This is a genomic window from Metabacillus herbersteinensis, from assembly GCF_042433335.1.
GTDB classification, from domain to species: domain Bacteria; phylum Bacillota; class Bacilli; order Bacillales; family Bacillaceae; genus Metabacillus; species Metabacillus herbersteinensis.
The window spans coordinates 1-57,671 of sequence record NZ_JBHLVO010000013.1 but is presented as its reverse complement, the minus strand read 5'-3'; the positions used below and the strand labels follow the sequence as shown (position 1 = coordinate 57,671).

44 protein-coding genes, 3 pseudogenes and 1 riboswitch (1 of these 48 running past the window's edge) are annotated in these 57,671 nt (G+C 37.2%); of the genes and pseudogenes, 42 read left to right on the top strand and 5 right to left on the bottom strand.

Annotation, left to right across the window (positions count from 1 at the left end; translation table 11 throughout):
• The 3 genes from ureG to ACFFIX_RS15390 all read left to right on the top strand — a co-directional run.
• On the top strand, positions 1-365 hold the 3' portion of the coding sequence (ureG, locus tag ACFFIX_RS15400; protein ID WP_378935495.1) for an urease accessory protein UreG. The gene continues 253 nt to the left of window position 1, outside the view; 365 of the gene's 618 nt are visible here — the last part of the coding sequence; its start codon lies off the left edge, out of view; its stop codon occupies positions 363-365.
• A complete protein-coding gene (locus ACFFIX_RS15395; RefSeq protein ID WP_378935493.1) occupies positions 362-1,177 on the top strand; it encodes an urease accessory protein UreD in 816 nt (271 codons plus the stop codon). Before ureG ends, ACFFIX_RS15395 begins: the two co-directional genes overlap by 4 nt.
• Positions 1,178-1,283: 106 nt before the next feature.
• Complete coding sequence (locus ACFFIX_RS15390; RefSeq protein WP_378935491.1) at positions 1,284-1,928, top strand: urease accessory protein UreH; 645 nt, start codon at positions 1,284-1,286, stop codon at positions 1,926-1,928.
• 106 nt (positions 1,929-2,034) lie between these two features.
• Here the strand turns inward: ACFFIX_RS15390 and ACFFIX_RS15385 are convergent, their stop codons facing one another.
• Positions 2,035-2,937, bottom strand: a complete 903-nt coding sequence (locus ACFFIX_RS15385) for a LysR family transcriptional regulator (RefSeq protein WP_378935489.1) — start codon at positions 2,935-2,937, stop codon at positions 2,035-2,037.
• Positions 2,938-3,201: 264 nt separating this feature from the next.
• Between ACFFIX_RS15385 and ACFFIX_RS15380 the strand changes: the two genes are divergently transcribed.
• The 6 genes and pseudogenes from ACFFIX_RS15380 (at position 3,202) to ACFFIX_RS15355 (ending at position 12,258) form a co-directional block, all read left to right on the top strand.
• Positions 3,202-5,013: an assimilatory sulfite reductase (NADPH) flavoprotein subunit gene (locus tag ACFFIX_RS15380; protein ID WP_378935487.1), complete on the top strand. Its 1,812-nt coding sequence runs from the start codon at positions 3,202-3,204 to the stop codon at positions 5,011-5,013.
• A gap of 26 nt (positions 5,014-5,039) precedes the next feature.
• Positions 5,040-6,758 carry an assimilatory sulfite reductase (NADPH) hemoprotein subunit gene (cysI, locus tag ACFFIX_RS15375; protein WP_378935485.1) on the top strand — a complete coding sequence of 573 codons (1,719 nt, stop codon included), beginning with the start codon at positions 5,040-5,042 and terminating at the stop codon, positions 6,756-6,758.
• A gap of 210 nt (positions 6,759-6,968) precedes the next feature.
• Entirely contained in the window at positions 6,969-7,280 is a 312-nt protein-coding gene (locus tag ACFFIX_RS15370; RefSeq protein ID WP_378935483.1) for a DUF3892 domain-containing protein, read from the top strand.
• Between the two features lie 209 nt (positions 7,281-7,489).
• A pseudogene (locus tag ACFFIX_RS15365) lies at positions 7,490-8,934 on the top strand (DEAD/DEAH box helicase).
• A gap of 211 nt (positions 8,935-9,145) precedes the next feature.
• Positions 9,146-9,247: riboswitch (purine riboswitch) on the top strand.
• Positions 9,248-9,321: 74 nt separating this feature from the next.
• Complete coding sequence (gene ade, locus ACFFIX_RS15360) at positions 9,322-11,052, top strand: adenine deaminase (protein WP_378935481.1); 1,731 nt, start codon at positions 9,322-9,324, stop codon at positions 11,050-11,052.
• A 204-nt stretch (positions 11,053-11,256) separates the two neighbouring features.
• Positions 11,257-12,258: a glycerophosphodiester phosphodiesterase family protein gene (locus ACFFIX_RS15355; protein WP_378935479.1), complete on the top strand. Its 1,002-nt coding sequence runs from the start codon at positions 11,257-11,259 to the stop codon at positions 12,256-12,258.
• Positions 12,259-12,740: 482 nt separating this feature from the next.
• Here the strand turns inward: ACFFIX_RS15355 and ACFFIX_RS15350 are convergent, their stop codons facing one another.
• Positions 12,741-13,211, bottom strand: a complete 471-nt coding sequence (locus tag ACFFIX_RS15350; protein WP_378935477.1) for a nucleoside deaminase — start codon at positions 13,209-13,211, stop codon at positions 12,741-12,743.
• A 495-nt stretch (positions 13,212-13,706) separates the two neighbouring features.
• Between ACFFIX_RS15350 and ACFFIX_RS15345 the strand changes: the two genes are divergently transcribed.
• The 9 genes from ACFFIX_RS15345 to ACFFIX_RS15305 all read left to right on the top strand — a co-directional run bounded on the left by ACFFIX_RS15345 (position 13,707) and on the right by ACFFIX_RS15305 (position 22,182).
• Positions 13,707-14,756: an XdhC family protein gene (locus ACFFIX_RS15345; RefSeq protein WP_378935475.1), complete on the top strand. Its 1,050-nt coding sequence runs from the start codon at positions 13,707-13,709 to the stop codon at positions 14,754-14,756.
• Positions 14,753-15,400, top strand: a complete 648-nt coding sequence (locus ACFFIX_RS15340; protein ID WP_378935473.1) for an NTP transferase domain-containing protein — start codon at positions 14,753-14,755, stop codon at positions 15,398-15,400. Before ACFFIX_RS15345 ends, ACFFIX_RS15340 begins: the two co-directional genes overlap by 4 nt.
• Positions 15,393-16,274: an FAD binding domain-containing protein gene (locus ACFFIX_RS15335; RefSeq protein WP_378935471.1), complete on the top strand. Its 882-nt coding sequence runs from the start codon at positions 15,393-15,395 to the stop codon at positions 16,272-16,274. The genes ACFFIX_RS15340 and ACFFIX_RS15335 overlap by 8 nt, the downstream gene beginning before the upstream one ends.
• A 13-nt stretch (positions 16,275-16,287) precedes the next feature.
• Entirely contained in the window at positions 16,288-18,576 is a 2,289-nt protein-coding gene (gene pucD / locus ACFFIX_RS15330) for a xanthine dehydrogenase subunit D (protein ID WP_378935469.1), read from the top strand.
• On the top strand, positions 18,567-19,595 hold the full coding sequence (gene uraD, locus ACFFIX_RS15325) for a 2-oxo-4-hydroxy-4-carboxy-5-ureidoimidazoline decarboxylase (RefSeq protein ID WP_378935467.1): 1,029 nt from the start codon (positions 18,567-18,569) through the stop codon (positions 19,593-19,595). Before pucD ends, uraD begins: the two co-directional genes overlap by 10 nt.
• 14 nt (positions 19,596-19,609) lie before the next feature.
• The gene (gene pucL, locus ACFFIX_RS15320) at positions 19,610-20,566 is read left to right on the top strand and encodes a factor-independent urate hydroxylase (protein ID WP_378935465.1); all 957 of its coding nucleotides are present in this window, start codon (positions 19,610-19,612) and stop codon (positions 20,564-20,566) included.
• Positions 20,559-20,918 carry a hydroxyisourate hydrolase gene (uraH, locus tag ACFFIX_RS15315; protein WP_378935463.1) on the top strand — a complete coding sequence of 120 codons (360 nt, stop codon included), beginning with the start codon at positions 20,559-20,561 and terminating at the stop codon, positions 20,916-20,918. Before pucL ends, uraH begins: the two co-directional genes overlap by 8 nt.
• Before the next feature lie 470 nt (positions 20,919-21,388).
• A complete protein-coding gene (locus ACFFIX_RS15310) occupies positions 21,389-21,727 on the top strand; it encodes a MerR family transcriptional regulator (protein ID WP_378935461.1) in 339 nt (112 codons plus the stop codon).
• 2 nt (positions 21,728-21,729) lie between these two features.
• Positions 21,730-22,182 carry an SRPBCC family protein gene (locus tag ACFFIX_RS15305; RefSeq protein WP_378935459.1) on the top strand — a complete coding sequence of 151 codons (453 nt, stop codon included), beginning with the start codon at positions 21,730-21,732 and terminating at the stop codon, positions 22,180-22,182.
• A gap of 192 nt (positions 22,183-22,374) precedes the next feature.
• On the opposite strand, the gene ACFFIX_RS15300 is transcribed toward ACFFIX_RS15305, so the two are convergent.
• Complete coding sequence (locus tag ACFFIX_RS15300; protein WP_378935457.1) at positions 22,375-22,944, bottom strand: hypothetical protein; 570 nt, start codon at positions 22,942-22,944, stop codon at positions 22,375-22,377.
• 351 nt (positions 22,945-23,295) lie between these two features.
• Here ACFFIX_RS15300 and ACFFIX_RS15295 point away from each other — a divergent pair, with 351 nt between their 5' ends.
• From ACFFIX_RS15295 to ACFFIX_RS15225, 15 genes are all read left to right on the top strand, one after another.
• Positions 23,296-24,435 carry a GntR family transcriptional regulator gene (locus ACFFIX_RS15295; RefSeq protein ID WP_378935455.1) on the top strand — a complete coding sequence of 380 codons (1,140 nt, stop codon included), beginning with the start codon at positions 23,296-23,298 and terminating at the stop codon, positions 24,433-24,435.
• Between the two features lie 167 nt (positions 24,436-24,602).
• A complete protein-coding gene (locus ACFFIX_RS15290) occupies positions 24,603-25,859 on the top strand; it encodes a sn-glycerol-1-phosphate dehydrogenase (RefSeq protein WP_378935453.1) in 1,257 nt (418 codons plus the stop codon).
• Between the two features lie 71 nt (positions 25,860-25,930).
• Positions 25,931-26,617: a YesL family protein gene (locus tag ACFFIX_RS15285; RefSeq protein ID WP_378935451.1), complete on the top strand. Its 687-nt coding sequence runs from the start codon at positions 25,931-25,933 to the stop codon at positions 26,615-26,617.
• A gap of 275 nt (positions 26,618-26,892) precedes the next feature.
• The gene (locus tag ACFFIX_RS15280) at positions 26,893-28,224 is read left to right on the top strand and encodes an ABC transporter substrate-binding protein (protein WP_378935599.1); all 1,332 of its coding nucleotides are present in this window, start codon (positions 26,893-26,895) and stop codon (positions 28,222-28,224) included.
• A 118-nt stretch (positions 28,225-28,342) separates the two neighbouring features.
• The gene (locus ACFFIX_RS15275; RefSeq protein WP_378935449.1) at positions 28,343-29,233 is read left to right on the top strand and encodes a carbohydrate ABC transporter permease; all 891 of its coding nucleotides are present in this window, start codon (positions 28,343-28,345) and stop codon (positions 29,231-29,233) included.
• A 38-nt stretch (positions 29,234-29,271) separates the two neighbouring features.
• Complete coding sequence (locus ACFFIX_RS15270) at positions 29,272-30,159, top strand: carbohydrate ABC transporter permease (RefSeq protein WP_378935447.1); 888 nt, start codon at positions 29,272-29,274, stop codon at positions 30,157-30,159.
• A 172-nt stretch (positions 30,160-30,331) separates the two neighbouring features.
• Positions 30,332-31,309 (top strand): glycoside hydrolase family 43 protein, encoded by a 978-nt coding sequence (locus ACFFIX_RS15265; RefSeq protein ID WP_378935445.1) that lies wholly within the window; start codon positions 30,332-30,334, stop codon positions 31,307-31,309.
• A 153-nt stretch (positions 31,310-31,462) separates the two neighbouring features.
• Positions 31,463-32,797: an arabinan endo-1,5-alpha-L-arabinosidase gene (locus tag ACFFIX_RS15260; protein ID WP_378935443.1), complete on the top strand. Its 1,335-nt coding sequence runs from the start codon at positions 31,463-31,465 to the stop codon at positions 32,795-32,797.
• A 297-nt stretch (positions 32,798-33,094) separates the two neighbouring features.
• Positions 33,095-34,795 carry a ribulokinase gene (gene araB, locus ACFFIX_RS15255; protein ID WP_378935441.1) on the top strand — a complete coding sequence of 567 codons (1,701 nt, stop codon included), beginning with the start codon at positions 33,095-33,097 and terminating at the stop codon, positions 34,793-34,795.
• Positions 34,796-34,879: 84 nt separating this feature from the next.
• The gene (araD, locus tag ACFFIX_RS15250; protein ID WP_378935439.1) at positions 34,880-35,593 is read left to right on the top strand and encodes an L-ribulose-5-phosphate 4-epimerase; all 714 of its coding nucleotides are present in this window, start codon (positions 34,880-34,882) and stop codon (positions 35,591-35,593) included.
• 32 nt (positions 35,594-35,625) lie between these two features.
• Positions 35,626-37,113 carry an L-arabinose isomerase gene (gene araA / locus ACFFIX_RS15245; RefSeq protein ID WP_378935437.1) on the top strand — a complete coding sequence of 496 codons (1,488 nt, stop codon included), beginning with the start codon at positions 35,626-35,628 and terminating at the stop codon, positions 37,111-37,113.
• 130 nt (positions 37,114-37,243) lie between these two features.
• Positions 37,244-40,372, top strand: coding sequence for an arabinan endo-1,5-alpha-L-arabinosidase AbnB (abnB, locus tag ACFFIX_RS15240; protein WP_378935435.1), 3,129 nt, complete (start codon positions 37,244-37,246; stop codon positions 40,370-40,372).
• Between the two features lie 810 nt (positions 40,373-41,182).
• Positions 41,183-42,802 carry a type 2 periplasmic-binding domain-containing protein gene (locus ACFFIX_RS15235; protein WP_378935433.1) on the top strand — a complete coding sequence of 540 codons (1,620 nt, stop codon included), beginning with the start codon at positions 41,183-41,185 and terminating at the stop codon, positions 42,800-42,802.
• Positions 42,803-42,952: 150 nt separating this feature from the next.
• Positions 42,953-43,867: an ABC transporter permease gene (locus tag ACFFIX_RS15230; protein WP_378935431.1), complete on the top strand. Its 915-nt coding sequence runs from the start codon at positions 42,953-42,955 to the stop codon at positions 43,865-43,867.
• Between the two features lie 39 nt (positions 43,868-43,906).
• Positions 43,907-44,806, top strand: a complete 900-nt coding sequence (locus ACFFIX_RS15225) for a carbohydrate ABC transporter permease (protein ID WP_378935429.1) — start codon at positions 43,907-43,909, stop codon at positions 44,804-44,806.
• Between the two features lie 160 nt (positions 44,807-44,966).
• On the opposite strand, the gene ACFFIX_RS15220 is transcribed toward ACFFIX_RS15225, so the two are convergent.
• Positions 44,967-45,584, bottom strand: coding sequence for a YesL family protein (locus tag ACFFIX_RS15220; protein ID WP_378935427.1), 618 nt, complete (start codon positions 45,582-45,584; stop codon positions 44,967-44,969).
• A gap of 395 nt (positions 45,585-45,979) precedes the next feature.
• Between ACFFIX_RS15220 and ACFFIX_RS15215 the strand changes: the two genes are divergently transcribed.
• Positions 45,980-47,263, top strand: coding sequence for a glycoside hydrolase family 27 protein (locus ACFFIX_RS15215; RefSeq protein WP_378935425.1), 1,284 nt, complete (start codon positions 45,980-45,982; stop codon positions 47,261-47,263).
• 213 nt (positions 47,264-47,476) lie between these two features.
• Here the strand turns inward: ACFFIX_RS15215 and ACFFIX_RS15210 are convergent, their stop codons facing one another.
• Positions 47,477-48,349: a helix-turn-helix domain-containing protein gene (locus ACFFIX_RS15210; protein ID WP_378935423.1), complete on the bottom strand. Its 873-nt coding sequence runs from the start codon at positions 48,347-48,349 to the stop codon at positions 47,477-47,479.
• Between the two features lie 150 nt (positions 48,350-48,499).
• Between ACFFIX_RS15210 and ACFFIX_RS15205 the strand changes: the two genes are divergently transcribed.
• The 8 genes and pseudogenes from ACFFIX_RS15205 (at position 48,500) to ACFFIX_RS15170 (ending at position 57,607) form a co-directional block, all read left to right on the top strand.
• Entirely contained in the window at positions 48,500-50,779 is a 2,280-nt protein-coding gene (locus ACFFIX_RS15205) for a beta-L-arabinofuranosidase domain-containing protein (protein WP_378935421.1), read from the top strand.
• 426 nt (positions 50,780-51,205) lie between these two features.
• A pseudogene (locus ACFFIX_RS15200) lies at positions 51,206-51,934 on the top strand (thiamine pyrophosphate-binding protein); the annotation flags it as partial.
• A pseudogene (locus ACFFIX_RS15195) lies at positions 51,935-52,139 on the top strand (transaldolase family protein); the annotation flags it as partial.
• Positions 52,140-52,231: 92 nt separating this feature from the next.
• A complete protein-coding gene (locus tag ACFFIX_RS15190) occupies positions 52,232-53,719 on the top strand; it encodes an alpha-N-arabinofuranosidase (RefSeq protein ID WP_378935420.1) in 1,488 nt (495 codons plus the stop codon).
• A gap of 13 nt (positions 53,720-53,732) precedes the next feature.
• Positions 53,733-54,014: a DUF6171 family protein gene (locus ACFFIX_RS15185; protein ID WP_378935419.1), complete on the top strand. Its 282-nt coding sequence runs from the start codon at positions 53,733-53,735 to the stop codon at positions 54,012-54,014.
• 77 nt (positions 54,015-54,091) lie between these two features.
• Positions 54,092-55,597 (top strand): arabinosylfuranosidase ArfA, encoded by a 1,506-nt coding sequence (gene arfA, locus ACFFIX_RS15180; RefSeq protein ID WP_378935418.1) that lies wholly within the window; start codon positions 54,092-54,094, stop codon positions 55,595-55,597.
• A gap of 106 nt (positions 55,598-55,703) precedes the next feature.
• Complete coding sequence (locus tag ACFFIX_RS15175) at positions 55,704-56,756, top strand: aldose epimerase family protein (RefSeq protein ID WP_378935417.1); 1,053 nt, start codon at positions 55,704-55,706, stop codon at positions 56,754-56,756.
• A 188-nt stretch (positions 56,757-56,944) separates the two neighbouring features.
• Positions 56,945-57,607, top strand: coding sequence for a class I SAM-dependent methyltransferase (locus ACFFIX_RS15170; RefSeq protein ID WP_378935416.1), 663 nt, complete (start codon positions 56,945-56,947; stop codon positions 57,605-57,607).
• The last annotated feature ends 64 nt before the right edge of the window (positions 57,608-57,671 follow it).

Here is a 57,671-nt window from a genome sequence, read left to right as displayed (position 1 = left end):
TTGAAGAATTGAATGATCGACATCCGAATCTTGATTTAATCTTTGTTGAAAGTGGTGGTGATAATCTTGCAGCAACGTTTAGTCCCGAACTTGTTGACTTTTCAATCTATATTATTGATGTAGCACAAGGAGAAAAAATCCCAAGAAAGGGTGGTCAGGGAATGATCAAATCAGACTTATTTATCATTAATAAGATTGATTTAGCACCATATGTAGGTGCAGACCTTGAAGTGATGAGAAAAGATACCCTGGCATCACGTGGTGATCGACCATTTATCTTCACAAATCTTAAGGATGGTACAGGTGTTTCTAATGTAATTGATTGGATTAAAAAGGAAGCTTTCTTGGTAGGACTCGAAGCATGACATATACAGGCTACCTTGAGCTAGAGGTAGGAAAAAAACATGATCGGTCTGTTATTACGAATAGTTACTTTGATGGGGTATTCAAGATAACTAGACCTACATATTCGCCTGGAGGTTTACCATTACTTACTCTCATTCATGTTGGCGGTGGCTATGTTGATGGAGATTCATACAAAACTAAGGTTTTAGTTAATGAATCATCACGATTAGCCCTTACTACACAAGCATCCACAAAAGTATATAAATCACCTCGTTTTGGTGTTAGTCAAACGATGGATTTTTACTTAAAGAACAATAGTGAATTGTACGTTAAACAGGATTCATTAATCCCTTATAAAGATGCAATTTTCACTCAATATATAAATGTATACATGAGTTCGTCTGCAGTTTTTTATTATACTGATATTATCACACCAGGTTGGTCGGAGGATGGGAAGTCATTTCAATATACTAAGGTTGCATCGAAACTGAAAATCTTTATGGATGGAGAGTTAGCGGTTTTTGATCACCAGCTACTACAACCGTGTGGACAATTTGAAAAAATAATGTATTTAGAAGGCTATTCACATATTGGCTCAATGTTTTTTATTCACAAACATATGAATCAGAGCCATATTGAAGAGTTAAGAGAACAACTAGGAAGTTATTCAAAACATATTCGTGTTGGAATCAGCTGTCTTCCTGTTAATGGAATGGTTGTCCGCCTACTTGCTCATAGTACACCTGTTATTGAATCGATATTTTCCAAGTGTGAAGAGTTTATTAGAAAACATTTATATAATGATGAAAAAATAGAGTGGAGAAAAGGTTAAAAGCTCTGCAAAATTCAATAGTAGAAAAAATGAATAGTAATTGTAGCTAACCTATTTTTTTTCGATTGGTGGAATAGAACAAATAGAAGAGATTGGGGGGAAAATAATGGACGTAAATTTATTAACGATACTAGCTATTGGTTTTGCTTTAGGTATCAAACATTCAATTGAGCCTGATCATATAATTGCAGTTTCAACAATGGCAAGTAAAACGAAAAAACTGTGGAATACTTCCCTAACCGGTGTATTCTGGGGTATTGGACATACAGCTACTTTATTTATAGCTGGTATTCTGCTAATAGGATTTAAAGTTAATCTTACTGAGAAGTGGGCATTAACCCTTGAGATGCTTGTTGGATTTATGCTTGTTTATTTGGGAATTAAAGCAATCCTATCAAGAACAATAACAATTCATGAACATCGTTCTGCAAAACAAACCTATATAAAATCAGCGTTCATAGGTTTTATACATGGATTGGCAGGAAGCTCTGCAATGGTGCTACTTACATTGAATACAATAGATACTCTTTGGCAAGGAGCTGTTTATATTATCATTTTTGGTCTAGGAACATGTATCGGAATGCTCTTATTTACAAGTTTGTTGGGGATTCCATTTAGCGCAACAAAAAGTCGCCATTCAATACATAAAACTTTAACACAACTGACAGGTGGAATCAGTGCAGTATTTGGGCTTTATTATGTGTACAATCTTGGAATTAATGAGGGATTATTTGCTTTATGGTTTTTATAGATCGAAGAAAATACTCTCAAATGTTCATTTAAATAGTACGAAGTATACGCTATGCTCCCCTGTTGATTGAAACAGGGGATTTTTCACTTTCTATTATTATCTTAAATTAGTTTACTTTGGGTTGGACTGGCCACTTTTTGTTTAATGCATTTATAAAGGTCTTAACATTCTTTTTATCTTGCATAATGGGAGAATAAATAAACGAGAGCATCCTGTAAAAAGGCTGGTTTTTCAATTGTATGATCGATAGATTCCTATGCTGTACGTCTCTTTCAATAACACTTCGAGATAGAAGAGACAGTCCCTCCCCATTTATAAGCGTCTCTTTAATTCCTTGATTACTGCTTATAGTAAGTAGCGAGTTAACCTTCAATCCATTTGAACGAATGACATGATCAAGGTATTCTCGCGTCCCTGATCCAACTTCTCTGGTTACCCATGCTTGATTCTGTAAGTCAGCAACTGTAACTTCTTCTATAGAAGCGAGTTTATGATTGAATGAAGAAACAATAAATAATTCATCTTCCATAAAAGCGTGAACCGATAGTTCCTTTTCATTTGTTTGACCTTCGATTAATCCTATATCAACTTGATACAACCGGACTGATTGAACAATTTCTTCCGTATTTCCAATTACAACTTGAAGTTTAAGTTCTGGATATTCCTTTTGGAGATCTAAAAGTAAAGAAGGCAATATATACTCGCCAATAGTAAAACTTGCGCCTATCTTTAATTCTCCTTTTATGGAGTTATGATGTTCTAGAATATCTTGTTTAGTCTGTTCGTAAATCGTAATCATTTTCTTTGCACGGTCGTATAAAATCTCGCCTGTTGGGGTGATTTTTAAGGTTTTTGGAGAACGCAGAAATAATTTAGTGTTAAATTCTCTTTCTAGATTTTTTATATGTAAACTTACACTTGGTTGTGACATGAGAAGTATTTCGGCTGTCTTTGTGAAATTTTTCACTTCTACTAAGGTAACAAATGTTTTTAGTATGTCGTAGTACAAAAGAAGCCCACCCCACTATTAGTATTATTAATAGATGTTATTATTTATATTTATTTTACTAATGTCGAATCTTCCGGTAAAGTTAAATTAGAAACTTTTTTTAGAGGGTTTGTTTATGCATGATTAGACAATCGAAAAGTACTAGAAATGCCCACTCCCTTTAATAAAAGAGGTTGGATTACTATCGATTTTAACCGAAGTCTTTATTAAATAGTACTAAAATGACGTTATGTTATGTTTTTATTCCTTTGTGAGGTGGATATTGTGCAATTACAGGTAATGAATAGTCCTTTTAATCAGGAGCAGGCAGAGCTTCTTAACCGCCTTCTGCCAACCTTGACAGAGTCGCAAAAACTCTGGTTGAGTGGTTATTTGGTCGCGTCCCAATCAGCATTTGCAGGAACATCGGAAGCGCTGCCGCCGGAGCTACCTGCTCAAGGTCAGACAGTCTCAAAAGAATTGACCATTCTTTTCGGTTCACAGACAGGTAATGCACAGGGACTTGCGAAGAATGCAGCCAAAAAGCTTGAGGGTCGAGGCTTTCAAACAACCGTTTCGTCTATGAGCGATTTTAAGCCGAACAATTTAAAGAAAGTTCAGAACCTACTTATTATTGTGAGCACACACGGTGAAGGCGACCCACCGGATAACGCATTGTCGTTCCATGAGTTTCTTCATGGCAGACGGGGACCAAAATTAGACGATCTTCGCTTTTCTGTTCTATCGCTTGGAGACAGCTCGTATGAGTTTTTCTGTCAAACAGGTAAAGAGTTTGATCAACGTCTAGAAGAACTCGGTGGCACACGACTTTCTGCTCGAGTTGACTGTGATCTTGATTATGATGAGCCTGCTGACGAGTGGCTTGAAGGAGTCATTAGTAGCTTTAGTGAAGTGCAGGGTGAAAGTGCTGCACCTAATTCAACAGTAGCAACGCAAGTAAGTGAATCAGTCTATTCTAGAACCAATCCTTTTAAAGCAGAAGTGCTTGAAAATTTAAATTTGAATGGCCGTGGCTCAAATAAAGAAACGCGACATCTCGAATTATCGCTTGAAGGTTCTGGCCTCACTTTTGAACCTGGAGACAGCCTTGGTGTTTATCCGGAAAACGATTCAGCTTTAGTAGACATGCTACTTGAGGAAATGAAATGGGATCCAGAAGAAATTGTCAAGGTCAATAAACAGGGAGATGTACGTTCACTTAAGGAAGCACTCATGTTTCACTTTGAAATCACCGTTTTAACAAAACCGCTTCTTGAGCAGGCGGCACAGCTTTTTGCGAATGTGGAGTTACGAGAACTCTTATCACCAGGTAATGAAGAAAAATTAAAAACGTATCTAGAAGGTCGAGATTTGCTTGACTTGGTTCGCGACTTTAATCTTTTGGGAGTGTCAGTAGAGGAGTTTATCTCGATTCTGCGAAAAATGCCAGCACGTCTTTATTCGATTGCAAGCAGCTTATCCGCGAATCCAGATGAAGTACATTTAACAATCGGCGCTGTTCGGTACGATTCACACGGTCGCGAGCGAAATGGCGTATGTTCGATTTTATGTGCGGAACGCCTTCACCCAGGAGACACGTTACCGGTTTATATTCAGCATAACGAAAACTTTAAGCTACCAACTAAGCCAGATACGCCAATTATCATGATAGGACCGGGTACAGGAGTAGCTCCATTCCGCTCATTTATGCAAGAGCGTGAAGAAACCGGTGCGGAAGGAAAATCATGGATGTTTTTTGGTGACCAGCATTTCGTAACGGATTTCCTTTATCAAACGGAATGGCAGAAGTGGATCAAAGACGGTGTTCTGACGAAAATGGATGTTGCGTTTTCTCGTGACACAGAGGAAAAAGTATATGTCCAGCACCGTATGCTCCAACATAGCAAAGAATTGTTCGAGTGGCTTAAAGTCGGTGCTTCCGTTTACATTTGCGGAGATGAGAAAAACATGGCACATGACGTTCATAATACACTTCTCGATATTATTGAAAAAGAGGGCGGGATGAGCCGTGAAAAAGCGGAAGCCTATCTTGCTGACATGCAACAACAAAAACGTTATCAACGTGATGTATATTGATATTGGAATGAAAGGAGCTTTTCAACATGGTGAACCAAATTTTAAAAGCGCCGGAAGGCAAGCCGAGCGATGTTGAGCGCATTAAAAAAGAAAGCGACTATTTGCGCGGTACACTGAAAGAATCAATGCTAGAGCCGATCAGCGCAGGAATTTCTGATGATGACAACCGCCTGATGAAACACCACGGTAGCTACTTACAAGATGACCGTGATCTTCGCAATGAGCGCCAAAAGCAAAAACTTGAACCTGCCTATCAGTTCATGTTGCGCGTTCGACTAGCGGGTGGTGTGGCAACACCTGAACAATGGCTTGCAATGGATGATCTTTCTCAAAAGTATGGAAACGGCACTTTGAAATTGACTACACGTCAGACGTTTCAAATGCATGGTATTTTAAAATGGCATATGAAAAAAACGATTCAAGGAATCCATGCATCCCTAATGGATACGATTGCGGCCTGCGGAGATGTGAATCGTAACGTGATGTGTAATCCGAATCCATACCAATCTGACATTCATTTAGAAGTATATGAGTGGGCTAAAAAATTGAGTAATGATTTATTGCCTCGTACAAGGGCCTATCATGAGATTTGGCTCGACGAAGAAAAAGTAGCGGGTACTCCGGAAACGGAAGCAGTAGAACCAATGTACGGACCGCTTTATTTGCCACGTAAGTTTAAAATTGGTATCGCTGTACCACCATCAAATGATATAGATGTGTATTCGCAGGATCTTGGATTAATTGCCATTATCGAAGATGAAAAGCTGATAGGATTTAACGTGGCAATTGGAGGCGGAATGGGTATGTCTCATGGTGACAAAGAAACCTATCCGCAGCTTGCAAAAGTCATCGGTTTCTGTAAGCCAGAACAAATTTATGATGTTGCAGAAAAAATTATTACGATACAGCGCGACTACGGAAATCGTTCTGAACGTAAAAATGCTCGCTTCAAATACACAGTTGACCGACTTGGACTTGAAACGATCAAGAATGAACTTGAAACCCGACTTGGCTGGAACTTAGATGAAGAGAAGCCATTTCATTTCGACCATAACGGTGACCGCTACGGATGGGAAAAGGGCGTCAAAGGAAAATGGAATTTCACGCTGTTCGTTGAAGGCGGACGTATTACAGATCTTGAAGATTACAAGCTAATGACTGGCTTACGCGAGATTGCAAAGAACCATACTGGTGATTTCCGTTTGACAGCAAACCAGAACTTGATTATTGCGAATGTAACAAGTCAGAAAAAGAAACAAATCAGCGAATTAATAGAACAATACAAATTAACTGATGGAAATCATTATTCTGCCCTTCGTCGTAGCTCAATGGCGTGCGTATCTCTTCCAACATGTGGCTTAGCAATGGCAGAAGCTGAACGCTACTTACCGGTTTTAATTGATAAAATCGATCGCATTATTGATGAAAACGGACTTCGTAACGAAGAAATTACGATTCGTATGACTGGCTGTCCGAATGGCTGTGCACGCCATGCGCTTGGTGAAATTGGCTTTATCGGTAAAGCCCCTGGGAAATACAATATGTATCTCGGTGCAGCCTTTGACGGAAGCCGTTTAAGTAAAATGTACCGTGAAAACATTGGTGAAGAAGAAATTTTAAGAGAACTGACTGTGCTTTTTTCACGCTATGCAAAAGAACGTCAAACAGCAGAAAAGTTCGGTGACTTTGTTGTCCGTATTGGTACTGTAGAAGCTACGACAGACGGAACGAATTTTCATAATTGATCAAAGCAAAAGAGACAGGGACGCGTTCCTGTCTCTTTAATTTTCTCTTCCGTTTTGAATTTGTTGTAGAAATATTGATGTAGCAACGCTTCGTCTTTAACGAACGGGTTCATTGTCATTATTATGAAAAAATTTCGACATGATGATTAAAATGAATCCGGGAGCATAAAAAATGCTACTTGAGGAGATACAAATAATGAGGTGATAAATATGGATCGTTTCCAACAAGCGTATGATCAATATAAAAATCAAACAAATGTAGACGAAGTGAATGAAAAAAGCCTAAACAACATTGATTCAAATCAAGAAAAAATAGTTGCTGTCCGAAAAAATGAAGATGGCGATTTAATTGCCTTTAAAACAGAATCAGGACAAGAATTAGACTATTTAGAAGCACTAACCCAAGCGAAATCAGGAAAACTAGCGCATGTAGATGTCTTTCATAAATATGGACGTGACATGTTGCGCAGCGAACCTGACGGAATTAGCGAAAACAACTTAAATGAGTTACCAGAGTTCTAAGATAGGAGCCTTAGTTAGAGCATACTTTAAGATGATCATTAACAACATCTTCTACTTAGATTTTCTTCTTTACTCTTAATAATTCAACAAACAGTCGGTTTCTCTCGTTTTTAAAGTATAATAAACATATTCCGATTTTTGCATATGAAATTTCTCCCTAGAAAATTCTATATTTAAATTTGATAATACAAAAAAAACGAGGTTAATACATGAATAAACGAAATTTTGAGGATTATGATTTAAGCGAGGAAATAAGAAGAGCACTTGCTGTGTTAAAATACGAAATCCCCACAGAGGTTCAAAGTGAAGTAATACCAAGAGCGATGGAAAATCAGGATCTTGTCGTAAAATCTCAAACAGGTAGTGGCAAGACAGCGTCCTTTGGAATACCTATTTGCGAAATGCTTGTGTGGGAGGAAAAAAGCCACAAGCATTAATTCTTACACCAACTCGTGAGCTTGCTGTTCAAGTTCGCGAAGATATAACGAATATTGGAAGGTTTAAACGGATTAAAGCTATGGCCGTTTATGGAAAAGAACCTTTTGCGAAACAAAAAGAAGAATTGAAACAAAAAACTCATGTAGTTGTTGGTACACCAGGGCGTGTCATGGACCATATCGATAGAGGAACCCTTGCTCTAGACCAAGTTAAGTACCTTATAATAGATGAAGCTGATGAAATGCTCAAAAGAGGGTTTATCGACGAGGTAGAAAAGATTCTAGAAGAACTCCCTGAAAACAGAGTAACAATGGTATTCTCAGCTACCTTGCCTAAAGATGTTGAAAATCTCTGTCATAAATATATGGAAAAGCCTCTTAATATCGCGATTGCTACTACCGGAATCACGACGGATACAATTGAACATATTTTAATTGAAGCAAAAGAAAATGAAAAGATATCTCTGCTTAAAGACGTAACGGTCGTTGAAAACCCAGGAAGCTGCATCATTTTTTGCAGAACTAAGGAACACGTCGATACTGTGTTTACCGAATTGGAAGAATCCAATTATTCTTGTGAAAAGCTCCATGGAGGATTAGAACAAGAAGATCGGTTTGCAGTTATGGAAGGCTTCAAAATGGGGAATTTCCGTTATCTTGTAGCAACTGATGTAGCTGCGAGAGGAATTGATATTGATAATGTGACACTTGTCATTAATTATGATGTTCCAATGGAAAAAGAGGGCTATGTTCACCGAACAGGAAGAACAGGACGTGCCGGGAACAAAGGAAAAGCGATTACGCTTGCGACACCTTATGAAGGGAAATTCATAAAAGCAATTGAAAGATACATTGGCTTTGAAATACCTACTAAGGAAGCTCCTAGACCCCAGGAAGTTGCTGCAGGAATAGCGTCTTTTGAAGAAAAAATCGGTGGCCGCCGAGTCGTTAAAAATAATAAAACTGCACGAATAAACAAAGATATCATGAAACTTCATTTCAGCGGCGGAAAAAAGAAGAAGATTCGTGCTGTAGATTTTGTTGGAACAATTTCGAACATTCCTGGAGTGTCAGCAGATGATATTGGAATTATAACCATTCAGGATCATTTATCATATGTTGATATTCTTAATGGAAAAGGCTCGTTAGTCTTACAGGCCATGGAAAAAACAACAATTAAAGGCAAGAAGTTGAAAGTTAGCACGGCAATTAAGTAATTAAATCTTCAGGAAAGGACGATTATGTCAACCATAATCGTCCTTTATTATTTTCTAAGTTAACCTCTTGAAATGGTAATTAATTTCTGTAGAGGTAGAGATGCAAATCCTTTGTGAGTTATCTTTTTCATTCATTTAATAAATCAAGACCAACAATAACTTATAACCTAGTTTTTTATTTAAAATCGTTGACGAAAAAAGGTCTGACCTTTACAATAAATCAAAATGAATAGGTATATTTTTGGTAATAGGGTCCAAGAGTCTCAACCAAACTACCGCAAATAGTTGGACTACGAAAGTTGAACAGAAAATTCTTTTATTCTCTACTTATGTTCTTCTCTTTTTAGTCTAACTTCTTCTTTATATAAGAAAAAGGGAGGAAGAAACATGTCCAAAATAAACTTCTCCAAACAAATCGATGCTGCCAGCAAGAAAAAAGCAGCTGATATCGTAATTAAAAATGGAAAAATCATTGATGTTTTTAACCTCGAAGTTTTCGATGGTGATGTTGCCATTTCCGACGGAATGATTGTTGGAATTGGTGATTATATCGGAGACGTAACCATTGATGCACAAGGACGATATATCTCCCCGTCATTCATCGACAGTCATGTTCATATTGAATCGTCCATGGTGACCCCAAGAGAATTTTCAAAACTTGTTATCCCTCATGGTGTGACAACCGTCATCACAGATCCTCATGAAATTGCCAATGTCGCGGGTGCGAGAGGAATTCAATTCATGCTTGATGATTCACAAGGTATCGCCCTAGATGTTATGGTGATGCTTCCTTCAAGCGTACCGGCCACATCTTTCGAGAACGCTGGAGCTATTCTACATGCCGAAGACTTAAACCCATTTTATCAACATCCTAGAGTCATAGGTTTAGCTGAAGTTATGGACTTTCCTTCTGTTAAAGATTGTTCGCCTCAAATGCTCGATAAACTAAACGATGCAACCTCCATTGGAGCTGTTATAGATGGTCATGCAGCAGGTTTAGATGAAATAGGTCTTAATATATACCGAACCGCAGGAATTTTAACCGATCATGAATGCACGACTGTAAAGGATGCTTTAGATCGGTTGAGAAGAGGAATGTATGTATTAATTCGTGAAGGCTCTGTAGCTAAAGATTTAAAATCATTGATTTCAATAGTAAATGAACGAAATGCCCGCCGTTGTTTGTTTTGTACTGACGACAAACATTTAGATGATTTACTTACAGAAGGCTCCGTTGATCATAATATACGTCTTGCCATCCAAGAAGGATTGGATCCGTTACAAGCCATTCAAATGGCTTCGCTGAACGCTGCAGAATGTTATGGTTTAAAAGGAAAAGGAGCAATTGCCCCGGGTTACAAAGCAGATTTCCTATTGTTAGATGACCTTGAAACAATTGGTATCTATCAAGTATACAAAGAAGGTAAATTAGTAGCAGAGCAAGGAGTATGTGTAAATTTGTTTTCTACACATAAAACTAATGCAGATGAATTAACAGGCTCTGTTCATATTCCAACCCTCACTTATAAGGATTTACAAATACCGTTGCAAAATCATCTGGCCAATGTGATTGAAATTATTCCAAACAGCCTGATCACAAACCACCTTATTGAACCAGTTAATGTTCTCCAGCAAGTATTTGTTCCTTCAATTGAAAACGATCAATTAAAATTAGCCGTAATCGAACGACATCATTTGATTGGGAATATCGGTCTTGGAATCGTAAAGGGATTTAGTCTAGATTCTGGGGCAATCGCCACGACTATTGCACATAATTCGCATAATATTGTCGTAGTGGGGACGAATGACGAGGATATGTTACATGCAGTAGAGGAATTAAAACAACTGCAAGGTGGGATCACAATCGTGAAAAACAAAGAGACGATCGCTTCACTTTCCCTGCCTATTGGAGGGCTTATGACAGATAAACCGTTTAAACAAGTGAATGAATCGATTCAAAAACTTGATTATGCCTTAACACAAATTGGAGCTTCAAATAAATTTAATCCATTGCTTACTCTTTCATTTTTAAGCTTGCCCGTCATTCCGGAGTTAAAGCTTACAGATAAGGGCCTATTTAACGTTAAAACGTTTGAACATATATCAGTTCAATCATAACTTAATTTTTAAAAAAATTTGGATAAAGTCAAAATTCACGCTTTTATTTATTGTTAAGCTATGATCAGGCGCTTTCCTTTCAAAGGAATAGCGCCTATTATTTTTAAATGAAGTATTAAAACATAGGGGTCAGTTAACGACTTTTCTATTAGATGGATTATCATAAAAAGGAGATTAACTTAAATACTTACTTTTATAACTAAAATGGAGGATGGAAAAGTGAAATTCAAGAAATTATTAAAGAGGACCGCATTCGTTATGCTCTTATTGTCTTTCTTTATTTATTTAAATAATAGTTCTTTCTTTACAAAAGAGCGAAGTGTAAATCCTTTTTTACTTGCACATCGTGGACTTGGACAAACATTTAGTATGGAAGGTATAACAGGGGATACCTGTACAGCCGAGCGTATATTTGAGCCTGAACATCCTTATTTAGAAAACACCATTCCTTCGATAGAAGCAGCTTTTGAGGCTGGAGCAGACATGGTAGAATTCGATATTAGACCAACAAAAGATGGCCAGTTTGCTGTGTTTCATGACTGGACGCTAGATTGTCGTACAAATGTTACTGGAGAGCCCAAAGAATATACAATGGAACAATTAAAGCAGGTTGATATTGGGTATAGTTATACAGCAGATAATGGGAAAACCTACCCATTCCGTGGTAAAGGAATTGGCTTAATGCCGTCATTGGAAGAAGTTCTTTCACGTTTTCCAGAACAATCGTTTTTAATTCATATTAAAAGCAATGATCCCGAAGAAGGGGTACTGCTTTCTCAATATCTTTCTAAACTTGCTGAAAATCAACGAAGTAAAATCGCGGTTTATGGAGGAAATGAGCCCATTGATACTATAAAGGAAAGTCTTCCAGACACCAGGGTAATGTCAATGTCTACGATGAAAAGCTGTCTAATTCCTTATATCACTGTAGGGTGGTCAGGATACACTCCATCAACTTGTAGGAAAACACAAGTGCACATTCCAGAAAAAGTTGCGCCTTGGTTATGGGGGTGGCCAAATAAATTCTTAAACCGTATGGAAGCAGTAGACACTCGAGTTATTGTCGTAGCTGGTGATGGATCTTGGTCAGAGGGTTTTGATAAAGTAGAGGATCTTAAACAACTACCTACAAATTATTCTGGAGGGATATGGACAAACAGAATTGATAGAATTGCTCCCGTATATCATGGTAACCATGATAAATAATCGTGTATAAGTGTCCTAGCTAATTATACATGTCATTATTTATAATCACTGTTTATTATGCAGTCGAAAATAAAAAAATATAGATTGTTGTTTCGGCCAGGGACAACGCTTCTTTTCCAAGGAATAGTGGATGGTATTAGGGATAAGAATGTTGGACCAGGCGAATTAATAGATAATCGTTGGCCTTCTCATTTACTTATTAGAACGTAATGATTATTACTGTTAAAAGAAGATGTTAGTTTTATACCCTATGGTCAATTTGCGTATCTAATTTCAGACAATTATTATTCAACAAACAGGCTATTTTTCATTTGTATGAAAAATAGCCTGTTTTATATTATAAAGACATTTTCATCCTCTTCTAAAGAAGGAATGTAATATAAATTTAACACTAGAGTATCTGTAGGCTCTCTTTTCAGATGCTACTGTAATTCTTCTTATTAAATGTTTCCACCTCGTGCACACAATCTCTTTTTCTAAGATTAGTAGTTTACTTTACCTCTTGAATTTTCCCATGTTCTAAAAGGTAAATCACTTTGATCTGGAATTATTTGTTGCATCTTAAGTTTACGTTGTTCAATTGGAAGTGAAAGCTGTTCATAAATAAACTGATCGTCAAAACCTATTTTCGCTGCCTCGTCCTTCGTACATGCATAATAAACAGCTCTTGGTCTCGCCCAATAGATTGCCCCGATACACATTGGACAAGGCTCACAGCTAGTATAGATATCACAATCTAAAAGCTGAAAGCTATTTATATAGTGGCAAGCGGCTCTAATGGCCTGCATCTCAGCGTGTGCCGTTGGATCGTTTGTTGCTGTAACTTCATTTCGGCCGATCCCAATTATTTTCCCGTCCTTAACGACAATTGCCCCGAAAGGTCCACCGTGGTTGGACAAAACATTTTCCGAAGCCACATTAATTGCATTTTTCATAAAGTCAATATTCGACATATTAGCTCTCCTTTTAGGAATCATTTAGTGTATTTATATAAATTAATTACCCTAACCCACAAATATGACAGAAACTATCACATTTTATGATGTGAGCCTATATTCAAGAATGGAATTTTATCCTGAGTATGTTGCATATATTATTCTATACCCATGCGAATCACGGCTTTATTATTGTTAGATTATCTAACGGATATTTTTAAAATAAACCTCTGATTCATATTTATCTTCACTCAATTCATGTAATTCGGGTGGAGACAAATACAATTCTGACACCTTCTCTAAGTATTTAAGATGCCTCAATTTTCCTGTTAGGTTATATCACACAAATGTAGATACTAATTTATCTATCAGATATTATAATTGAAAATTGTATATTTAAGGAATATCCGAAAATTTCCAACCCTGTCCTATGAATTATTTATCCATAAAAACAGAAAATAGTCTCTAGTTTTTTGATAGTCCATTCAAATTCAGAAGAAAAGGTGGCCTTAAATGGACGGTATTCACGAAATACTTAAAGAGATTCATACTTCTCCATCTGAAGAAGATGTTATTGCAACGATTATTCGTGTTGAGGGTTCAGCTTACCGAAAAGAGGGCACATCTTTACTGTTTAGGAGAGATGGCACAAAAGTTGGCATGTTAAGCGCTGGTTGTCTTGAAACCGACCTTTATTGTAGAGTCCCTGAAATCATTGAGCAAAGGAAAACCCGTACAATCGTTTATGACTTGAAGGCAGAAGATGATTTATCGTGGGGGCAAGGGGCAGGGTGTAACGGGGTCATCAGTGTGCTTCTTGAACCTGTAGATGCTTTTCTTCGCGAACATCTTTGTAAATTGAAGTTTCATCTTGATCGTGGCAATCGGGTTACGATTATTAAAAAACTAGCAGATGATTATTCTGTTTCTGACTATTTATATATAGCCGATAATCATGATCTCTTTGGGAAATGGCACGGTGGTGTCCCAGTTTTTATGAAAGAGCTAATTAGCGAAGTGCATAAAACTTATCCAAAAAGCGGGATAATCTATTGCTCGGAATTATCAGCTAATTTATATATTCATTCCTTTGAACCTAAACCGCGTCTAATGGTTTTTGGAGCAGGTATGGACGCAGTTCCATTAGTAAAACTTGCATCTATTACTGGATTTTACGTTATTGTCTCGGATTGGCGTTCAAGCTTGTGTAATGAGGAATATTTTCCAAATGCTGACCAACACATTGTTGGCTTTCCTGAGGAAACTGTTAAAAAAATTAATTTTACCAAATCTGATTCAGTACTAATTCTAACTCACCATTTTCAAAGAGATAAAGAACTGCTTCATCATTTGAGAAACCGTGAATTAATGTATTTAGGAGTTCTTGGTTCAAAGACCCGAACTGAGCGACTCCTCGGTGGAAAAGAGATTCCTCCAGAGATAAATAGCCCCGTAGGCCTGCCTATCATGGCGGATGGACCAGAAGAAATTGCAGTTAGCATTGTTGCTGAATTAATTCAAAGGCAGAGGGAAAAAAGGAGCGAAGAGGTGATTTCACTATGAAAGGGAACGGGATCATCGCTATCTATCTTGCGGCTGGTAGGAGCATGCGGATGGGAGTAGATAAACTTTCACTTCCTCTTGGCACACACACGATTGGCAATTCTGCTTTAGAGGAAGCGCTAAAGTCTTCTGTTCATTACATTATCGTGGTGACTAGGACAGAAGACTCTCTCGACTGGATTGATTCTAATTTATCTCGAATTCCTATCAAAAATAAGTGGTCACATATTACATGCAGTGACGCAAATAAAGGGCAAGCACATTCATTACAATGCGGATTGCGTGCAGCGATGAGAATGAAACCAAAGGGAATTATGATACTCCTTGGTGATCAACCATTTCTTTCAATAGAGATTATCAATGAATTGGTTTTAAAATATGTAGAGCTCAATTATGAAAAAAAGGATTTTCCATTTATCGCTGCCGGTTTTCAGGGCATACCAAGACCACCGATTATTTTTTCACCAAAATCTTTTCCAGAATTGTTGAAATTAAAAGGGGATGAAGGAGCACGACAGCTTTTTCAAAGACAAAAATTAGAAGATGGATTATTAATTGAATACTCGAATGTTCGGGACTTTTTAGATATAGATACAATGAAAGATTATGAAGGGTTGAAAGGAGCTGTCACGAGTCATGATTAGTCCGGGGGGGAGCATACAAAACTCTCCAATTGTTTGGGTGCCAGATAAGTTAGGAGATGCTTGGCAAATAAAACAACAATTTGGTCTAGAGGGGATTTATATCGCTGGGGGCACTTTGTTACAAACTCAATGGGCAAAAGGGACAGATCCTCCTTCTAATTTAATAAGCTTAGAACGTATAAAGGAAATGCAGGGATGGGGGAAGGAACTTGTCAACGGGGAAACCTATACACGAATAGGGGCTTTGATGACTTTAGATTTTTGTCGACACGATCCTACACTTTTAAAAGAAATCCCACTTTTAGGAGAGGCTGTTAGAATGATTGCAGCACCAGCTATTCGCAACAAAGCAACGATTGGTGGAAATATTGCATATGGATTTGGAGATGCAATTCCTTTATTTTTAGCTATGGATGCCATTCTTTCCTTGTTTGATGGAAAGGAAATTCATCTTAAATCATTATGGGATTATGTAAACGAAAGGGAATCCTTATCAAATTCTATTCTCATCTGTGTTTACATACCTGACAAGATAGCTTCAGCTAAAGAAATCAATTTTTATAAAAAGGTTGGACATCGAGAGGCGCTTTCTCCGAGTGTTGTGTCTGTTTCTGGTTGTTGTCAATTTAATGAAAAGAACGAGGTTGAGCACATCCGATTGGCAGTTAGTGGAAGTTTGACTCCGCCTCAAAGGTTAGTTAGATGTGAACAATTAATCAAAGGATCACCCCTATCAAATGATCTGTTAAAAAAATTGGTTCAGACGATAAAAGAAGAATTCATTCCTAGTACAGATGATTTTTCATCTGCTGATTATAAAGAAGTGGTGGCAGCAAATCTTATTGTTTCTGAGATAGCTAGATTAGCCGGATAGAAGGGTGAATATTATGACAATACAGTCTGGATTTTCTGAAATGAAAAGAAAGGTACGTCCTGATGGTCCTAAGAAAGTGACCGGCAAATTGAAATACCTCACTGATTTAAATTTTCCGAAGATGTTATATGGCAAAATTTTAAGAAGCATTGAGCCACATGCGGAAATCTTATCGATCTCAACCGAACGTGCAAAGCAACTTCAAGGTGTAAGGGCTGTGGTTACTTATCAGCATGTTCCTGGCTTAAATGGTTATGGGCTAATCTTTCCAGACCAACCCGTTTTGTGTGAAAATCGTGTCCGATGTGTAGGTGATGCAATTGCCGCTGTTGCCGCAGACACAGAAGAAATTGCAGAACAGGCCTTACATTTAATAAAGGTAGCTTACAAGCAACTCCCAGTGGTGGACAGCCCTGAGGATGCGCTTCATCCTGATGCACCTCTTCTTCACCCAGGAGGGAATATTCTTCATCGTGCTAATTACGAAAAGGGAGATGTGGAAAAAGGCTTTCAAGAATGCTCAGTAGTGGTCGAAGAAACGTATGAGCTACCAAGACAAATGCATGGTTATATGGAAACAGAAGGTGGCGTAATTGTCCCTGAACCTGACGGGAAATTAACCGTTTATGTAGGGTCTCAGCATGGTTTCAAAGACCGTTTTCAACTAGCAAGAATTCTCGATAAGCCAGAGTCGGATATCCGTATCGTTTCAAGTCCAATCGGAGGATCCTTTGGGGGAAAGGATGAATTAAATATCCAACCATATGGGGCAATGCTAGCACTTGCAACAAACTGTCCAGTGAAAATTCACCAAACTAGACAGGAGTCAGTAAGAGCGGGATTAAAACGTCATCCCATGAAAATCACGATGAAAACCGGTGTTAACAATAAAGGGAATATTCTCGCCCATAAGGTCTCAATTATTGCGGATACAGGAGCATATGCCACTTTAGGGCCAGCTGTCTTAGATTTTGCAGTCGAGCATGCACCCGGTCCATACATCATATCTAATATTGATATCGAGGGGTTGTCAGTTTTCACAAATAATGGCGTAGCTGGTGAATTCAGAGGATTTGGTGGAAATCAGGTAACGTTTGCACTTGAGGGACAAATCGATCGTCTAGCGGAAAAACTTCAAATGGACCCATTGGAATTCCGTCAAAAAAATGTAAGGCAAGCAAAGGATCTCGGACCATTAGGACAGCGGATTGCACCAACAAATAGCGCGTATGATGTACTTGAAGTTGTCAAAGGATCACTTTCAAATAAAGTGAAGAAGTGGAAGGAGGATAAAGAAACAAGTGAGAAATGGAAAGCAACAGGTACAGGGGTTGCCCTAACCATGCATGGAGGTGGACTTGGTGTCGGTCGTATCGATCCTGCTGGTGGTCGCCTTTCGTTTACAAAAGAAGGAAAAGTAGAAGCCGCCTTTGGCTTTGAAGAATGCGGGCAAGGTCTTCTGTCTGTTATTGAAACATTAATAATAGAAGAATTTGATTGCATAGAAGAAGATATTAAGATAATCGTAGGCGATACGGCTTTGGTGCCTGTTTCCGGATCATCGACCGCATCTAGGGCAACAAGCATGGTTTGGCATGCCCTGCAAAAAATGAAGGATTCGTTCCGAAAGCAAATTCTACAACAAGCAGAACAAGTCACTGGTATTGATACTAACCAACTCCAAATGGGACCAATTGGGATATGGATAAGTGATCCAACGACAGATAAGAAACCTTGTATTACTTATACCGAGTTGGCACAGGAAATCAATCTACCCATTACAGTTCATACTGCCTTTGACTTTCCAACAAGTCCTGATCCAATTGAAGGAAGTCATTTTTTATACACTTTCGCTGCTGTTACTGCCCATGTAGAGGTGGACCTATTGACAGGTAAAGTCAGGGTATTGAACTTGGACCAAGTAGTTTCAGCTGGACCAGTTGTTAGCGCTATGGGGTATCAAGGACAAATTGAAGGAGGGGGAGTGATGGCCTTAGGCTACACCTTAATGGAGGAAGCAAAGATGGATAAAGGAATCTATCTTACTGACAACTTTGACACTTATTTGATTCCAACAATTTGTGATGTTCCATTCCAGATGAATGTGGAGGCTGTAGAAAAGCTTTTCGATGGGGACTCATTTGGACCTAGAGGAGTAGGAGAGATTGGAACTGTAGCTGTTTCTCCCGCTATCGTAAGGGCTATCTATGATGCGACAGGATGTTGGGTAAACAAATTACCTGTTTCTCCAGAATACCTACTAAAACATACCAGCTTGGGAGAGATAAGAACATGGATATGAACAAATTCGTCCACAATCCAGCTACATCGCCAATCACTTCTAAAAAAGAACTTTCAATTGAAGTGAATCGTGTAAATTATCACTTGCATGTTACACCAACTTCTCGACTTGTTGATATTTTACGAGAAGACTTGGGACTAACAGGTACTAAAATTTCTTGTGAGATCGGCCGCTGTGGTGCGTGTGCCATCCAGATGAATGACCAATTGGTTAATTCTTGTTTGGTTATGGCATATCAAGCAAACAATACTTCCATTTGTACCATAGAGGGAATAGCAGACGAAGATCTCCACCCGATTCAAAGAGCTTTTTTAGAAGAAGGCGGCTTCCAATGTGGATATTGTACACCAGGTATGATAATGGCAGTTAAATCATTGCTTGCTAAAAACTCAAATCCAACAGGGGAACAAATCGGGGAATCACTTTCTGGAAATCTCTGCCGCTGCACGGGTTATGGGGGAATTATTCGAGCAGTTCAAAGTGCCATCTTAACAATGAATAAAAAGGAGACTAAAAGAGACGTGGGCTTTTCAATTGAAAATGTAAATTCAATGAGTAAAGATATGTTCGTTAGTGAAGTGGGGTGGGTGTTTGAACACTCTCCATGGGTAGCAGAGAAAGCATGGGAAAGCGGGCCGTTTCAAACACGTGAAGAACTCTTAAAAACGATGATAAGGATTGTACAAAATGCAGAGGGATCATCACAGTTGGCACTGTTTCGCGCTCATCCTGATCTCGGAACAAAATTGAAAATGTCAGAGGTTTCTAAAAAGGAGCAAGGTGATATAGGTCTTGATTCCCTTTCACAGGAAGAGTTCACTCAGTTTGTTTCCCTTAATAAGAGTTATGTTGAAAAATTCGGGTTTCCTTTTATTATGGCAGTAAAAGGCCAAAGCAAAGAAGCGATTCTTTCTGCAATGGTCGAACGGCTTAAACTCTCCTATGAGGAAGAATGTGATACTGCTTTGAATGAAGTATATAAAATTGCGAGTTTCCGTTTAAACGATAGTATTCGGTAGAGGAGCTAAAGTATATGAAAAGAATGATGTCCTACGGGAAAGCAGATGTTTGGGTATATCGTACCTATGCAAAACCACTTACAGGCGTCCGGACCATTCCAGAATCAGTTTTTACAGGTCGGAAAAATACGCTATTTTGCATGAATGTTAAGGTTGCAGTTGAAGGTGAAGAGTTTCTTTCCTCCTTTAAAGATGGTGATAACACATTTATTGTTGCAACTGATTCAATGAAAAATTTCATTCTAAAGCATGCAGGGGATTATGAAGGTGCAACACAAGAAGGGTTTCTCGAATTTGTCGGACGTCGCTTTCTTGAAACCTACTCGCAAATGACTGGCATCAAGATTTCTGGGGAACAAATTCCCTTTGATGAGCTTCAAGTGCCAGTAAATGATAAGTTTGAACCTAGTCCTTTCGTGTTTCGCTATTCATTAAATGAACAGGCCTTCTCTTCAATTGAAATGAAACGGTCCAAAGACGAAATTACTACTAATGACCAGTTGAGTGGTTTGAAAGGGTTAAAGCTTATTAAAGTACGCGGTAGCTCATTTTACGGATATGTAAAAGATGAATATACAACTCTACCAGAATCCTATGATCGTCCGCTATTTGTCTTTTTAAACATCGAGTGGCGTTATCAGGATATCGAAAATGCAAGGGGAAATACGCTTGATGGGTACGTAGCAGCAGAACAAGTAAGGGATATTGCATATACCGTCCTTCATGAAGAAAACTCACCCTCCATACAAAATCTCATCTATCGAATTGGTCTGAGAATCCTAGGCCGCTTTCCTCAACTAGTAGAGGTTCGATTTGAATCGAATAATCGGACATGGGAAACCGTTTTAGATGAAATTCCTTCCTCCCAAGAAGGAAAAGTATTTACCGAGCCGCGTCCACCTTTCGGGTTTCAATGCTTTTCAATGACACGTGAAGATCTTCAAACAGATGGGAATCACTCGAATGACTAGAAAGATCACGACCCATGTTCTTGATTTGAGTATTGGTAAGCCTGCAAATTGTGTATTAGTGGAGTTGTGGCTGGTCTCTTCAGATAACAAGTTCGAATTCATTCAAGCTGACTATACGAATGAAGATGGAAGAGTAAACCAGCCACTCCTGGAGGGTAGCAACATGAAAGAGGGAATCTATGAACTTCGTTTTCATGTAGGAGATTATTACCAAAATCGTGAAACTTTATGTTTAGATCCTCCGCTCCTAAATTGTGTTCCCGTTCGCTTTAGGATTTCGGAACCTATCTCTACCTATCATATCCCGCTGTTGATTTCACCAGGAGGATACAGTACCTATCGAGGCAGTTAAGGAGGACAATATGGAGACAGAGCAATGGGTGAAGAATGGGATAGTATTCACTGAACATGGATTTCAAGAGGTAACCATTAAAATAAAAGATGGACAATGCATTTAACCATGGGAGGAAATAGTATGAATGAGTTTCCAACTAATATGGCTGAAGCAATTGATTAGTTGAAAACATCGTTAATAGTTAAAACAAATGGCTGCTACCGTTTTACAAACACACTAATTGTGCTTTATATTTTGACTGGTTACGAATTTGTAACCAGTCTATTTTTATACTTAGAATACAAAGAAAACAGAAGGTAATGAATTTCGAGGGCATATTATACTACACAGATATAGACTCCTAGTACATAATTAGTAGGTTAAATAAGAGTGCTATGATTTGGGTTAAGTCCGAAGAGATGACTTGTAAAAATAAAGATTGACCCTGTGGTGTACCCCACAGTTTATTATTTAGGTCGGAGGTAAATATGTACAAGATTAGTGAATTTGCTGAAATGACTGGCTTAAGTAAAGAAACTTTACGTTATTATTCAGAAGTTCAATTACTTGAACCAGCTTACATCGATCCGAATAACAACTATCGCTATTACGATGATGGTAGCTACTTTCTTGCTATCCTTTTAATGAAATTGAGAAGATTTGGTTTTACCATCCAGGAGATGATTTCTGTGATGAAGGATGAATCATTTGCAAATTTAGAAGATTTGTTGAAACAAAAAAGAAATAAAATACAGATGCAGATTGAAGATCTACGTCATCAAGCTGAAGAGATTGATGATTTTCTTGCATCTGGTAAGGAGGAATAGACATGATTCAATGGAAAGAAGAAACAATTATTGAGGCTGCTATTGAAGAAGTGTGGAGTTTATTTCTTGATAAAAACATCAAGAAAATAATGACTAAAGTGGAGGAACATACATTAATTGAAAAGAAGGAAGAGGAGGTGGGTGCAAAGCATAGACAAACATATCGCGAAGGAAAGCGTTTGGAAACATATATTGTCGAAACCTTAGCGTATGAAGTTCTTGAGGACAAAAAACATAAGCAAATTAGCTTTGTTCTAGGAAAGGCTTTTGAGATTAATCTTACTTTTACATTGTTAAAGATTGACGATACCCACACGAAATTTATTTATGAGGGGCAAAATAAGGGAGTTAACTTTGTAGGCAGAGCTATGTTAAAACTAGGCAGTGAGAAAAGCAACAATAAAGTAGTGCAGGAATTTATGCAAAGGGTTCAACAAGAAGCGTTAAAAATATAGTATTTAGAAACCAATTATCTTAACAAAGTAAGAACTTTAAAACTCAATTAAGAGATCTTAGTTTAAAAACGAGAAGATTTTGGAGAACAAAAAAAACTACGGCTCGCTCCGTAGTTTGATTTTTATAATGTATAATTCCTTTTTCTAAAGACCTATTTTAAAATGTAATTATTTTAAGAAGAATAATAGTCTTCAAGTTTCCTGTGTGTTATCGATGTCATTCCTCTTAAATAACTGGAAACTAATCCACAGGATTGCGATGGCAAAGAGAGGTTGTGCCACGTAATATCCGATGGGAATGAAATCTAATATAGGAGCAATAATCAACAAGATTCCACTAATTTTGGATAAGTAGCCTTTTTTTGCAACAAGGATTCCGATTAATACCCACCCTATCATGAATATAGCAAAAGATCCCATTTGACCCCCAATTATTAGAGAAGGAGGTTGATCAACAAACTCCGGTGCGTGTACACTAAGTGCTGGCACGACAAAGGTATGAACCCATTTAACTCCTATCACTAACCCAGTTCCGATTATGCATATGATAAAACTAACCAAACCAAAGGTACCGCTATTCTTCATATGGATATGATAGATTGCAATAATAACAAAAATTAAGAACAACGTACCTGCTAAATCAAGATACTTCCCGAAACTGCCATCAGGTGAAATAAACATTAGGATTATCATAACAATCGTTAGAAGTGCTCCGACTATTCCAAACCCAGCCAACCATTTAATTACTCTAGAAGATGTCATAAGTGGCCCTCTCCTTTGCTGTAATGTGTTATCTCAGTTGTCCTGACCTCCTAATCAATACGATTGTGATTATTGAACCTGATTAAGTCTATGCTACCCGTTATGAAATTTAGAACACTTACGTAATGAGGTAGATAGAAATATGAATCTTCTACTAAAAGAAAAATCCTTAAAACCCGCTAAATTACACATAGTCCATTTCTTGCAATAAACACGTAATTAATTAGTATTCAATATTTTTATTAAAATTAGTGGGAAGATCATTTTTAAATTGTATGTTTATGGTGTATAATTAATTTAGTTGTACGAATAAGTTAATTCGGTAACATACAAGCTGAAAGTGGTGACATAATGGCTCAACAAACGAAAGTCAGCATGGTAAAACAAAAAGTAAAAGCATGGATTGTCGAAGGAAAGGTACTACCGGGCGAAAAAATATATTCAGAAAATGAGCTAGTTAAAATGTTTGAAGTTAGTAGACATACAGTGCGCCAAGCTGTTGGGGACCTTGTTCATGAAGGATGGTTGTATAGAGAGCAAGGAGCAGGAACCTTTGTCTCAAATAGATCATCTCAATCTCAAATTCAACCTGTTAGTTCTTCAGGAAAAAACATAGGCGTAATCACAACATATATTTCTGACTATATCTTCCCATCGATTATTAAAGGAATAGAATCGTATCTTTCAGCACATGGCTACTCTTTAACATTTGCTTGTACGGATAATGATCCTGAAAAAGAAAAACAATGCTTGGAAGCAATGTTAAACCGTAATATTGATGGTTTGATCGTAGAGCCTACTAGAAGTAGCAGCTATAACCCAAATCTTCACTATTACTTAGAAATGGAGCAGAATAATACACCATATTTAATGATAAACCAATACTACCCACAATTAAATCCTCCCAATATTATTTTAAATGATGAAAATGGTGGATTTATTGCAACTGAACATTTGATTAAGTTAGGTCATAAAAAAGTGGTAGGCTTATTTAAAAGTGATGATATCCAAGGTTTAAATCGGATGCAAGGCTTTATTCGTGCATTTAGAGAAAATGATACTCCGTTTTTTTCTGAGATGATTATAACCTATACTACGGAAGAAAAAGAAGTCACTTTGCTACATAGACTTAAAGAAATCCTCATCTCTGAAGATAAAAGACCAACCGGAATTGTATGCTACAACGATGAAATTGCTATTAATGTATTGAACTTATTAAGAGAGCTTGAAATCAAAGTTCCTGACGACATATCGATTGTTGGTTATGATGATTCTTATTTAACGGAAGCGTCTGAAACCAAGATTACCTCAGTCACTCATCCAAAAATGGATATGGGGATTGAGGCCGCTAAATGGATTGTTGCAGCAGTTGAAAATAGAGAAAAAGATACAGTTGAAAAAAGGCAGAAAGTATATGAGCCCGAGTTAGTCATAAGAAACTCAACAAGTGCCATTCTTAAACAGCACAATAGCAACAAACACGTAATCTAAACAAGCCATATTTTCTGAAGATAGTTTCTAATAGAAAAGTGGATCAGCTTGAAAATAAAGTATCGCCTGAGGTGAGAAAGCGGATGTGGTCTGATGCCAATCGGAGATTCACCGATTGCTTACATTCGCTTAAAACCATAGTTCATACGATTAGGAGGATTACCTGCATGATCGCTCTAAAAGAACTTTCGGATCTAACTAAATATTGTACGTGTGGTAACCGTCATTTTGATATTTCGATCGATGAAATTGTGATCGGTCACGATGCTTTACATCAAGCTGTCTCCTACATAAAAAATCATCAGTTTCAAAAGGTTGCCATTATAGCGGATCAAACGACTTATAATGTAGCAGGTGAGAAACTATCAAACATGTTAAAAAAATTAAACGTTAACCATGAAGTCGTGTTGATTCAACCGAATGAACTTGATGATGTTATTGCGGACGAAACCTCCTTAATTCAGGCCATGTTAGGTATTCAACAGGATACAGATGTTGTTATCGCAGTTGGATCAGGAACGATCCATGATATAGCTAGGTTCTCAAGCTTTAAAATGGGAAAGCCTTTTATCTCAATTCCTACAGCCCCATCTGTTGATGGTTTTAATTCAATGGGGGCACCTGTTGTAATAAAGGGAGTAAAAACAACCTATCAAATGCAACCACCTATTGCATTATTTGCAGACATCACGATATTACAGCAAGCTCCAAAGCAAATGATAGCTGCAGGCTTTGGCGATATGATCGGAAAATATACTTCTCTAGCGGATTGGAAGTTTTCACAACTTATTGCAGATGAATCTTATTGTCCTCTTGCTGCTCAGTTAACAGAAGAAGCGCTAGAAGAATGCGTTAAATCTATTGATCAGATTGCAGAGGCAAATGAAGTAGGGGTAAAGATCTTAATTGAATCCCTCGTACAGTCAGGTTTAGCGATGCTTTTAGTTGGACATTCTTCACCAGCTTCTGGTGGTGAACATCATTTATCCCATTATTGGGAAATGGAATTTCTAAAGCAGGGAAAAGCACAGGTACTTCATGGAGCAAAGGTTGGAGTTTCAGCACAACTCATTTTAAATTTATATAAAAATGACGTTTTAAAGCTAGTTTCTACTATTGAGAGTTTAGAAGATTTAGATGCAAAATCTAAAGATAAACTCAATAACGTGATAGAAAAACAGAAAGATGTCGTGGAGGTTTTAAATTCACTACCAGACGCGACAACTTTATCAAACTTATTACAAAAATTAGAAGGAGTTATTCTTCCAGCTGAACTAGGAATTAGCTCTGAACTTGTCCGAAACAGTTTAAATGAGGCACACCTTCTAAGAAACCGCTACACAATGCTGAAGTTCTGGAATGAACATGTAGGGATCAGAGCCGCAGCCCACCCATATTCCGCACGAAAGAGTATTGAATTATGATAACTTTATGCTTAAACTAACTTAATTTAAATAAATCAACAGAAAAATTGTTTGGTGGAGAAGGGACTTATATGCAAACAACTTCAATTTTTGATGGGATATTTAAACTCTTAGAATGGTTTACACGTTTCTCATTAGCAAATCTCCTTTGGGTATTCTTTAATTTACCTATTAGCTTTTTAGTTGCTACCATATCTTTTACTGATGACAAGGCTTTTATCATGTCTACGTGGTTTATCATCGCTTTATTAGCTCCGTTTGTTTTTTTTCCAGCTACTACAGCTATGTACGCTGTTATCAGAAAGTGGATTATGGGTGAGCCAGACATATCAATCATACGTTACTATTGGAAGTATTATCGAGAGAACTATAAGAAGAGTTTAATAGGTGGTGCTATACTTGTTCCAATTTGGGTGATTGGAATAGTTGATGTTTATTTTCTCTTTAATAAAAGTTTATTTTTCAGCATTGTTTTTATCATAGTTTTACTGTTTTTGTTTATACTAACAACTTATTTCTTTGCTGTAATCGTTCATAATGATGTGAAAATCAAAAAGGCATTCAAACAAGCATTCCTTTTTATGTTTATTAATCCGTTTAACAGCTTCTTTATTGGATTGCTAAATCTTGTTATTCTCTACTTTTGCTTAATGAAGTTCACTTTCTTAATTCCATTTGTTATGGGATCAGGAATAACCTGTCTTGCCTTTTGGAGCTATTACAGGAAACATATAAAAGTACAACAATTAAAGTCGTAATAAACGAAGAGTCAGGACTCCCAAGAAATTCTGACTCTTTTTTGTGTAAATCATTAAACGTACGTACATGTAGATGGATTTCGTTCTTCTACATGTATTTATTTTTATGAAAAGCGTTGACATGTACGAACAGGTATAATACTATATATTTAAAGAAGCGCTTACAAAACGAAATATTCTATAAACTATTTTATAGAAGTAAACCGCATTGTTAAGTAAGTTTCCTTTATCTATCAAACGGGGGGATTAATTTGTTTAAAAAGAAACTTGGTAGAATGATATTTATGACTATGTTGGTTGTAGTTATTACTGGTGTTCTTAGTGCATGTAACAATGAAAGTGCTGGTGGTGAAGATGGTAAGGTTGTTAACCTTACATTTATGTTTAGTGGGCAGCCTCAAGAACAGACAGCTTATAAAAATGTGGTCAAGAAGTTTGAAGAAGCAAATCCTAATGTAAAAGTAAAAACTGTTGTAACAGCTGGGGATCAATACGACACGAAATTACAAGCAGCAATTGCTGGGAAAAGTGTTCCGGATGTATTCTTTTATAATCCTGGAAACTTAAAAGCCTATGTTAACGCAGGCGTTTTAAAAGATATTACAGAATTAGTTGAAAATGCTGAAGGCGTTAACATATCTAAAATTTGGGAAAGTGGAATTAATAAATACCGTTATGATGGAGAAGTTGCTGGACAAGGTGCAATCTATGGAGTACCAAAAGACTTAGGACCTTTCGCATTCGGCTATAACAAAACAATGTTTGAAGAAGCTGGAATTCCATTACCAGATCCAGACAAACCTTATACAATGGAAGAATTCCTAGAAGTGAATAAAAAGCTAACGATGGATAAGAATGGCGATGGAAAAACTGATCAATGGGGCACAGGACTTAATGTTTCCTGGTCATTACAACCGTTTGTGTGGAGTAATGGTGCAGATTGGTTAGATGAAACAAATACAAAAGTAACGATTGATGATCCGAAGTTCATTGAATCTTTACAATACTTTGCTGATTTACAAAACGTTCATAAAGTAACACCTTCTGTTGCTGAAGGTCAAACACTTGATACGTACCAAAGATGGATGCAAGGTCAAATCGGTTTCTTCCCAGTCGGTCCTTGGGATATGGGAGCTTACAAAGATTTGAAATTCGAATATGATTTACTACCATGGCCAGTTGGTTCTACTGGAGAAACGAAAGCATGGATTGGTTCACTAGGAATTGGTGTATCTAGTAAAACAGAACATGCTGAGCTTGCGGCTGAACTTGCATTATACTTATCAGCTGATGAACAAGGGCAACAAGCCTTAGTAGATCAACAAGTACAGTTACCGAATAACACAGATGTTGCTGCAGAGTGGGCTGCTGATACTTCAATCAAACCAGCTAATAAAAAAGAATTCTTAGAAATTATTGAGACTTACGGTCGTGATTTACCAACTAACTTCACGTATACAGCTGAATGGTATGATGAATTCTATAAAAATATCCAACCTGTTATAGATGGTAAAAAGACTGCTGAAGAATATGTAAAAGAAGCACAACCAAAAATGCAAAAACTTTTAGATAAGTCCATCAAACAAGAAGAACAGTCTAAGAAGTAATGTGAAATGTAAATTTGTGGTGCTAGAGTAAGTGACTAGCACCATCTTAATTTATTAAACGCTTTAATGGTTGATTAAGGTTTATCATTTACCCTTTTAAGAGAAATGGGGAGAAAAGATGAAAAAAACGTCTAAGCTTTATCAAAGTGAGCGAAGAAATGCTTACATATTTGTCGCCGCGCCTGTCCTAGGATACTTTTTATTTATTTTACTACCAACACTTTATTCTCTTTATGGATCATTTACAAACTGGAATGGTTTAGGGCAAATGAATTTTATCGGTCTATCAAACTATCTAGATCTTTTAAGTGACGAGTCTTTTCATAAGACAATGTTTAATACAGTGTTTATGATGCTAGGTATTCCACTCGGACTAGTTTTAGCTCTTTTGCTTGCGCTTGGGTTAAATAGAGCTATATTTGGGACCGGAGTTTTTAGAGTACTTTATTACGTTCCTGTTATCTCATCTATTGCTGCGATTTCTATTCTTTGGCAGTGGGCTTATAACGGAGATTATGGATTAGTAAACCAATTTTTAAGTATCTTTGGAATTGATGGTCCAAGCTGGTTAATGAACAAAAATACTGTAAAACCAGCCTTAATCCTTATGACGGTTTGGAAAGGCTTAGGATATAGCATGCTACTATATTTAGCTGCCTTGCAAAGTGTACCGAAAACGTATTATGAAGCAGCAAAACTAGATGGTGCAAATGGTTTACAAGTATTCAGACATATAACATTACCTATGGTTAAACCAGTTACCTTTTTTATCGTCGTAACATCGATTATAGGGGGAGCCCAGATTTTTACAGAAATTAATGTTATGACACCAACGGGAGGACCTGAATTCTCATCAGCAACTGTCGTATTTTATATTTGGCAAAAGGCTTTTGGGAATTTCGAAATGGGTTATGGTTCTGCTATGGCAGTTGTACTCGGTCTCTTTATCTTTATCATTACTTACATTCAATTTAAAGTGAATGAAAAATCATCATATGAGCTTGATTAACTGTTTTTATATGTAAGCAGAAAGGAGTGGAGGGTAAAATGGAATTGGTTTTAAAGAAAAAAACCGAGACTAAGGTAAAGTATAGATCTGAAAAGCAGGACCGAAGAATTATTGATATCATTATTTTTATCTTGTTGTCGGTTGGGGCTGTTTTTATGGTGGCACCACTTCTATGGATGTTTTCAACATCCTTTAAAGATATTCAAGAAGTATATGCACTGCCTCCAGTATGGATTCCGGAGTCATTTAATGCGATAAAGTATATTGAAATTTGGGAAAAAGGCCCATTATTAAGCGGAATTAAGAATAGTTTAATAGTGGCTGTTACGGTTACTGTAATTGGAACTTTTACTTCTAGTTTAGCTGCATTTGCCTTCGGGAAAATGGATTTCCCATTCAAGAATCAATTGTTTTTATTATTATTAACAGCAATGATGATTCCTTATCCAGTTGTGATGATTCCTCAGTTTATCATATTTTCACAAATTGGATGGATTGATACGCTTTTACCGTTAATTGTACCAGGATTGTTTGGAAATATTATTATGATTTTCTTCCTAAGACAATATTTAACAAGTATCCCGAACTCCATTATCGAGGCTGCAAAGATCGACGGATGTTCATACTTTAAGATCTTTTACAAGATTATCTTTCCATTAGTGAAACCAGCAGTTGCTGCACAGTTAATCTTGTGGTTTATGGCCATTTGGAATGATTATCTTGGACCAATTTTATACTTGAATTCACCTGAGAAACAAACGTTACAACTTGTTATTGCAAACTTTAACTCTACTTATGCCATACAAAGTGATTATCCGTTAATCATGGCTGCATCAATAGTATCCTTACTTCCTATGTTAATCGTGTTTATAGTTTTCCAAAAACAGATTATCGAATCGGTTGCGATATCAGGAGTAAAAGGATAATAAATGTAGGAAATGAATAGGCACATTCATAGCATGAGTATTCTAAATATTAAATGAACTAAATATTGGTGACGGTGTTAAAGCTAAACTCGCAGCTTAATCTAGCGAGTTTACCAACTCCTACCACTTTTTCTTTACCAATCAAAACAGATAAATGTAAGGAGCTGTAATTATGATTAACTTTAATGTTAAAAATCCGCTTATTGAACAACGTGCAGATCCCTTTATTTATAAACATTCAGATGGATATTACTATTTCACTGCTTCAGTACCTGAATATGACCGACTAGAACTTCGTCGTTCAGAATCGATTCAAGGATTAGCTGACGCAGAAGCAAAAACGATTTGGGTTAAGCACGACACTGGCAAAATGAGTGCAAATATTTGGGCGCCAGAGATTCATTATCTTGATGAAAAGTGGTATGTGTATTTTGCTGCTGCAAGAACATCTGAAACAAAAGATGGATTATTTGATCACCGCATGTTTGTACTTGAGAATTCATCTGCAAATCCGTTAGAAGGAGACTGGGTGGAAAAAGGTCAAGTGAAAACAAAGTGGGAATCTTTTGCTTTAGATGCAACAACATTTGAGCATAAAGGAATTAGATACTACGTTTGGGCGCAAAAAGATCCGGACATCGTCGGAAATTCTAACTTGTATATTTCTGAAATGGAGAACCCTTGGACACTTAAAGGTGAACAAATTTGTATTACAACACCTGAGTATGATTGGGAAAAAATTGGCTTTTTGGTAAATGAAGGTGCAGCTGTTCTAAAACGAAATCGTCGAATTTTCATTTCATTTTCAGCAAGTGCAACTGACTTCAACTATTGTATGGGATTATTAATGGCTGCTGAAAACAGTGATTTATTAGATCCGACATCATGGCAAAAATCTTCTAAACCTGTTTTTACAACGAATGAAGAAACCGGGCAATATGGACCAGGTCACAATAGCTTCACTGTATCTGAAGATGGGTCACAAGATATCCTCGTGTACCACGCAAGAAATTACAAAGATATTGAAGGGGATCCTTTGTATGATCCTAACCGACATACGCGTGTTCAGGCGATTGAATGGAATGAAGATGGAACACCTAATTTTGGCGTACCCGTTCCAGATACGAAACCTGTTTTAAGTAATAAATAATTATTTGAGGCTGATTAGTGATAGTCAGCCTTTTTTGTAATATAAAAAAATAGAAGGTGGAGATTTTGTTTAATAAAAAATCAATTATATGGCTATCTCAAGATGGAACAGCCATATGGGGAAAGAGACTCTCTGAGGAGGAGGAAGAATAACGTGATTTATCCTAAAGAACCAATTAAATATGACTTGTATGATGAATTAATTGCAGATCAAAAAGAATTATGGACAATTCATAATGTTCATGATCCAGCGCTAATAAAAGACGGAGATACCTATTATGTTTTCTCGACAGATGCAAAGGTTGGAGGAGGGGAACTAACAGGTGGTATTCAAATTCGAAAATCGAAGGATTTAATTGAATGGCAATGGGAAGGTCATGCATTTGAACAGATACCTGAGGAAGCATTTGCATGGACAGGTGCGAAAGGGCTGTGGGCACCGGATGTGACAAAATACGGTGATACATACTATTTGTATTATGCAGCATCGCAATTTGGGAAAAATCAATCATTTATTGGAGTAGCAACTAGTAAGCATATTGAAGGTCCATTGACAGATCAAGGTGAGGTATTCAAAACAGAACATGGAAAAGACACCCCAAATGCGATAGACCCCAATATAACGTTTGACGAGAACGGAACTCCTTGGATGGTATATGGTTCTTTCTTTGGTGGCATTTATCTTTGTGAAATTGATCCTACTACCGGTAAATTAGTAGAACAAAACGAGGGGAGATTAATTTCTAGAAGACCTCATAGTGTTGAAGCTGCAGTTGAGGGACCGTACATTTTGTATCATCCTGAACTGAAGAAGTACTATTTATTTGTTTCGTATGATTCACTGTTCAATACCTATAATATTCGTGTCGCAAGAGCAGATCACATTGAGGGACCTTATCTCGATTTTGATGGGAATGATATGACGGATATTGAAATTGAACCAAATAAGACTGGTATGAAAGTGCTTGGTGGTTATAAGTTTGGTCAGGAAGAGGGATGGATCGGACCAGGACATAACTCTATCTTGAAAGATGGTGAAGACTATTTCATTTGCCATCACGCTAGAGGTGAAAGGACAAAAAAACATCACGCTCTGCACATTCGTAGAATTGTCTGGACAGAAGACGGCTGGCCGCTTGTATCACCAGAACGATATGCAGGTGAAAAAGAGCAGTCTATAGATCCTGATGCTATGGCAGGGACATGGGAATGCATTTTATTAGATAAGCATGAAAATAACCAGATCTTTTCACATTCAATTGAACTACTCCCGAATGGAAAAATAGCCAATGAAGAAAATGGGTATTGGAACTATGTAAACGATAACTTATATGAACTATTTCTAAGTGGTAACTTTGGTAAGCAAAGCATCATTGTCCTAACAGCATGGAATTGGAGTAACTGGAGTCCCACTCTTGTCTTTACAGGTAAGGATGAAGATGCCAATGTCATGATCGCTAAAAAGGTAAGTAAACGGATAGAAGAATAATTAAAGAGGATTCGTCTCCACTTGTAAGGATAAGCAATCAGAAAAAAGTACAAATTCAAAAGAAATATAAAGAGATTGTTAAATATGTATTGAAAAAAAATAAAAAAGTGCTAATATTTACTTAAGGTTATACGTATGAGTTGGTAATTTTTTTAAAAAATCGTCCAATGAAAGCGTGTTTATTTGTTAAAAATACTAATTTTATTGAACTTGTACGTTTGATGTATAAAAATATAACTACTTATCTCATTAATTGTAAAGATGTATGTTTAATAGAATGAAGTTGGGGTGATACGCATGACTAAATATTCAATTGGTGTGGACTATGGAACGCAATCTGGAAGAGCAGTACTTGTGGAAATTGGTACAGGAAAAGAAGTTGCAACAGCAGTTAAACCATATACTCATGGAGTAATGGATGAATTTCTACCTAATGGCAAAACAAAACTTAAAAACGACTGGGCCTTACAACATCCAACTGATTATATAGAAGTGTTGGAAACGACAATTCCAGAAGTTTTAAAACAAGCTAATATCTCTGCTAATGATGTAATTGGTATTGGAATTGATTTTACAGCATGTACAGTTTTACCAATCAATACGGATGGAACACCTTTATGCTTGACAGAGGAATTCAAAGATCATCCTCACAGCTTTGTTAAGCTTTGGAAGCACCATGCAGCACAGGATGAAGCAAATCGTTTAAATGATATTGCTGAAGCAAGAGGTGAAAGTTTTCTTCAACGATACGGCGGGAAGATTTCATCGGAATGGTTAGTACCTAAGCTTTGGCAGATTTTGAACGAGGCACCTGAAGTTTATGCGGCAACCGATCAATTTGTTGAAGCAACAGATTGGGTGATTTATCAATTAACAGGTGATTTGAAAAGAAATAGCTGTACTGCTGGATATAAAGCAATATGGCATAAGCAAGATGGATACCCATCTAAAGAGTTTTTTAAAGCACTTGATGGTCGTTTAGAAAACGTTGTTGAAGAAAAATTATCGAGTAACATTCATCCAATCGGCTCAAAGGCTGGAGAACTAACAGAACAAGCTTCAAAATTAATCGGTCTAAATCCAGGAACAGCAGTTGCAATCGCAAACGTAGATGCACATGTTGCTGTACCTGCTGTCGGAATTACTGAGCCTGGTAAACTATTAATGATTATGGGAACGTCAACATGTCATATTTTACTAGGTGACTCAGAAAAGGTTGTCCCTGGTATGTGTGGAGTTGTTGAAGATGGTGTGATCCCTGGGTTAATGGGCTATGAAGCGGGTCAGTCCTGTGTAGGAGATCACTTTGAATGGTTCACTGAAAATTGTGTTCCTGCAAGCTACTACGAGGAAGCCGAAGCTAAAAAGGTTAGCATTCATCAACTATTAACTGAAAAAGCATCAAAGCTTCAGGTTGGTGAAAGCGGTTTAGTTGCCTTGGACTGGTGGAATGGTAACCGTTCAACACTAGTTGATGCAGATCTAACAGGTGTATTATTAGGTGCTACTTTACTTACAAAGCCTGAAGAAATCTACCGCGCACTTATCGAAGCTACTGCATATGGAACACGTACAATTGTTGAAGCCTTCAGAAATAGCGGAGTTCCAATTTATGAAGTTTACGCATGCGGTGGAATTGCTGAGAAAAACACACTTATGATGCAAATATACTCTGATGTATTAAACATGGATATCCGCATTTCAGCCTCTTCACAAACACCAGCACTAGGATCTGCAATGTTTGGAGCTGTAGCAGCTGGGAAAGAACGTGGCGGATACGATGATATAAAAGATGCTGCAAAAGAGATGGCTAGATTAAAAGACGATATCTATCAACCAAAACAGCGTAATGCTCAAATATATGACCAATTATTTACAGAATACTCACGTCTATATGAATACTTTGGACGTGGTGAAAACAATGTTATGAAAAACTTGAAGAAAATTAAGAAAGCAAGTGTTTCTCAGGCTCAAGATAAAATTGAAATTACACAATAATCTTTTTGCGAACGAACTTGATATTGGGTGGAGTGGTGACTAAAAAAGATTTACTCCACCCTTCAAAAGAGGGGAGATACAAATATGCTAGAAGCTTTAAAACAACAAGTATTAAATGCAAATTTACTTTTACCTAAGTACCAAATGGTTACGTTTACGTGGGGGAATGTAAGTGGCATTGATCGTCAAAAAGGCCTTGTCGTTATTAAACCAAGTGGAATCCCTTACGAGGAGTTAAAATTAGAAGATTTAGTTGTAGTGAATTTAGAAGGCCAAATCGTCGAAGGAGAAATGCGTCCTTCATCAGATACAGCAACACATCTAGTCCTTTATAAAGCATTTCCAACCGTCGGAGGTGTTGTTCACACTCATTCACCATGGGCGACAAGCTGGGCACAGGCTGGCCGTTCAATACCAGCACTCGGAACTACACATGCTGATTATTATTATGGGGAAATCCCTTGTACAAGAACGTTAACAAAGGATGAAATTACACAAGCGTATGAGCTTGAAACAGGCAATGTCATTATTGAAACCTTTGAAACCGGAGGAATTGACCCAGTAGCTATGCCAGGTGTTTTAGTGTCAGGGCATGCGCCATTTTGTTGGGGAAAAGATGCCGTGCAAGCCGTACACAATGCTGTTGTGCTAGAAGAAGTAGCAAAAATGGCGTTACACACATACCAGCTAAATCCTGATATCAATTCAATTGATCAATTTCTATTAGATAAGCACTACCTCCGTAAGCATGGAGCTAATGCGTACTATGGCCAAAAAAATACAAAGGTAAATCAATAAACAACTATTCAATTGACTAGGGGGAAACATAGATGCTGACAGTTAAACCATATGAATTCTGGTTCGTAACAGGTAGCCAAGGCTTGTACGGAGAAGACACACTTAGAGAAGTAGAGGCAAATTCAAGAGTCATTACAGAAGCTCTTGATCATGACCCAACGGTTACATATAAACTCGTATTTAAATCTGTATTAAAAGAAGCAGATTCCATTCGTAGATTTTGTTTAGAAGCAAATGCTAATGAGAACTGTGCTGGTATTATCACATGGATGCATACATTTTCACCTGCTAAAATGTGGATTGCTGGTCTTTCAGCATTACAAAAACCAATTCTTCATCTTCACACTCAATTTAACCGTGACATCCCTTGGGATAGCATTGATATGGACTTCATGAACACAAACCAATCGGCACATGGTGACCGTGAATTTGGGTTTATTGGAAGCAGATTGAATGTAAAAAGAAAAGTTGTTGTAGGTCATTGGGGAAATGGTGAAGTAAGAAGCAAAATTGGTAGCTGGATGCGTACCTCTGTTGCTTTTTCAGAAGGACAACACTTAAAAGTTGCACGCTTCGGTGATAACATGCGCAGAGCGGCAGTTACTGAAGGAGATAAAGTTGAGGCACAAATTAAACTTGGCTGGACAGTTAATGGTTATGGAATCGGTGACTTAGTTCAACGAATGAATGATGTAACTGAACAAGAAGTTGATCAGCTAATGGAAGAGTATGCAAGAGAATACGATATTGTACCTGAAGGATTGGAAGAAGGATCTGCTGTTCGCGAATCAATTCGTTACCAAGCAAGAATCGAGCTGGGCATGAAAGCCTTCCTAGAGGAAGAAAATTACACAGCATTTACAACAACCTTCGAAGACTTACACGGCATGAAGCAATTACCAGGACTTGCTGTTCAACGCTTAATGGCGCAAGGCTATGGATTTGCTGGTGAAGGTGACTGGAAAACTGCAGCACTACTTCGTACATTAAAAATTATTGCTGACAATGAAGATACTTCATTCATGGAAGATTACACCTATCACTTTGAGCCTGGAAATGAGCTTGTACTAGGATCACATATGCTTGAAATTTGCCCAACGATTTCAGCAACGAAACCAAAAGTAGCTGTATATCCTCTAGGTATTGGTGGTAAAGAAGATCCTGCTCGAATAATCTTTGACGGCAAAAGCGGTGCAGCACTTAATGCATCAATTATTGATATTGGACATCGTTTCCGTCTAGTTGTTAACGAAGTTGATGCTAAACAACCTGAAATTGACTTACCAAACCTACCAGTTGCAAGAGTACTTTGGACACCTCAGCCATCTCTAAGCGAAGGTGCAGAGAACTGGATTATCGCTGGTGGTGCTCACCATACAGTATTTTCTTACAAAGTTACAACAGAACAATTAAGAGACTGGGCTGAATTAGTTGGAATTGAATGTGTATTAATTAATAATGACACAAATAAACATGCATTCAAAAATGAATTACGCTGGAACGATGTTGTTTTTAAATAACTCGGGCTATTCACTTATTCAGTCATCGTACCTTTTTAATAAATGAATATTAACAATGCAAAAGGTACCAACGCAAGTCTTTATGAATTTGTTGGTACCTTTTATTAATAAAGGAAAGGGGATGGGGAAAATGAAAAGAAACATTTTTCGAAGGTTGTTGATTGTTTTCTTTGCGATTGTATTTATTATTCCAGGTTCAGTTTTTACTTACGATCCTGAGGTTCAAGCAGAAGAGGTGCCTGTTTTTAAAGATGCATCAGTACATGACCCATCTGTTATTAGTGTAAATGACTCGTTTTATGTGTTCGGATCTCACTTAGCAGCGGCTAAATCAGAGGATTTTATGCAATGGGAACGTTTTGCATCAGAAGTTAATCCAGATAACCCGTTGTTTGAAAATGTCGTGGAGGAACTTAAAGAAACATTTGATTGGGCTCAGTCAGATACCTTATGGGCTTCTGATGTTATTCAGCTTGAAGATGGTAAGTACTATATGTACTACAATGCTTGTAAGGGTGATTCTCCGCGATCCGCACTTGGTATAGCAGTCGCAGATTCTGTTGAAGGTCCTTATGAGGATACCGGAATTATTTTGAAATCAGGTATGTGGGACGAAATAAGTGAGGATGGGACAATTTATGACGCGAAAATTCATCCGAATACTGTAGATCCAGATGTGTTCTTTGATGCTGAAGGAAAACTGTGGATGATGTATGGTTCTTATTCAGGAGGGATTTTTATTCTTGAATTAGACACTGAAACAGGCAAGCCGATACCTGATCAAGGCTATGGGAAAAAACTACTTGGAGGAAATCATAGTAGAATTGAGGCTCCCTATGTCCAATACAACCCAGTAACAGACTATTATTATATGTATCTTTCATTTGGTGGTTTAGATTCATCTGGTGGTTATAACATGCGTGTTGTCCGCTCTGAAAACCCTGATGGACCTTATTATGATGCGGAAGGAAATGATATGATCAACGTAAAAGCTGATCCTACTCTTCCGATTTTTGATGACGCATCAATTGAACCTTATGGCGTAAAATTGATGGGTAATTTCTTGTTTACTAGAGAAATAGGCGAGACTGGAACAGGTATTGGTAATGGATATGTTTCTCCAGGGCACAATTCAGTCTACTATGATGAAGAGACAGATGAGCAATATTTAATCTTCCATACACGCTTTCCTGAAAAAGGTGAGCAACATGAAGTTCGTGTTCATAAAATGCATATGAACGATAAAGGTTGGCCTGTCGTTTCACCATATCGATATGCAGGTGAATCATTAGAAAATGTTTCAGAATCAGATATTAGTGGAGAGTACAAATTTATTAATCATGGCAAAGATATTTCTTCAGATATTAAAGAATCAATTAATGTAAGCTTAAATAATGACGGAACGATTTCTGGAGAAGTTAATGGCACGTGGGAATTAACTGGTGATAACAAAGCGGCATTGAAAGTGGATGGAAGTACCTATGACGGTGTATTTATACGTCAGTGGGATCCAACTTCAGAAAGTTACGTAATGACTTTCACTGCTTCATCAAATGAAGGTGTTTCAATCTGGGGTAGTAAAACAGAAACTAAACCAGATGATGAAATCGTAGAAGCTGTAAAAAACGATCTAGATCTTGGTGATACAAGCAATGTTATTAGTAACCTAATCCTTCCCTCTGAAGGTTTACGCCAAACTGAAATTACTTGGCAGTCTTCTAATCCTGAGGTTGTGTCTGAGCAAGGAATTGTGACGCGTCCAACTGGCGTAGAGAATGTAACTGTTACACTGACAGCAACAATGACAAAAGGTGATAGATCGGCGACTAAAACCTTTTCAATTACTGTTTTACCACAAAAAGAGGGTAAATTAGTTGCTCACTATGCTTTTGAGGATAATTTAGCAGATAGTACGGATCATGTTGATCCGGCTACGGTTACCGGTGATAAAATCACTAATACAGGCGGATCCCATTCTTATGTGAGTGGTAAAGTTGGACAAGCTACTGTGTTTGATGGTGCATCAGGTATCCGCTTACCAGATGGTCTAATTTCAAGCAATCAATATACGGTTTCATTGTGGCTTAAACCAGACCAAATAACAAACTTTACAACGGCTTTCTTTGGAGCGCGGAATACTGAAAATTGGTTAAGCTTTGTACCTAGTGGTGGTGACTGGGTCAACAATAATACGATGATTTGGTCTTCAAGTAATGGATGGTATGATGCTAACACCAATATGAAAATCAAAGAAAATGAATGGTCACACGTCGCATTTACTGTTGACAATGGTGAATTGGCTATTTATTTTAACGGTGTTAAAACGTTCACGGGAACTGAATTCTCCGATATATTTACTACTACTGATGCCATTTTTGGCTTAGGTGTAAACTATTGGGATATTCCATATAAAGGCTTAATGGATGAGCTACTCATTTATGATGCAATAGCCCTAACAGAAGAGGAAATTATCAGTTACTATGATTCAGGTGAAATCCCGGAAGTAGAAGTACCTGATAAGATCGCACCGGTAACAAAGCATGAAATTGAGGGTAATGAAAACAATGGTTGGTATCGTGAGCCAGTTACGGTTAGCTTTACTACTGAAGACAACGATTCTGGTGTTGAAACAACTCATTACAATTTAAATGAAGGGGCCGAACAAACTGGTAATTCAGTAAAGATATCGGAAGATGGCAAACATCTTTTACACTACTGGAGTATCGATAAGGCAGGTAATCGTGAAGAGAAGAAATCGGTAGAAATCAATCTTGATCAAACAGCTCCAACGATTACTTTTTCAGTCAAAGATGATACTAAGTTTGGAGTGGACCAAGAAGTGAATGTTACATGCTTAGCAGAGGATGCGCTTTCCGGGATCGCCTCCTCATCATGCAAGGATATGAAGACACCTGCTTATCAGCTTGGGTTAGGAGCTTATTCTATAATAGCAGATGCTACTGATAAAGCAGGAAATAACTCAAGTGCATCACTAAACATTATGATTACTGTAGACTATGATAGCTTAGTTAGTTTAACAGAACAATTCCTTGCACAAAGTGGTGACAAGAATAATAATCCTAAACCATTTATTAACAAGCTTGATGCAGCAAAATCATCTGAAGAGATGGGAAAAATACATGCAAGAAATGGACAGATAGGTGCATATATTAATCAAGTTAAAGCAAAGAGTGATAAAGGACTTACTGCTGAACAAGCTGAAGTTTTGATTGATCTTGCTGAATCACTGCTAAAATAAATGATTTCCAAAATTTCTATATGAAAAACTTGGGGAGCCCCTTGAAAATGGAGGCTCCTCTTTACTTAATGAAATTAAACTTGTTGCTTTACTATGTGAGATAGTGCCCGAAAAAGCCGCAACCGAGGTTACTTCTTGGTGAGCATTAATAATACGATAAGATTTTTTCAATTCTTGGAACTTGCTATTGAGTTGGTAAAGTCCAAATAGTTTAACATATACGGATAAGTGTCATTTAATTTAAGATAAATAAAAAATTAATCATTGAAAATATTGAGAAAATTGTCTACAATAAACTTATACGGATAAGTTTGGACGAATGTACGGTTTTAAATAGACATTCGTACAACATCTGAATAAGTAAAAAACGTTGTATACTCTAATAAATTAGTACTTGGAATTAACAACTCAATACAAACCGTATAATAACTGTTTGTATTGTAAGCGCTAACAAAACTTACGGAAAACCAATTACACAAATTTATTAAGTTGTTAGTGCAACAGAATTATTGAAGCTACCTGAAGGGAGGGACAATAAGTTAGGTTAAAATACTTTCATTTTTAAGCTGATTCTTATAGTCATCAGCCGGTTCTTTTAAATTTCTTAATAAACACTCAATTTCTCCTTTAAGCATTGCAACAGTTTCGGTGTCTTACTTTTCAAATAATTGGAACGGTAAGTGAAACGTCGACAGTAGATGAACTTCAGAAATGAAACTTGTGTAATTTTAACTGACCATTTTCACAGGTATGAAGCTGTTATTTTTTTTACTGAAGCTATTTTTAAAAATGATATAAGGGGGAAATGAAATGAAAAAGAAAAAGTTATTATCTTTGTTAGTAACCACTTGTTTGGCTACGACTACGTTGGTAGCATGTAGCAATGAAGCAAGTAAAGAACCAGAGGTAACAGAAGATGGAAGAGTTGTCTTAACCGGACTTATTACAAAACACCCGCTAACAAAAGATGTTAACAAAATGGAATGGTTAGAGGAAGCAGAGAAACGTGCAGGCGTAGACATTAAATGGGAAGAGGTAACGGCAGATTGGGAGCAGAAAAAAGGTGCAATGCTTGCCGGTGGTGATATTCCAGATCTAATCGTTGGTCCAAACGCAATTACGGACGCAGACTTCTCAAAATTCAAAGGACTATTTGAAGATTTAACACCATTAATCGAAGAACACGCACCAAATATAGAGACCATGTTTGAAGAAAAGTCTGAATTAAAAGTTATTTCAACGCAGCTTAATGGGGAAATTTATGGTTTACCTAAATATCAAAGATATTGGCCTGATACTGCGACAAGACAATTTATCAATCAACAATGGTTAGACAACTTAGGTTTAGAACAACCAACAAATTGGGATGAATTATACACTGTTCTGAAAGCGTTTAAAGAAGAAGATGCAAATGGTAATGGTGATCCAAATGATGAAATACCTATGGACTTTGCCCCTGTTGCAACTGGTGGATTTGGTTTCTTCCACCCTACAGTTCTATTGGGTAGTACTGGTATGACGATCGTTGGTGGCGGTGGCCAAGGGTATTTTGCTGAAGATGGTAAAGTGAACAATTTCTTTGTAGACGAACGTTATAAACAAGTTGTTGAATTTTTAAACAAGCTTTATAAAGAGAAATTGATTAGTGCTGAAGCATTTACTCAGGATTATACCAAATTTCAATCAGTTGCTCGTGGTAAAGGAGAAACTGCAAAGGTTGGTTATACGTATGGTTGGGAACTAACAGACAGATTCGGTAATGAATTGGCACCACAATATTCTTCTCTTGCACCATTAAAAGTGGATGCTAGCTCTACAGTACAGACTTCATGGACGTATGATTATGATGTATTGAACTATGGTGTTAACATGATTCAAATGTCATCAAAAACAAAAGACAAAGCTGCTGCTATGAAATTTATTAATGAATTGTATGATCCAAAGGTTAGTATGCAGGTATTGTTTGGTTCTCTAGGTACTAACATTCAAGATAATGGTGACAAAACATACAGCATTCTTCCTCCAGGAGATGAAAAGATGGATCCGGGTACGTGGAAATGGACATCTTCGTGGGCGGATAATGGACCGTTGTATATTTCAGATTCATTAGAACTAACTTTAGGTACAGATATGCAATCAGTTGATCAGCAAACTGAAGCGCTTCAGAGTGCATTGGATGCTGTTGATACGGAAAACGATGTATTACCTGGAACGTTCTTGAAATATTCTGAAGAAGATAATAATGCAATGAGTCTAGTTAACACTGAACTAATGAACCTAGCGATGGCGAATTTCTCTAAATGGGTTACAAAAGGTGGCGTTGATTCTGAATGGAATGCTTACGTTGAAAAAATGAATCAAATTGGCATTCAAAAAAATATTGATACCACCCAAAAATACTATGATGAGTATAAAACTAAATTACAATAGACTTCATTAAAAGCTTAACGTAATAAATAATTAGGAAGATGCTATACCGCTAATTTTTTGGTATAGCATCTTCTATAAATAAAGGAGAATTTTTTGATGCCCTTTATAAACTCTCAAACTCAAAAAGTTGAAAACATACCCCTAATTCCTTTGCAAAAAAAGAAAACAATCTATAATACGTTTAAACGTGATTATCAATTGTGGCTATTAATTCTTCCTGCGATTATTTGTGTCATTATATTTAACTACATTCCGATGTACGGAATTCAATTAGCCTTTCGTGAATATGACTTTACCGCAGGACTTACTGGGGGAGAATGGGTAGGACTAAAATACTTTGAACAATTTATAAATAGTCATATGTTCATAGATCTTTTAAGAAACACAGTTGTGATTAGTTTAACAACTATTCTAATCGGTTTTCCTGCTCCGATTATTTTAGCATTGTTAATAAATCAAATTAAATGGAAGCGAGGAAAAAAAATCCTCCAGACAACAGTCTATTTACCACATTTTATATCATTAGTGGTGTTAGTAGGGTTGTTAAATGTTCTTTTATCACCAAACACCGGTATTATAGGACTCCTAGTTACTAAACTAGGTTTTGAGGAATTGAACTTATTAGCTTCTACAAAAACGTTTGTGCCGGTCTACGTACTTTCTGACATATGGCAACATGTTGGTTGGAATAGTATTATTTATTTGGCAGCCCTCGCTAGCGTTGATCCACAATTATACGATGCTGCTAAGATTGATGGGGCTAATAGGTGGCAGATTATCCGGAATGTAGAAATTCCAGCTATTATTCCAACGATTATTATCCTCCTCATTCTAAATATGGGGCATATCATTAGCACAGGATTCGAAAAGATCTATCTCATGCAAAATTCTTTAAACCTTCCAGTTTCAGAGGTTATTGAAACGTATGTATATAAAATCGGTATTATTTCTAATCAATTCAGTTATGCCGCAGCCATTGGTTTGTTTAATACCTTAATTAATTTTACTTTATTGTTATTAATGAATTATATTGCAAAAAGAACTTCGAAAATTAGTTTGTGGTAATTAAAAGTCGTTCAATCTACTTTGCAAGGAGGGAAGATCATGAGCTTTCTAAAAACTAAAAATTACACTGAATTACTGTTCGATATTTTTGTCTATACGACATGTGCTTTAGTATTCTTAGTCGTTGCCTATCCTTTGTATTTTGTCGTTATCGCGTCTGTCAGTGATTCGACTCTTGTTTCTACTGGGCAAGTTCTACTTTTCCCAAAAGGCTTTAGTCTTTTTGGATACCAGGAAATTTTGCAAGATTCAAGAATATGGATTGGTTATAGAAATACAATGATCTATGCATTAGGTGGTACCTTTGTTAACTTGTTATTTACATTACCGGCAGCATATGCACTATCAAGACACGAGTTTAGAGCAAGACGTCCGTTAATGTTTTTCTTTGTATTCACGATGTTTTTTAATGGGGGGCTAATACCTACATATCTATTGATGAAAGATTTATCCATGATCGATACAATGTGGGTATTTATCTTTAATCCAGTTACAGTAAATGTATTTAACCTTATTATCACAAGAACATTTTTTGAAAGTACGATACCTAATGAAATGTATGAAGCGGCTATTATGGATGGATGTAATCACTTTAAATTTTTCACGAAAATAGTATTGCCATTATCAAAAGCGGTAATATCCGTAATTGGACTCTATTATCTAGTTTGGCATTGGAATGATTTCTTTACGGGTTTGATTTACATTAGAGATTATAGTTTACAACCGTTACAAATTGTGTTGAGAGATATTCTTATTTCAAACCAGGTATTCGCTGAAGGTGCTGGCAGTGGAGGTGCTGGTGGTGGATATGCTCAAAGATACGCGGATCAAATTAAATATGGGGTTATCATTGTTTCTACCTTACCGATTTTAGTTGTTTATCCGTTTTTACAAAAATATTTTGAAAAAGGCGTTATGATTGGATCGGTCAAGGGATAATTAAATAGAAAGATAGAGATAGCTTTCAGAAATTAATTGATTAAAAAGAACTTAAAAATAGAAAAACGCATTTGGGGATCCCTTTGAATTTCCAATGCGTTTTTCTATAGGTTTATCAACACTTATTTAATCGAAAAATAGAGCGGAAATTGACTATTGATTATTTGGGAGTAGGATTTACTTTTGGGAAAGAGATAAATGATATTTTCATAATTATAAAGCTGGTTAAACTTATCCCAAAAATAGGAATTAAACCTGGTACTTTAATTAATAAAATGATCATAATACCCAATGCTATGATCATTAGTAAGGATTGTATTGGTCTACCAATTGATAAGACAAAGGCATATTTGATATATTCTCTAGTTTTTAAATTAAAATGAACAAATATAGGAAATACATGTAACAAAGTCAATAGATATAAAAATCCTACAATATAAGTAATAATCGTTAGGCATAGGTTGAAAAAGTTGGTCTCTAATTGTTGTAACACTCTTAAATCAATATACAAGACAAACCCTATTACTAAAAATATAAAACCAAGAAGATTAGATTTGAAGAACTCGACTTTAAAAGTATTCCAAAATAATTTAAACATAGATACGTTCTCTGTTGACATGATTAATTTTCTAATTACAGCAAATAGAGCCACAGTAGCTGGAAATATACCGAGTACAAAAAGTCCTAATAAAGAAAAGAAAAGCCATAATATATTTAATAGAAATAAATTAAATGCCCACTCACCAATACGAATATACCAACTTGTTACACCTTTCATATCTACTATTCCTCCAATAAGCATTTTTTTTGCAAACGTAATGTAATTGTAATTTCTCTAATTAATCCTAATGTAATCTAAGTTGATGTCTTCGATATAGTGCAATAGAATCAATTATTAAATGAAGGAAAAGGTATTAACATTATAACATCTTGACAAATAAAAAGAATTTTCATAACCTAAATGTACGTACAAATAAATTATAAGCAAAAAAACACATTCGTTCAAGCTGTTGTTTGATTATTTTAGCATTAAATATATTAGTAATTTTGTAGAGTTATAAAGAGAGTTTAAAAAGAGTAATAAATAATTCGTTTCGTTAGTGTGGATTCCATAAATAATTTCACCTACGAATGTTACACTGCCAAACTATTAATGAAGGGTAGGGAAAAAACTTGAAACATCATCAATATGCATTAACTCCTCCAATGGGGTGGAATAGTTGGGATTGTTATGGTGCTACGGTTAGAGAAGACGAAGTAAAAGGTAATGCAGATTATATGGCAGCAAATTTGAGAAAGTATGGCTGGGAATACGTGGTGGTTGATATTCAATGGTCAGAGCCAGGTGCTGTTTCTTCGGCATATCGCCCATTTGTTCCATTAGAAATGGATGAATACTCAAGGTTAATACCAGCTCTGAATAGGTTTCCTTCTGCAGAGGGTGGAAAAGGTTTTAAGCCATTAGCTGATTATATACATGATCTCGGCTTGAAATTTGGGATTCACATAATGCGAGGGATTCCTCGTCAAGCTGTACATCAAAATACAAAAATACTAGGAACAGATATAACAGCAAGGGACATTGCTAAACCTAATTCTATATGTCCATGGAATACAGATATGTATGGAGTAGATGCTTCAAAAGAAGGCGCTCAGGAATACTACGATTCACTGTTTGAGCTTTATGCAGAGTGGGAAGTGGATTTTGTTAAGGTAGACGATATTGCGGATTCTAAGCTTTACGGCGCACACACTGAAGAAATTAAAATGATTCGGAAAGCGATTGATCGTTGTGATCGTCCGATGGTATTAAGTCTTTCCCCGGGTCCTGCACCACTAGAACACGCAGCTTTATTAGAAGAGAATGCGAATATGTGGAGAATGACCGATGATTATTGGGATCTTTGGGAATTGCTATACAATATGTTTGATCGTTGCTATAAATGGAGTAAAAATAGTGGGCCGGGATATTGGCCAGATGCAGACATGCTGCCTTTAGGTCATATTGGCATTCGATCAGTTGATGGAGGAGCGAGTGACCGTTACACACGATTTACGAAGGATGAGCAAGTAACGATGATGACGCTATGGTCAATCTTTCGTTCGCCACTGATGTTTGGTGGGGAACTACGGGATAATGATAATTGGACATTGTCGTTACTAACAAATGAAGAAGTGCTTGAAGTGCATAAAAATAGCCATAGTGCTCGCCAAGTGTATCGAAAAGATGACAAGGTTGTATGGACTGCGCAAGGAGATGACGTCTTATACGTTGCATTATTTAATATTGGTGAAGATAAACAAGAAGTTACAGTTGATTTTAATCAATTAAACTTGTCTTCATCTGAGCAAGTGCAACTAAGAGATTTGTGGAAGCGTGAACAGTTAGTTTCGGTAAATAATGAGATTAGCTATGAGTTATCGCCACACGAATCGATGCTTTTGAAACTATCTTGATCATTCTATGGTGATGAATTAATGAGTGTAGGTATTCATCTTGATAATCACCGCATTACAAGAAATCCACATTTTCTTCCTAGTGATTTCAAGTCACAACTATTTAAATTAAAAAGGGTAGAGAATTAATTTTATAGCAAATACAAAACAGTGTTGATAGAATCGACACTGTTTTGTATTATCGAAATTTATATTATAAGAGCGCTTAGAATTTCATTGATATCGATAATTTTCATTTATATAAGTAGTTGGAGGTACACCTGTTATTCCCTTAAATACACGACTAAAGTAAAAAGGGTTAGAAAAACCTAGTGCATTACTTACTTCAGAAACATTTCCAGCGTTTTTTTTAAACATTTCAATCGCTTTTTCAATTAATAATTCATTCTGATACCTTTTCACACTTCTACCAGTCTCCTTTTTAAACAATGTGCAGAGATAGGCGTAATTCATTCCAAGAGTACTTGCAATTTCTTCTCCGGTTAATTTATTACTTTCAGATGTTCTTAGAAGTTTTATCATCTGATTAACAATATAATGTTTTTTTGATTCTTGCTGTTCTTCTAAATGACTAGAGTATAGTTCGATAAAAAATTGATAGGTTAATAGAGAAAGCTGTAAAGGCCGTAATGGATGGGGATTTTCATAAAGTGAAACTATGTTCTTAAGTTTGGTGATTATATAGTCTGAATTGTAGACCGTCCCCTGTTTTGGAAGACTTATTTTAGTGGAGTATGTATCCTCATAAATCATAGAAGACCTGGGATAGTACTTATATTCTTCATCTTCCTTAACTTCATTTTGTGGAGAATCATAAAAATGAATATAATACCATTTTGTTCCTGGCATATAGAGTTCCCCACCCCAATGAGATATGTTTTTTCTGAGAAAAAGATATGATCCTGCGTTGATCCGATATTCTGTATCATCTTCAAAAACGTGTATACTGCCTTCTATTACAAAAATAAACACATGAATTTTTTCCATTTTTCGATCTGGATGTCGATATATTCCGTACTTATCTTGTATATACCCGATATCACATACTAATGGTAGGCTATATGAATTCAAATTAATACTATGCAAACCAATCACCTTTAAAATAAATTTATTTTTGTTTTCTAGATTAACATAAAAATATAAAAAAAAGATATGTATTCTGTTGTATTGTGAATTCTAGTTCACGTGATAGTCATTCATAATAGGAGTATATCAATTATAAGAAGGTGACGAATCATGAAGAATGTTAAACTTTTAGATGGAATTTTCAAAGACTCACAGCAGCTCGGAAAAGAATATCTCCTTTATCTAGATGTTGATCGACTCGTAGCATCATGTTATGATGCCGCCTCTCAGACACCGAAAAAACCTCGTTACGGAGGATGGGAAACGATGGGGATCAGTGGACATTCAATTGGTCATTGGCTTTCTGCTGCTTCAACAATGTATGCGGTCACAGGAGATGAGAAATTAAAAGAAAAACTGGATTATGCAATAGACGAACTTGCACTTGTGCAAGCATTTGATCCTGATGGGTATGTCAGTGGGTTTCCTCGAGACTGCTACAATAAAGTTTTTGCAGGTGGGGATTTTGAGGTATCAAATTTTAGTCTAGGCGATTCATGGGTACCATGGTACAGCATTCACAAAATCTATGCGGGCCTTATTGATGCCTATCAGCTTTGTCATAGTGAAAAGGCTCTTGAGGTTGTGATTAAACTTGCAGACTGGGCTAAGAATGGGACAGATCATCTTAACGATGAGCAATTTCAAAGAATGCTGATTTGTGAACATGGTGGAATGAATGAGGCAATGGCTGACCTTTATTTGATTACTGGCAACCGTGAGTATCTTGACCTCGCAATTAGGTTCTGTCATAAAGCTGTTCTTGACCCATTATCTAAGGGAATTGATGAACTTGAAGGTAAACACGCCAATACTCAAATTCCCAAAGTAGTAGGTGCTGCTAAACTCTATGAAATAACTGGCGAAACATACTATCGTGATGCAGCTCATTTCTTTTGGGATCAAGTAACGCAAAACCGCTCATATGTTATAGGTGGAAATTCTAAAAATGAACATTTCGGAATTGAAAATTCAGAAGAACTTGGGATCACGACAACTGAAACATGTAATACCTATAATATGATGAAGCTAACAGAGCATTTGTATAGATGGACCCATAAAGCGGAATATATGGATTACTATGAGAGAGCATTGTATAACCATATTCTCGCATCTCAGGATCCAGATACAGGAATGAAGACGTACTTTGTTTCAACACAACCAGGTCATTTCAAAGTATATTGTTCACCTAATGATTCTTTTTGGTGCTGTACTGGAACTGGGATGGAAAATCCCGCACGCTATACAAGAAGTATTTTTCATCAAAAGGAAAATGACTTGTATGTGAATTTATTTATAGCATCAGAAATAGTCTTAGAGAATAAAAAAATCAAAATCAAACAAGAAACCAAATTCCCTGAGTCAGCTTCTATAAAATTAACAATTAAAGAAGCAAAAGATGAGTTCTTAACTGTTCATTTTCGTGTTCCGTATTGGGCTGCAGGAGAAGTTACTGCCGCTGTTAACGGGGGACAAACCTTCACTAGTAGTGATCGAGATTATCTAACGATTAAAGGTAATTGGAACGATGGTGATGTAATTGATATCACGCTTCCAATGGAACTCCATACGTATAGATCTAAAGATGAATCTACGAAAATCTCTTTTATGTATGGACCAATTGTACTTGCCGGAGCGTTAGGAACAGAAAACTTTCCAGAAACTGATATTTTAGATGATCATTTAAAATTGAATAACCATGCATTAATAAGTGTGCCTACTCTCGTGACAGATGAATCAGATTTAACTAAATGGATTAAACCTGTAGAAGGTGCCCCATTAACGTTTGAAACGGAGTCTGTAGGCAAACCAGGGAATGTCAAGTTAACGCTAATTCCTTTTTACGCCCTACACCATCAACGTTACACATTATATTGGAATGTAATGGACGAAGAAGCTTATGAAAAGTTTTTAACAAAAGAACAAAGCGAAACAGAGAAATTGCAGTCCATCACAGTGGATAGTGTCCAGCCTCATGAACAACAACCAGAGGTTGACCATACTGTAAAAATGCAAAATTCACAATCTGGATATTTGAATCTTGTTCATAGAGGATGGCGGGATAGTCGTGACGACGGTTTCTTCTGCTACGAAATGGCTGTTGAGCCTGAAAAAGAAATGTATTTACATATTACCTATTTTGGCGGCGATCGAGTCTTACACTTTGATGGAAAAGCATACGTACGTGATTTCAAAATTCTTGTTAATGGGACAGAAATTGCGAAGCAGATACTTAAAGGGGATTTGCCTGAAAAACTTTATGATGTTGTTTTTACTATTCCATTCGGTTTGACCAAAGGAAAAGAACAGATTGAAGTCAAATTTGTATCAACCGAAGGAAAAATAGCTGGTGGTGTATACGGGTTAAAGATACTTAATGCCATTCCGTAAAAATTGGTCGATTCTTCCTTAATAAGTTCCTTGTCGATGAGAGATTGAGAGATTCTAATTATATATTCAAATATTCCTAGTACCATCTATAAATAAGATAAGTACGTACAAATTTTAAAAATACCTAATAACTACTCTCTTTCTATGTACCATCTATAAATAAGATAAGTACGTACAAATTTTAAAAATACCTAATAACTACTCTCTTTCTATATAAAAATTTATTAAATTCAAAAATAATCATTGAAAAAGAGTCTGATAATGGTAAAATCTAATTAATCTCATACGTACAAGTTGGACGATAAAATAAATATTGAAAAACTCATTTGTATGAATTTCGTAGATCTACTACTTTTGATTTTTCTTTGTACGTATTATGAAATCTTTCATTTATTAAGACTACTAATTATTTGGAGGGAAGATAACATGGTCGAAAAAATCAATAAATTGCTTATTGAAGAAAAGGCAGTAAACACGATTCGCACTCTTGCCATTGATTCCATTGAAAAAGCGAAATCAGGTCATCCGGGTATGCCGATGGGAATGGCTCCGGCAGGGCATGTCCTTTGGACGAAAGTGATGAATCATAACCCAGCAAATCCTGAATGGTTTAATAGAGATCGTTTTGTATTGTCTGCGGGGCATGGTTCCATGCTACTGTACAGTCTGCTCCACCTGTGTGACTATGACCTAACACTTGAGGATTTGAAGGAGTTCAGACAATGGGGAAGCAAGACGCCAGGCCATCCTGAATTTGGTCATACACCTGGAGTTGATGCAACAACAGGTCCTCTTGGGCAAGGTATTGGAATGGGGGTCGGAATGGCCATGACCGAGGCTCATACGGCTGCGGTGTATAACCAGGATGATTTCCCAGTTGTTGACCACTTTACATATGTTATCTGCGGAGATGGCGACTTAATGGAAGGAATATCGGGTGAGGCAGCTTCTCTTGCAGGCCATCTAAAACTAGGGAAGCTCATTTTGATCTATGATTCTAACGATATTTCCCTTGATGGGGAAGCAAATCTATCTTTTTCAGAAGACGTGGGAAAACGGTTTGAAGCATATGGTTGGCAAGTGCTGCGGGTAGAAGAAGAAAATAATCTTGCTGCCATTGAACAGGCATTAGCAGAGGCGAAGAATGAGCGGTCGAACTTAAAAACAATCCCTTCCAACTATAACTATGAAACGGAAATTATTGCTGCTAGTATCCGGAATATGGATCATCTTTGTCCAGACTTCCCTTGCCGGTGCCCACATAGCAACCATCCCTGGCACCCTACTTCCTGTATTATGGAAGCATCCATTAACGGATTCAGGTATTGAGAGGTTTATGAAGGACTGGAACAGCTTTTAGCTGTAGTTAAATAACTTTTACAGGTAATTCAATTTTACAAGAAGAGAGTTGGAAAAATAAATTCAGCTCTTCAAAACAAAAGGAGAATTCCGATGAAAAACTCTATCGTTATAAACGCAGATTTAGGAAAAGGAACCATTAATAAAAATATATACGGCCACTTCGCTGAACATCTTGGAAGATGTATATATGAAGGAATTTGGGTTGGGAAAGATTCTCATATACAGAACACGAAGGGGATACGCAATGATGTCCTTGAGGCCTTGAAAAATCTTCACGTACCGGTACTTCGCTGGCCGGGTGGCTGCTTTGCCGACGAGTACCACTGGAAGGACGGAATCGGTCCAAAAGAAAACCGCAAACGGATGGTCAACACGCATTGGGGCGGAGTTGTTGAGAACAATCACTTTGGTACGCATGAATTCTTGATGCTTTGCGAAATGCTTGATTGTGAACCATATATCTGTGGAAATGTTGGGAGCGGTACTGTTCAGGAAATGTCTGAATGGGTAGAATACATGACCTTTGAAGGTGAGTCGCCAATGGCAAATTGGAGGAGGGAAAATGGCAAGGAGGAGCCTTGGGACTTAAAGTATTTTGGAGTTGGCAATGAGAATTGGGGCTGTGGCGGAAACATGCGCCCTGAATATTATGCCGACTTGTACCGCCGTTACCAGACGTATGTACGTAATTATGGCGATAACAAAATTTATAAAATTGCCGGCGGTGCCAATGTTGATGACTACAACTGGACAGAAGTGCTGATGAAGAATGCAGGATGGTTAATGGATGGGCTGAGCCTACATTACTATACAATCCCAGGAGACTTCTGGTTAGGAAAAGGTTCGGCTCTTGATTTCCAGGTGGATGAATGGTTTATCACCATGAAAAAATCACTGCATATGGAAGAATTAATCACAAAGCACGGTACCATCATGGATAAATATGATCCTGAGAAACGGGTGGGAATGATCATTGACGAGTGGGGAACGTGGTTTGATGTTGAGCCAGGTACCAACCCAGGATTTTTGTATCAGCAAAATACAATTCGTGATGCATTGGTTGCCGGCGTACACTTCAATATTTTCCATAAGCATAGCGACCGTGTCCAAATGACCAATATCGCCCAGACAGTCAATGTCCTGCAAGCGATGATTTTGACTGAAGGCGATAAGATGATCCTGACTCCAACCTATCATGTGTTTGAAATGTTTAAAGTCCACCAGGATGCACAACTACTGACAGTTGATTCTAACATAAACGATTATGAATACAATGGCGAGAAATTACCACAAGTCAGTGTGTCAGCGTCTAAAAATACAGAAGGCAAAGTCCATATCAGCTTATGTAATCTTGATCATAAGAATGAAGCTGGGCTAGACTTGGATATTCGAGGATTTATTGTTAATGAAACAAGGGTGACCGGAAGAATTTTGACAGCTGGCAGCATGAATGACCATAACACCTTTGAAGAGCCAGAAAAGGTGAAACCAGTGGATTTTAATCAAGTTACAGTGTTAGAAAATAAAGTGTCTGTTCAGCTTCCTCCAATGTCTGTTGTTGTTTTAACGATTGAATAGGGGACATTTGACTATGAGAGAAAAAGGTATGTGCAAGAGTTGTGTAGAAAGTGTAATCGTGACAGAAGAGGTCGTCCAAGAGCTAATGCTTGAGGCTATGGAGGATATGACGAAAGTCGTTTCCGAGGATGTTTATTTAAAACGACTAACTCTTTGCAATTCATGTCCATCCTTGCATTATAGCACGACTTGTATCCATAGCGGATCGATCGTCCGCTACCGGGCAAAGTTCAAAAAGAACAGCTGCCCTTTTCCATTGGCTCCGAAATGGGAGAAGGATCTTGCTCGGCCCTAGCGATTTTAAAAATTGTCAGCTAATCTATTACTTTTCTAAAATCCTGGAAAACAGAAGAATGAAAGGATGAACAGAGGATGAATAAAAATAAGGCGAAAATGATACTGGAAAAAGATTTTAAGGTAGCAGAGATTGATAAGCGTATATATGGGTCTTTTGTTGAACACCTTGGTCGTGCCGTTTACGGGGGAATCTATGAACCTAACCATCCAGAGGCAGATGAGAACGGTTTCAGGCAGGATGTCATTGAAATGGTGAAAGAACTTCAGGTTCCGCTTGTTCGGTATCCGGGCGGTAATTTCGTGTCTGGTTATAATTGGGAAGATGGAGTAGGACCTGTAGCAGGAAGACCCCGCCGTCTTGACCTGGCCTGGAGAACGACCGAAACAAACGAAATTGGAACAAATGAATTCATGCAATGGGCAAAACTTACCAATTCAGAAGTAAATATGGCTGTTAACCTTGGAACCCGGGGAATTGATGCGGCTAGAAACTTAGTAGAATATTGCAATCATCCATCTGGCTCCTTTTATAGTGATCTAAGGATTTCCCATGGATACAAAGAACCTCATAAGATTAAAACATGGTGCCTCGGTAATGAGATGGACGGTCCTTGGCAAATCGGCCATAAGACTGCAGACGAGTATGGCAGAATTGCGGCAGAAGCTGCAAAAGTAATGAAGTGGGTCGATCCATCGATTGAGCTTGTTGCCTGTGGAAGCTCACATCGGAATATGCCTACCTTTGCAGAGTGGGAAGCAACCGTATTGGATCACACCTACGACCATGTCGAATTTATCTCCCTGCATCAATACTATGGAAACCGCGATAATGACGTTGCGAATTATCTGGCCCGATCCCTGGAAATGGATGATTTTATTCGTTCGGTTATTTCCATTGCCGACTATATTAAGGCAAAGAAACGTAGCAAAAAGAAGATTAACCTCGCATTTGATGAGTGGAATGTCTGGTATCATTCGCATGAGTCAGACAAGTTAATTGAACCTTGGAGTGTTGCTCCTCCGCAGCTTGAGGATCACTATAACTTTGAGGATGCTTTATTAGTAGGGTGTATGCTGATTACCATGCTTAAGCATGCTGATCGTTTGAAAATTGCATGCCTGGCCCAATTGGTGAACGTTATTGCACCAATTATGACAGAAGAGAACGGAAAAGCCTGGAAACAAACAATTTTTTATCCGTTTATGCATACCTCAGTATTTGGCCGTGGGGTTGCCTTGAATCCAATCATTTCAAGCCCAAAATATGATAGTAAGGACTTCACCGACGTACCGAAACTTGAGTCTTCAGCTGTCTATAATGAAGAAAATGAGGAGCTCACGATTTTTGCGGTGAACCGAGATTTAGAAGCAGGACTGCTACTAGAGTGCGATATTCGTAATTTTGAAGGCTATAAGGTTGTTGAACATATTGTCCTTGAAAATGACGATTTGAAACAAACCAATTCAGCACAGGCAACACCTGTCGCCCCTCATACGAATGGCGATGCTGCCTTTGATAATGGAATTGTAACTGCCTTCTTGCCAAAGCTTTCTTGGAATGTGATACGTTTAGCGAAATAATAACTTTACAATGCCCATATCTTTGCCAGGTTTTTGTGTGGCAAAGATATGGATTTGTCATTTTCAACAGAACAGTTATAACAAAATAATTGGAAGGGTGACGGAAATGAAAGTAATTCAGGAAAAGTTTGCAGAAAAAGAAGGCAAAACCATAGATTCCTTTACGTTGGTTAATAGAAACGGCATAGAAATCTCTTGTATTAATTACGGATGCACCATTACAAAAATTATTGCGCCTGACCGGAATAGAAACTATGAAAATATTGTCCTCGGTTACGATACTTTGGATGAATATGAAAAGGGAACCGCCTATTTTGGTGCCGTTATTGGAAGGGTAGCTGGACGAATTAAGGGAGCAGCCTTTGATCTCGACGGCATTACCTATCACCTACCGCAAAACGATAACGGAAATCATCTTCATGGCGGATTTAATGGGTTTGATAAAGTTCTATGGACTGCAGAAGCTTTTGAGAACGAAAATGAAATTGGAGTTAAATTTACGTATACCAGCCCAGATGGGGAAGCGGGATATCCGGGAAATGTTTCATTGGCTATTACATACACTCTGAATGATCAGGATGAACTGACGATAAACTATCATGGCCAAACAGATCAAAAAACGCTCCTTACGATGACGAATCACTCTTATTTCAATTTGAGTGGTAACTTAAAAAGAGATACTTTAACACATTCTTTGACATTAAAGAGCAATGCCTTTCTAGAACTGGATCAGGAATTGCTACCGACTGGAACAATTCTAGATGTTGAAGGAACTGAATTTGATTTTCGTAAAGGAAGATTGATTCAAACTGGTGCCGAATCAGAGCATCAACAAAATGTTTTGGCGGGTAAAGGATATGACCACCCCTTCCTGCTAGATGCCAATCATAGTCAGGAAATTCTTTTACAAGATCCTGAAAGTGGGCGAACATTGACCATCGAAACCGATGAAGTAGCAGTCGTCGTTTATTCAGGAACTCAGCTTGCATCTGACGACAAAATTTATGGTGTTCCATCCAGTAAATATTTGGGTATTTGTCTGGAAACACAAGGCTTGCCTGACGCGATTCATCACCCTCATCTACCTTTCTGGATTCTTGATAAGGATAAAGAATATTCCTCGAAAACAAAATATATATTTGGACTGGACAACAACTAAGGAATTATGAAGGGAAGATTGGTGCTTTTCTCACGATGAAGGTATTGGCTTCTTTAGTTTTAATAAGGTTGCCAATAACATTATTGGGATGAGGTCAGATTTTGACTGGCAAGCAGAAAAGTTTTATATATTGATTTATCTTTTTTTTCATAAATTCTTATTAAAGTTTTGCAAGGGAGTGTTACTACATGAGTTCTGTAAATGTTTGGAATGCAGGTTTGTATGATAATAGATTAAGCTTTGTATCTAGCTTAGGAAAAGGAGTAGTTGAGCTACTTCAACCACAAGAGGGAGAAAAAATACTTGATTTGGGTTGTGGAACCGGAGATCTTACATACGAAATTTCTAAGTCAGGTGCGATTGTGACGGGAAGTGATTTCTCAGTAGAAATGATTGAGAAGGCCCGTAAAAAGTATCCTCAAATCCCATTCTTTGTTGAAAATGGAGAAACATTTAGAACAAATGAAAAGTATGATGCTGTTTTTTCGAATGCAGCCCTTCATTGGATGAAACAAGCTACCAAAGTGGTCAAATCCGTGGAGCTAGCATTACATCCAGGAGGTCGCTTTGTAGCTGAATTTGGTGGACAAGGAAATGTTCAAACCGTTATTCGGGGAATAACAGAGGTGCTCTCGGGGGAATATGGAATGAAAGTAGCAGAAAGAAACCCATGGTATTTTCCAAGTATTGGGGAATATAGTACTATACTTGAACAGTACGGATTTAAAGTATCTTATGCTATTCATTTTGATAGACCAACCCCATTAACTGATGGAGAAAAAGGGTTGAATCATTGGTTAGATAGTTTTGCGGATGACTGTGTGTCACGAATGCAAACAAAGTGTGCTTGAAAAGCACACCTGGTACGCAATGCTGCACTTAAGATGAGAGAAGGCCTCTCGCAATCGCTATGCA

What these genes read in the sequence shown, in the direction of transcription:
- ACFFIX_RS15345 (WP_378935475.1), top strand. Translation starts at nt 13,707, where the DNA reads ATGGACGGTATTCACGAAATACTTAAAGAGATTCATACTTCTCCATCT.
- ACFFIX_RS15300 (WP_378935457.1), bottom strand. Translation starts at nt 22,944, where the DNA reads ATGACATCTTCTAGAGTAATTAAATGGTTGGCTGGGTTTGGAATAGTC.
- ACFFIX_RS15370 (WP_378935483.1), top strand. Translation starts at nt 6,969, where the DNA reads ATGGATCGTTTCCAACAAGCGTATGATCAATATAAAAATCAAACAAAT.
- ACFFIX_RS15220 (WP_378935427.1), bottom strand. Translation starts at nt 45,584, where the DNA reads ATGAAAGGTGTAACAAGTTGGTATATTCGTATTGGTGAGTGGGCATTT.
- ACFFIX_RS15355 (WP_378935479.1), top strand. Translation starts at nt 11,257, where the DNA reads ATGGAGGATGGAAAAGTGAAATTCAAGAAATTATTAAAGAGGACCGCA.
- ACFFIX_RS15185 (WP_378935419.1), top strand. Translation starts at nt 53,733, where the DNA reads ATGAGAGAAAAAGGTATGTGCAAGAGTTGTGTAGAAAGTGTAATCGTG.
- cysI (WP_378935485.1), top strand. Translation starts at nt 5,040, where the DNA reads ATGGTGAACCAAATTTTAAAAGCGCCGGAAGGCAAGCCGAGCGATGTT.
- ACFFIX_RS15270 (WP_378935447.1), top strand. Translation starts at nt 29,272, where the DNA reads ATGGAATTGGTTTTAAAGAAAAAAACCGAGACTAAGGTAAAGTATAGA.
- ACFFIX_RS15205 (WP_378935421.1), top strand. Translation starts at nt 48,500, where the DNA reads ATGAAGAATGTTAAACTTTTAGATGGAATTTTCAAAGACTCACAGCAG.
- ACFFIX_RS15310 (WP_378935461.1), top strand. Translation starts at nt 21,389, where the DNA reads ATGTACAAGATTAGTGAATTTGCTGAAATGACTGGCTTAAGTAAAGAA.
- ACFFIX_RS15390 (WP_378935491.1), top strand. Translation starts at nt 1,284, where the DNA reads ATGGACGTAAATTTATTAACGATACTAGCTATTGGTTTTGCTTTAGGT.
- abnB (WP_378935435.1), top strand. Translation starts at nt 37,244, where the DNA reads ATGAAAAGAAACATTTTTCGAAGGTTGTTGATTGTTTTCTTTGCGATT.
- ade (WP_378935481.1), top strand. Translation starts at nt 9,322, where the DNA reads ATGTCCAAAATAAACTTCTCCAAACAAATCGATGCTGCCAGCAAGAAA.
- pucD (WP_378935469.1), top strand. Translation starts at nt 16,288, where the DNA reads ATGACAATACAGTCTGGATTTTCTGAAATGAAAAGAAAGGTACGTCCT.
- ACFFIX_RS15395 (WP_378935493.1), top strand. Translation starts at nt 362, where the DNA reads ATGACATATACAGGCTACCTTGAGCTAGAGGTAGGAAAAAAACATGAT.
- araA (WP_378935437.1), top strand. Translation starts at nt 35,626, where the DNA reads ATGCTGACAGTTAAACCATATGAATTCTGGTTCGTAACAGGTAGCCAA.
- ACFFIX_RS15285 (WP_378935451.1), top strand. Translation starts at nt 25,931, where the DNA reads ATGCAAACAACTTCAATTTTTGATGGGATATTTAAACTCTTAGAATGG.
- ACFFIX_RS15335 (WP_378935471.1), top strand. Translation starts at nt 15,393, where the DNA reads ATGATTAGTCCGGGGGGGAGCATACAAAACTCTCCAATTGTTTGGGTG.
- ACFFIX_RS15340 (WP_378935473.1), top strand. Translation starts at nt 14,753, where the DNA reads ATGAAAGGGAACGGGATCATCGCTATCTATCTTGCGGCTGGTAGGAGC.
- ACFFIX_RS15225 (WP_378935429.1), top strand. Translation starts at nt 43,907, where the DNA reads ATGAGCTTTCTAAAAACTAAAAATTACACTGAATTACTGTTCGATATT.
- arfA (WP_378935418.1), top strand. Translation starts at nt 54,092, where the DNA reads ATGAATAAAAATAAGGCGAAAATGATACTGGAAAAAGATTTTAAGGTA.
- uraH (WP_378935463.1), top strand. Translation starts at nt 20,559, where the DNA reads ATGACTAGAAAGATCACGACCCATGTTCTTGATTTGAGTATTGGTAAG.
- ACFFIX_RS15350 (WP_378935477.1), bottom strand. Translation starts at nt 13,211, where the DNA reads ATGTCGAATATTGACTTTATGAAAAATGCAATTAATGTGGCTTCGGAA.
- ACFFIX_RS15295 (WP_378935455.1), top strand. Translation starts at nt 23,296, where the DNA reads ATGGCTCAACAAACGAAAGTCAGCATGGTAAAACAAAAAGTAAAAGCA.
- ACFFIX_RS15175 (WP_378935417.1), top strand. Translation starts at nt 55,704, where the DNA reads ATGAAAGTAATTCAGGAAAAGTTTGCAGAAAAAGAAGGCAAAACCATA.
- ACFFIX_RS15265 (WP_378935445.1), top strand. Translation starts at nt 30,332, where the DNA reads ATGATTAACTTTAATGTTAAAAATCCGCTTATTGAACAACGTGCAGAT.
- uraD (WP_378935467.1), top strand. Translation starts at nt 18,567, where the DNA reads ATGGATATGAACAAATTCGTCCACAATCCAGCTACATCGCCAATCACT.
- ACFFIX_RS15235 (WP_378935433.1), top strand. Translation starts at nt 41,183, where the DNA reads ATGAAAAAGAAAAAGTTATTATCTTTGTTAGTAACCACTTGTTTGGCT.
- ACFFIX_RS15190 (WP_378935420.1), top strand. Translation starts at nt 52,232, where the DNA reads ATGAAAAACTCTATCGTTATAAACGCAGATTTAGGAAAAGGAACCATT.
- ACFFIX_RS15280 (WP_378935599.1), top strand. Translation starts at nt 26,893, where the DNA reads ATGATATTTATGACTATGTTGGTTGTAGTTATTACTGGTGTTCTTAGT.
- ACFFIX_RS15170 (WP_378935416.1), top strand. Translation starts at nt 56,945, where the DNA reads ATGAGTTCTGTAAATGTTTGGAATGCAGGTTTGTATGATAATAGATTA.
- araB (WP_378935441.1), top strand. Translation starts at nt 33,095, where the DNA reads ATGACTAAATATTCAATTGGTGTGGACTATGGAACGCAATCTGGAAGA.
- araD (WP_378935439.1), top strand. Translation starts at nt 34,880, where the DNA reads ATGCTAGAAGCTTTAAAACAACAAGTATTAAATGCAAATTTACTTTTA.
- pucL (WP_378935465.1), top strand. Translation starts at nt 19,610, where the DNA reads ATGAAAAGAATGATGTCCTACGGGAAAGCAGATGTTTGGGTATATCGT.
- ACFFIX_RS15275 (WP_378935449.1), top strand. Translation starts at nt 28,343, where the DNA reads ATGAAAAAAACGTCTAAGCTTTATCAAAGTGAGCGAAGAAATGCTTAC.
- ACFFIX_RS15305 (WP_378935459.1), top strand. Translation starts at nt 21,730, where the DNA reads ATGATTCAATGGAAAGAAGAAACAATTATTGAGGCTGCTATTGAAGAA.
- ACFFIX_RS15290 (WP_378935453.1), top strand. Translation starts at nt 24,603, where the DNA reads ATGATCGCTCTAAAAGAACTTTCGGATCTAACTAAATATTGTACGTGT.